Here is a 55281-nt window from a genome sequence, read left to right as displayed (position 1 = left end):
TCGCGCCGGGCCCGATCTGGACGCCGCTGATCCCGTCGACCATGCCATCGGACACGGTAAAGAACTTCGGCAAGCAAGTGCCGATGAAACGAGCCGGGCAGCCGGCTGAACTTGCAACTGCCTATGTCATGTTAGCGGATCCGCTCTCAAGCTATACGTCCGGCGCGACGCTTGCTGTAACAGGCGGGAAACCTTTCATCTGATCGAGAGAGCGGCGAGACGGAAGCTAAGTTTGGCGTAACGTTCAGCGCGCACACCATTGCTAGTGTCCGCGGTTCTCGTCCTGCTTGTTTGTTCTTCTCAGGTTTGCCGGTCGCGGGCAGCGAACCGCCGCATTGAAACTCGCAACCTTCATCGACTGGTATCTACCCGTCACGAAATCCTGTCCGGCAGTTTTTGAGCGCCAAGCCTTGGGGCTTCGTCTTCGATCGATTGCTGGCTAACGCCAGAACAGTGCAAGCAGCAGGATCACCGGAAGAGGAATGCCCAGCAGCCACAATAAAGCGCCTCGGCCAAGTGTCATGGCCTATCCTCCTGTTGTTTCCCGGAAAACCAAGTCCGGAAGCCGCTCGAAGTTCCTGCAACAGGAACGGACGATTCAACCGCGCGTTGGAACCGGAGCATAAGCTACTGGAGGAGTTCGCCATGGCTACACGCACCGTTCCCAATGTGTTTTTTGGCTGGACATGGTCAGCTGTACTAGCCGGCGTGTTCACTTCATTGGTTGTCCAGATCCTGCTGACCATGCTGGGGTTCGGCATCGGTCTGCTCGCGATCGACATTCCGACTGCTGCATCGGCGCCTGCTGGCGCAGGCTGGGCCGCATTCGTATGGTGGGCGGTCTCGGGGATCATCGCAGCATTCCTAGGTGGCGCCGTTGCGGCAGCCAATTCGCCGGATCAGACTGCCCTCGGTCGGGTCGGTCATGCAATGGCCGCCTGGGCGGTCGCAACCGTCGTGGTGGTCGGTGCAGCGGCGATGTTGCCGGCTTCGGCGACCAGCATCGCCAGCAACCTCGTCGGCCCATCATATTCCGCCAGCACGCGCGTCGCGTACTGGTCGAACAATGCGGGACGGGAGACCGTCGGCACGACAACGAGAGTCGCAACGCCCGCACAAATTGATGCAGCCCGGAAGCACTTCGCATATGCAATGTTTGCAAGCTTCTGCGCCCTTCTTCTTGGCGCGGGCGCGGCCTACGCCGCCGGAATGGCCACCACGGGCCAGGCAGTCAAGGAAGCGGCCCGACCGGTGACGTGACGACTCCTAAATGGCCGAGGTTTGGTGCAGGGCGCTACATGCACTGGCGATAACCCGACTATGTCCTAAAGGTCCTTGGGTACGGGAGCGGCGGTTTTGGTGTTAAATCCTCCCTACCCGTCCTATGGATGCTTCTCGATTCTTTCCGTCCTACTTCCCATACTGAGCGTTGCGCCGGCCATCACGCATCTTGGACCAGCAGGTACAAAAAGCAGCCTGGAACCAATGATGTGTATGTGGCATTGGCTTGCACCAACAGGGAGGCCAGAAGGCAATAACATATGGCTGAACCGAATGAGGACGAGATACGAACCTATGCCCATCAGCTCTGGGAAAAGGCCGGGCGGCCTGAAGGCCGCGACAAGGAATTTTGGGAATTGGCCCAACAAGAGTTGCGGAATCAGAACAAATCTTCTCCGGTGCGCACCCCCGATAACCTCTAGATGAGCAAATTGCCCAATCTGCGCATCTGAAAAACCATTCGCAGCTAGCTTGAACCCAAGGCCCAAATCGGCGTCAGTGCGGCGCCGGGATGTCAGCAGCACGGAGGACGTGATCCTGCGTCAGCTTAGAGGCTGACGATGTAAGCGCTGAGCCCAACTAGTCTTAGCGACCCGAACGCCTCTTCGTTGCACGCCGGTTGTAGGGTGAACGGTTGATGGGCTTCAGGGAAATCCCTTCGCGCTGCGCCTTGCTGCGGATAGCCGCGACGGGACGTTGAAGTTTGACGCTCATGACTCCGGCCGGAGTGTTACCCTTCGCCAGCTGCTTGAGCATTTTCACATCTGCGCTCGACCAGGGTTCCCGCGTACGACGCTTGTATGAGGGATTTGCCTTTGCGCGGGCCCTTCTTGCCGATCGGCGAGCCGGGCCGCTTCCATGATGCTCTTACCATTAAAGTCCTCCTGTAAGTCGTTCTTGAACGAAGGAATCAGCACTTCGGTTCCGATGAACAGGAACGGCAGGGATCGCCGGGAAGTTCTTCGTTGACCAAGGTCAATGGAGATATCAATGCGCGTCCGACTGGCATCGATATGTCTTGTGCTCTCCGGTGGATTGGCGATTGCACAGCCTGCCAGGCCGGCGGACGACCTTGGCGCGCCGACCGGGCGTTCGGCGCCCGAAGACAAAGGTCAATTGCAGCCGCAGGGCTGGACCGGGCCTACCAACACCGGTTCAGGTGGTGCGCCTCCGCAAAGTCCCCAGGGGCAAAGCCCACCACGGATGCAGCCAGCGCCGGACGGATCGACAAAAACCACGGTCGAGCCTCCCAAGTAGCCTCATGTGCTCTTGCGCGTCGACGCGGTAACGCCGGCGCGGCGCGGGAGGAACAAACGATTCATGTTGCCGTTTCAAAGGCCAGACCACGCAGCGCGTGCAGACCCATGACGAACCTGAGCAAGCTCCCGACGTGGGCCGACGAAAAATATCTACGCTGTGATCGAAACGCCCCGTGGAAGCACCTGCAAATTGGAGTTCGATCCGGAGCTGAAGGTTTTCACGCTTGCGAAGCCCCTAATGGTGGGGCTCACCTATCCGTATGATTGGGGCTTCATTCCCTCGACACAAGCCGAAGACGGGGACCCACTAGACGTCCTCATCATCCACCTTTCTCAGACGTATCCGGGCGTCGTGCTCCGATGCCGGCCGATCGGAATCCTCGAAATTCTCCAGAAGCGCAAAGGCAAGGAGGAGCGCAACGATCCTATCTTCGCTGCGCCAGAGCGCTCGCCGTTAGAGAGCAATCTTGAAGACATCAGGGATCTGCCATCTCGCGCCGTCGAGGAGCTCGAACAGTTCTTTCGCGCGACGAACGCGCTCGAAGACAAGGAGCTTGAATTCCTAGGGTGGCGCGGCCCGGGAGCCGCAGTAAAAGCCATCAGGCGGCTATCAATTGCGACGGGTGGCTAGGGCGCCCGCCAAATGATCCGTCCGACGCTCCAATCTGCTTGCCATGGCCGATTTTTAGTTCCCAGAACTCTAGCAACTCGTGAGTCCGAGGCGTCATCCTGCATGCACTCCCTCACGTGAGGATACGTCGTTGGTTCGGCGGCCGGCCAGTCCCGATCCTTGAACGAGTACTATTGGTTTACCCAATCGATCGCAGCCGAGGAACAAAAGGAAACATCCGGCCGTAATTAGGGTGAGCTGAGTAGAACCGAAACCGAGCCCTTGAGAGATATGCCGGGCCCAACCCCTCAGTGGACCTTGCCTGGAAGCCACATCGCGAGCTCACTATTGCCTGCGGTGGTCGCGAGCAATCTCTTCATCGGCCTGGCCCTCGTGGCGTTGCTCTATTTCGGACGTGAGCTCTTCGTGCCGGTTGTCGTTGCGTTGCTGTTGAGCTTCGTGCTCGCTCCGGTCGTTCGGTTCTTTCATGGCTTCTATGCCGGCCGCGTAGGCTCAGTTCTTGCCGCGGTGGCGCTTGCATTTCTGCTGATTTTCGGGCTCAGCGCGGTTATGACCCAGCAGCTCGCACAACTCGCCGAGAACCTGCCCCGCTATCAGCTGACGATCAGCGATAAGATTCATTCGGTCCAAGACGTCGCGCTCAGTCCGGGAATCTTCAATCGGCTAAAGGATATGCTCGGAGATCTCCGTCAGGAAATGTCCAAGCCGCAGGAGCAAGGACGGAAGAATTCAAGCCCTCCTCGGCCCGCCCAGACTGCTGCAGGAGAACCCCAGGTTAAGCCACTGCCGGTGGAAATCCAACAGCCCCCGTCTAGACCGTTCGAGGTAGTGCAAACCATCGTCGGGCCGCTGTTGGCGCCTCTGGCGACGACGGGCATTGTTATCGTTCTCGTGATTTTTATGCTGCTTTTCCGCGAAGATCTGCGGGGCCGTTTTGTTCGACTCGCAGGCGCAGAGGATTTGGGGCGCACGTCCGAAGCAATCGACGATGCCGGTCGGCGACTGAGCCGGTATTTCCTGACGCAAACCTGCATCAACGCAACGTTCGGAATTGTCATCGGGATCAGTCTTGCGGTGATCGGCATTCCCAACCCAGTGTTGTGGGGCATCTTCGCGGCTCTAATGCGCTTCGTTCCTTATATCGGCGCATTCATCGCTGCCGCAGTCCCTGCGGCGCTTGCCATCGCGGTTGATCCGGGGTGGTCCATGCTCTTTTGGACGGTGGCATTGTTCGTGATCGTAGAACCGATTCTCAGCCAAATTGTGGAGCCCATGCTGTATGGCCACAACACAGGACTCTCCCCGGTAGCTGTCGTGGTGGCTGCAGCCTTCTGGACCTGGTTATGGGGGCCAATTGGACTTCTGCTTTCGACACCCCTGACCGTGTGCCTGGTGGTGCTGGGGCGTCACGTCGAGAGATTGGAGTTCTTGGATGTGATCCTAGGTGATCAGCCCGCGCTCACGCCAGAACAGAATTTTTTTCAACGTATGCTGGCCGGTGATCCTGACGAGGCCGCGGACCAAGCCGAGAGGTTCATGAAGGAGAAGTCCCTCTGCGCTTACTACGACGAAATTGCAATCCCTGGGTTACTGCTGGCGCGGGCCGACGCGCGACGGGGCGCTCTGGACCTGGAGCGCCTGCGCCGGATTAAGGAAACCGTCGAGGGCGTTATCGACGATCTTTCCGATCACGATGACTGCGCTCCATCTGTGAAGAGCAACGAGGACCTCAATGACTCCAGCACATCTGAAATCGAAGTAGTCGACACTCCCGATCTATCGCCGCCGGTTGTATCGACTGGAACATTAAGGTCCGATTGGCGAGACGGAAAGCCGGTATTGTGCATCGGCGCGCGAGATCCTCTTGACGAAGCGACCGCGAACATGATCGCGCAGCTTCTCGAAAAACATGGCATCGGCGCCCGCATCGAGCCTTCGACAGCTGCCTCGACCTCCAACATCTTTGGGCTTGATACAGCTAACATAAGGATTGTGTGCGTATCTTGCCTTGGAAGCGGAAGTCCGGCGCATCTACGCTTCCTTCTTCGGCGTCTGCGTCGCAAAATGCCACACGCTTCTCTTCTTGTCGGCCTATGGGGATCGACCAAAGACTCAGAGGATGAAAAGAGTCTGGATGACGAGACAATCGGCGCGGATTTCTATGCGAAGTCGCTCCGCGAGGCGGTAGAGCTTTGCATCGAAGAGGCACATCGCTCGACCGCCGCACCCGAAGGAGAAACAAAACGAACCGAAGCGCACCGGTCTCGAGCACCGAGATCTGCTGGTAGGAGAAGAGACAGCAACTGAGGACGCCTCCGCCCGGCGGCAAGTTTCAAATGCAGCCTCGGTGCGATGACAACCGGGACTTTCTAGAGGTCGGCGTAGAACGATTGGCGGCGAATTTCAAACGAGGGGATTCTTCTCGGCGACGATGTGTGCGGCTTAGACTTTTCCGTCAAACTCGGCTCCTCCAGCGGCACGCCGCAAAAGCATGTGGATCGGCCGCCCTCGTTTTGCGTTGGCAACCGGCCGCCGCGCGCCAACGTTGCCATCAGTCCTAATTGCCGGCGGTAGGCCCGGAAATCGCCTCCGGCGCATTGGCTCGCGGCTTCAAATGCAGCGCGGACAGTCTTGAGATCGGCGCCATCGGCGCCATTAGCGCAAAGCCGACATTCGGGCTGACCGTATGTGCCAGAACAGCCAAATCGAGCATTGCGGAATGCGCATTGTCGAACACGATCTTGAAAAGCGGACGCTGCGCTAAAAAGAGGGTGGCGCGCTATCGTTGTGAAATCTTCTCACAAGCCAGGAACGCCCCCGCAGTGGCCGAGTTAAGCCGACAAAACCCACTTGTGAGGGAGACGAAGCCATGGCCCGCGCAACAGCCCATCCGGATCATCAATGCATCTCAAGCGAAGACGTTCAAGGAACCGAGGTTTATGGAGCAGACGGGAAGAATATCGGCGAGATAGATCATCTCATCATCGACAAGGTGTCAGGTCGCGTGGCTTATGCCGTCATGAGCTTTGGCGGATTTGTCGGGTTGGGTCACAGCCATTACCCCATTCCCTGGGCCGCGCTGACATATGATACGTCACGTGGTGGTTTTCGAACCAATATCACCGAACAACAGCTGAGGGACGCGCCTGAGTTCAGTGATGACTCGTGGCAGGATCGAGACTGGGAAACGCGCACCCACCAGTATTACGGAACGCCTACGTACTGGGAGGCGCGACCGGGTGGCCTATAACAGTAGGCAGCGCATCTTAAAATTCCCGATCGTGAGTGCCAGTCTGGGCGCGCTGCTCCCGATGGCTTAGAATATACGCTGACACGTCGCGAGCCACAAGCCAGCGTAGCACGGCAGCTGACGCCCTATGGTCTCGTCAGCGCGCAGCTGACAATTCCGCTCGGCGTTGCCCGTAGCGGGATTGTCCTGCAGACAGATAGCTGCTTCATCCGCGCTTGGCGGAATAGCCAGCGGTCACCTCGTCCTTGTGGGCGGCAGAGGCTTCCAGGACCTCGGCCTTCTCGCCCTCGTCTGATCTGCGCTCCCGTGGCAGCCTCGGTGGAGGGCTTTGGAGGGAAAACGTTCCCCGTCAAAATCAAATTGACATCTCGCTTGCCGGCTTGCCGCGCGATCGGACTTTCAGCGATGCGCCGCCAGCCAAGCGATGATGTTCGGCCAGATACGCGCGTAAGCCTCCCGTCCTACGAGGATTCCGAGGTGTTGCAATGCAACCCCGATCTCGCCGGAGTATTTGATGAGCGAGACATCCTTGGTAGGCATTGCATCAAGGAGCGCTTCAATCGAGTCCAGCGGCGCAACCTCGTCTGCCGTGTTGACGACCGCGAGCGTCGGAACGTCAAGACAGGACGGGCCAATCGTACGACCGAGCACGGTAAGGGTGCCTCGGCAGAATCGGTTTTCTCGATACAGCCATTCGGCAATCTGATGGATCAGCTTCCCTGGAACTGGGGCTTCGTCAAGTGCCCAGCGCTCAACCCGCGCATGGACATCCAGGGCCCGTAAGTCGCCAAGGCTCATTGCTGCATCCGTCAGCCGGGACCAAACGAAAGCATTAGGGGAGGCGAAAGCGCTTGCATGCGACAGCAGCGACCCCGGAATGATGCCCGCTTCGGTCAGACCAGGCGGAATCATCGAGACGAGCGCATCGCGAAATCTGTTCGTCCCTGGTTGAAAGCAGAGGGGCGCGCCGAGAAGCAATAGACCGCGCACAGCTTGCGGTTCGCTTGCACAGAAGACTGCCGCTAACGTCCCGCCCAGCGAATGGCCTATCAGGAAGGGTTTTGTCGCTTTTGGCTCGGTTGCGATCCTCGCCACACATTTGGATATGGCTCTTGCGCATTCATCGAGCCCGACATGTCCGCCTGGTACTGTCGGTGCAATCCATTCCAGGAGGTATACGCGCACGCCGTTGCTCAGGCAGTGGCGGATGGCGCTGAGGTTTGGCCCGAGATCCCAGACATAGGGCCGCTTGATTGGAGCGGCGATAATGAGCAGCGATGTTTCTGAGTCCCGGCCGCCGTAATCGCGAAGCTGCCAATGAGCTCCCCTGGCAAGTCTCCGATGCGTCAGTTCGGCAGGATCAAATCCCATCACGCCCAGCGCGTGTCCCTGTGCGCGGCGCATGAGATCAAGGGTCGCAAATTGGGCCTGTTGCAACAACTCCACCGGACCTGCGCCTGCTCTTGGGACGTCCCGAACACGAGCCCCCGTCACACCGTCTCCCTCACAAGTGGGTTTGTCGGCGTAACTCGGCCGCTACGGGCGGCGTTCCTGGCTCCGGAGAACATGTTGCAGCGCCAAATCACCGATCTATCGTCGCCGACATCGACCCTAACAACCTCTAGTCCCGAAGCCTATGGCGAAAAATCTTCATCAAGATCGCGGTGCCCGTGACCCTCCGCAACATGTTGCCTCTCCGCCCAACGCGAATCTATGATGAGGTCCGCTATTGCGCCGCTACCGGGGGCACCGCGAACCTCATAGGCCCGGCCCCACGCTCCTAGCAGTCCTCCCCCGCCGTCGCCTTTTGCTGGGACGGTGCGGGCTCGGCCGCTCCGGCCGTGGCCTTCTTTGATTGTTCAGTAGGCGCGGGACGGGTTTGCTCGACCGTACCTGCAGTCCGATCCGGTTGCTGCGCGGAGGGTGCCGGCTTGGTCGCCGTTGATTGCTCGGCAGCGGTAGGCTGGCTCTGCATCTGGCGCTGCGCGTCTTCCGACGACGTTGCGGTATGCTCCGATGCTTTGCCCATCGAAGATGTCGGCGGATGCTGCTTGGAATCAGCTGCCGTGGAACCAGTGGTTTGTCCGGTATAACCCGGAACATTCCCCGATCCTGCATCGCGGCTCGCCGTGTTGCAGGGACCGGCATAGACAGAGGTGCCGCTGAAGGCGAGCACCGCCCCCACGATCATAAGTCTGTTAGAGATCATAGCCCTTCTCCTCAGTTAGGACACTGGAGGATTGAACAAAAGTATTGGGCTTTCCGTTCCGAGCGTGTGAACTCAGCCCTACATTGACGAATGTCTGGGTTCACCCGGGTTTATTGTCGAGTTCGCCGGTCGCGCCAAGCGGCGCTACCCCTTATTCGGACAGGCCTCCAGCCGCCCGGGTCGCGCGAGCTTGCTTGGCACACCCCATTCGATCACCTCGTCGGCGTGGGCGAGCTTGTGCCACAGCCGATCGAACGGCTCTCCGCGCCTCAGCCAAGAAGCCGATTTCGCCGGAACATGAAACCGGTCGGAGTGAACCTTCTGGCCACCTCGAGCGCGCGGCTCTCGCAGCTTTCCAGCGCAATTTTCTGGGAAAGCATGACGTCTCCGATTGGCAGCTCGCCCTTCGGCAGGAAGCACAGCCCGATTGTCGGACGGTCCTTTTCATCGATCTCGCAGACGTTCGTCATGGCGCCCGGGTAGATCCTGTACTGCTTGCCCGTGTCGCCGCCGACGACCTCGAAATAGCCCTTTGCCGCGAACTGGGTCCGTTGTGCTGGCGATAGCCACTCTCGCAAGAGCCGCAGCGAGCGACCTTCCGGAGTTCTCTCGGCACCGCGTCGTATGAGGAGAGCCCGTATGGCTCTCATGCGCGAGCGTTCACCCGAGCGAGACGGCCTGAAACCAAACATGGTACGGACCGATCACCCGCCGACCAGCCTAGGGAAGAACACGGTTTCCTCCGCGTTCGCGTCGAACGACCGGATCTGCGAGACCTGACCCGGACCCGTCCGGGCCGCCGCGGTGAAACCGGCATTGGTGAGCTCGTAGAACCGCCGCTCCGCCCTCGCTATCTCTCGTTCGTTGGCCGGATCGAAGAGGTGACGGCTGTCGCCGGTACGGTCCATCACGATCTGGATTGCCATGATCATCCTCCTCGGATTGCTGATGGCCAAGGACCCGAGCCAGTATCCGGCCGAAGTCGCGGAGTTTCAAGAGAAGAAGATCGAGAAAACGCGTGATCGGCCGCAATGGCCAAAGCCAACCACATCGTTACTCGGAGCGGTCAACGATCTCGGCCGGCTGGACCGAGGACGGTCCGTGCCCGCTTTGAGCAATGTCTTACCTCGAGCCGGATGGCAAAGGACTATGACGCCCGATATCGCTAACTGATCGCTCGTGCGAGAACTTCGTCCTGAGGTCCGCTCGATGCCCCGGTCGTTGAGTTGCCGATCAATCAGGCGCGCATGAAATCTCTCTTCTCAACGACGGCGGCTTTGGTTTTCATAGCCACGACGGCGCTGGCGGAAGGCGTCTCCCCGCTGCCGAAAGTCCAGCAGGCGGGCGACACCGAAGCGGAGGACTGCTCAAAGCAGGTGTGGCGACATTTTTCGCAGGCTTGCCTCCGCTCCGAAGGCAAAGGCGTCGCTGCCGTTCGCCTGGTGACCCACCGAGCGTCGCTAGCGATTTCGACTCCTTTGGTCTCCGCGCAGATCAGGAACTAGTGGCAATCCGAAACGTTGGGGGGCGGGCATCCGAAGGGCTGCCCGCTCACGTTGGAGGAGATGATCGATGAAAAGTTTTCTTGCCGTTGCTCTGCTTGGAGCTACCGTGATCGGTGGCCCCGCATTCGCGCAGTCCGCTCAGCCTGCAGATCGCGCCGCGCCGGCGGCGACCAGCCAGCCGGTCGACGCCAAGATGGCGCTCAAGGGAAGCTGGCGGGCCTCGAAGCTGATGGGCCTGAACGTCTACAACGAGGCCAACGAGAAACTCGGCGACATCAACGAGCTGTTGGTCGACAAGAGCGGCAAGATCGAAGCCGTGGTGATCGGCATTGGCGGCTTCCTGGGAATGGGCGAGCACGACATCGCCGTCTCCATGGACAAGTTGAAGTTTGTCGAGGTGCCGATCCGGACGAGCGCGAGCGGCACCGCGACGACCGCCCGCGACACCACCACCGGCGCGGCCCCGACGAGCGCTGCCAATCGCAACACGAACGATTGGGTCCCCGACCACGCGGTCATGAGCGGCAACAAGGAGCAGTTGAAGGCGCTGCCGCAGTTCAAATATTCGGACTACAACTAATGATCGCGCGCGGAGAAGAGGGGCCCACAGGGGCCCCTTTTTGCGTGGCGGGGCACCGCAAGAACACAAAACAAAAGGGCTCGCCCGGGTTGCCGGACGAGCCGTTCGCGAGCGTCTATTCGCTCAGTGCATACGAAATCAAGAAATAGCCGATGCCACCAACAACGAGCACGGCGGGAACGGCCTACAAAATCAACACGGGCATCTTCTCCTCCAAACTCTGTTCGAGCGTTTCTGACAGGCCAACAGGGACCGGTCCTTTACTGCTCGGTGCAAACCTTGACCGTCTTCGCGGCGGACTCGGAGAAGAATTTTGTCTGGACCTGCAACAAGGACACGAAAGAACAGGCGAACGATGGGAGTGTGGTCGCGATTATGCGGATCACGGCCCCGCATCTACAGGCCTGGTTCTTCCAGCAGCGTCTTCCCTTCCCTCAAGTCGCGCACGTCGAAGCCCTCATTGAACCAGCCAAAGCCGAGCCAGGACGTGGTCGTCGAGATCAACGCACATCCGTGGCGCCTCGACCTGGATTGGCGCTGGCATCAGGCGGCGCTTGAGTTCGGCTGCATGCTGAGCATCAATCCGGACGCGCACTCGATTCCAGAGCTCGACCACATGCACTGGGGCGTCGAGATGGCCCGCAAAGGCGGCGTCCCCGCCGATCGGGTCCTGAACGCGATGACGCTGTCCGAGCTCACGCGCTACCTCCGCCAGAAGCGGCGCTCGCTCGCCCGCGCTGCCTGATGTCGCACGCCCAGGACCTCTCGCTGGAGGGAAGGATGGTTGCGGTCGCCGCCGATCGCGGGCACCACTGGCGCGTTCGTCCGGCACCGCTATCTCGCCCAGCGTCAGCTGCAGCTTCCCAATCTGCGGCAGGTTCACCTGATCCCATCCGAGCTCTTTGCGGCCTTCGCGGAGGTTGGCTTCGAGGTCCGAGCGGGAGAGCTCGGCGAAACATCACCACTCCCGGCCTAGATCTGGAACGGATGCCGCTCGGGGCGTTGATCGAACTCGGACCTGCAGCGGCCGTCGAGTTGAGCGGCCTCTGGACGCCCTGCGTGCTCATTGACCGCTTTCGGGGCCTTAAACTGCACATGCTCTCGTCGGCAGAAATGGGCCCTCCATTCAGCTGCGGGGTGCTAGGCGTGGTTCGGGTGGTCCTCGCCGGCAATACCGCGCCGGCGCGCCTCCCATCTCCCTCGTTCCGGCCCTTACCGGCTTTTAGGCGATGCACACTCGGCTGCTGGCAAGGCAGGTCGTCGGAGCGGGTCGGCTTGGCGCAAGCAGCCAGCGCGAGAGCGCGATTCCGCTCGGAACATCGAGCGCCGAGGACACGTTGCTCTCGAATGGAAGCCTTTCTGCACCGCCTTCTGACGGCCAGGTCGGACTTTCCGATCTGGGTGCGTTACACCTTGACGCTCGGCCTGGTCGGCATCGCGTTCATCGCCCGGGTGATGCTGGACGATCACCTGCGCTCCTACCCCGTTCTGCTGTTCATTCCGGCCATCTTCCTGTCCTCGGTCCTCTTCAACCGAGGCAGCGGTATCCTGGCCACCGTGGCGGGAGCCGCGCTCGCCACCGCCTACCTCATCCCGGGGCCACCATCCTCCGCTGCGATCCCACTCATCCTGTTCATTCTGACGGGCATCTGCATAGCCGCCGTCACCGAGCTCCTCAGGAGCACGCTGCACAAGCTCTCCGAGGCGAAACGCTATACCGAGGTACTGCTGCAGGAGCTCGCGCACAGAACACGGAACGATCTCGCCACGATCGTCTCGGTCCTCCGGCTCCAAGCCCGCTCGGCGACCGACCCGGCCGTTCAAATGGCGATTGCATCCGCAGTGAGCCGGGTGGACGTGGTGGCGAAGGTCCACGACCGTTTGCGCGATACCGCCGACAGCAGCCGCATCGCCCTTGCGCCCTATATCGAAGCGTTATGCGGGGGTCTGGCCGACTTCCATCGCGGCGTGCGCACGATCTCGATCGGCGTTCGCTGCGAGAACATCGAGGTACGGAGCTCGCAGGCGGCGTCGATCGGGCTGATCGTGAACGAATTGGTCACGAACTGCTTCAAGTATGCCTTTCCGGAGGGCCGCCAGGGCTCCGTCGAGGTCGATGTCCGCGCCAAGGACGAGCGCGTGCTAGTGATGGTGCGGGACGACGGCGTCGGCTGTCCGGCCGACGTCAGGAGCGGGCTCGGCACCCGGCTCGTCGGCCTTCTCGCGACGCAGATGAAAGGCGCCGTGGTGAGAAGGCCACTTCCTGAGGGATGCGAGGTACAGGTCTCGCTTGCGCTCGACGCCTGAGCGGCGAATGCGCTGAATTTCGCAGAAGGTGGCTGCAACCTGCGACCTGTTCTGGCGTAGTCGTGTTTGGAGATCGCGACAGACCATGGCTGCCCAATCGCCAAAGATGCTCGAAGAACGCAGCGATATCGAAGGCTGCACGCGGAGGCGACCGACCCGCTTGCGGTGCGGTTGCTCCAGGACATCATCGCCGAGCTCGAGGCGAGCCTGCCCACCGAGGAACAGGACACAGGCAAGAAGGCTGACGGCGGCTAGGCCCTGGGCAGGGATCGGTCCCGGCATAGGCTACGAACGTCTTTCCGTTTAGCAATGTAACGGGAGCCCTGTTGGCCGTCCTCGCCTCTCGAAGGCGCGTTCCTGTCGACGAGATCGCCGCGCTCACGTTCCTTCAGAGCAGCGATACCGGCCCGTCCCCTTCCGATGCGGGCGCCCCAAGTCAAGGCTCGCGGTGCGGCGCTTGCCGGAGATCATCCTTTCGGCAAGCCTAATTCCTCGACGGCCCGGCCGCAGATCTCGTCGGGATCCTTGAGGCCGGTCTGACCGACCTCGATGATCTTCCTGGCGATCAGTTCGGTCAGAGGGTCGTTGCGATCCTGCACTCCGATCCTGCGGAGCGCCTGTTCGTATGCCCTCGAAAGCCGTGTGATCTCTTCCGGCCCAAGAGGTGAGTTCTGAAGTATTCGATAGATGGCCAATCGTCATCCCCCGCTCGGGTAGCGTAGCACCGATGTGCTGTGGGAGCATTGCATCCTTACAGCTAATTTTAACTTCCGACGAAGCGGGCGTCGCCCAGGAGAGCCCCGCCGCTCCAAACCTCGTTGCGCAGGGAACGATGGCGCGTGTGCCAGGTTTTCCTGGTGCCCCTGCCCAAGGGGCGAACCCCGTACTGGCCCCAGCTCATAGCCCCCCTAGCCCCCGGAGCTGGGGCTTTTCTCGCGAGCTGAGTTTCCGCGAACGGTTGCCGAGTCCGTCCGCGCCACGAGGCGCTCAAGCTAATGTCCGTGCTGAACGTGACGAATCCGCCGATTAAATCTCGGGTAAGGCAACTTACGATTCACATATGTTGATGCTGGAACAACGTCAGCGGATTTCAGTCGCAATTGCATCATTTTCCCGATTCGTCCACCGGCGGGCCATGATCCAAGTTTGCTCGGAAGCTTGGTTTGGGGTTACACGACATGCGTGGACACTATGGTCTCGCGGTTGACGCCGCTGTGCTGCATGCGCGTCTGGAGCAGCTCACGTCACAATTATCCGAACTGGAAAAGCTCCGCGCCCGCGGTGCTCGAGGCTGAGCGGAGCGTTGAAAAGTGGAGCATGAGGGACCTCTTCCGGCGGAAGCAACAACCCTCCTAGAACTTGGTCGCCTTCCAGACTCCGCTGCATCTGGCAGCGCCAGAATAGCCACTCCAAGATCCCGTTCCACTTGTCGGTGCCAATCTGCCGGCGCCCGAGGCATGCTTGTCCTGAACGGTTACAGAAGCACGCACTGCGCCGGTTCTCGATACGCGCCCCCGAAATCTGACAAGGTTTGGATGAGAGATGTTGCCATTCGAGATGTTCACGTCGAAGTTGTAGCTTGGATCGCAAGATCCGGACCGCGTCTCGAAGATCAGGTGCCAGGCGCCATCGAAGGCGCGTATCGGGTAGGAGCGCGCCTCGGCGCAACCGGCATAGGCAAGGGTGAGACAACCCGCCGTCAACTTGGCAACTAATCGCATCATCGTCATAGCTTCAAACCCGGATGAATCTAGCTATTTGCCGCTCGTCAGAGGAGTTCCCTGTGGCTCCAGTAGCTTGAGAGCGGTTTCGATCTTCGCGAGCAGCGTCTGAATTTCAGCTCGCTCATTGGAGCCCGGATGGGCTTCGAGTCGCGCCAGCAATTGCTCCTTCTGTACTATCAGGTTTGCAAAAGCGGACATTGTTTCACCCACGATTGCCGGCGAAAGGGCCGCTCTTCGAGCGGCCCTTGTCTGGTTCACCAGCTTCGGGTGCCGAAGCTGAAGCCGATGCTCGGCCCGCCACCGTAGTAGCCGTAGCCCCGGTCGTAGTAGCCGGGGCCGCCGTAGTACCCGTAGCTGCGGCGGACCACATAGCCGTCATCGTCGCCGTAATAACGTTGCACGTAGCGCGGACCGCGGACGCGGTAGCAGCGGCCATACTCGTTGCAGACGAGACGGACCTGCTCGACGCCACCCACCTGGGCCGATGCGATGGCCGCAGGGGCGAGCGGGGCGGCATTCGCGGACGCCGCCATCAGGGTCGCCGTGAGCGCTCCCAACACGATGGTCTTCATGGTTGTTCTCCTTCCGTTGCGAGATCAATCGATCTCTTCGATGACGCGACGCTCATGGGGTTCGACGATGTAGGTGCGGCTGTCCCGGTTGATATACCGATACTCGCGAAGGGTCGGTGCATCCCGATAGACCTCTTCAGGAAACGCCTCGATTTCCACGCCCTCCGGCACGCGCTCGCCGGTGCGGATTTCGGTCCGGACCGAGCTGCCGGTGGTCACCCGCTTCTCGCGCTCGACCGGGCGCGCCTTGGCGTGCTTGCGGACGACTTCGCGATCACGGTCGGTGAACGTCGCCTTGCGCTGCTCCGTCCGCGCCGGCGCGGCGGCCGTCGAACGACCGGAGTAAGGCAGGACCGTCACGATCTTGTAGGTCGACGGCTCGACGATCACGATCTCGTCCTTCACCAGCACGAAGTTGTAGCCGCGGTACTGCGGCACGATCTCGACGACCTCGGCGGGCAGTGGCTGCAGGCGGATGTCGCGCGGGACGACCGTGCCCACCGACAGGGAGAAGTTCACGTTGGTGAGCGGCTGCACGTTCAGGTGCGAGATCGACGCGCTGATGCGGGTCCGCTGCTGATCGTTGATGTTCACCGACGCGTTCACGTTGGTGTTCGACGAACGATCCGCCGTGTTCTGCTGATTGTTCGGCTGCTGGGCCGTGTTGGTCGAACCGCTACCCGACGGCGACTGCGCCTGGTTGGTGGCCGAGGAAGGCGGATTGGCGCTCTGCGTCTGGTTGTTCGTGTTGGACGGAGTGTTGGTCTGCGCCTGGTTGGATGGCGTCGTCGTCTGGTTGGACGGCTGATCGGTCTGGGCCTGGTTGGTCGAATTGTTCGAGGTCGTGTTTGTGCCAGTACCGGAGTTTGACGACTGGCCTGCAGCAGTCTGTCCCGTCGAAGACGGAGACTGTGTCTGCGCGGTGTTCGAAGGACTGGTCTGCGAGGATCCGGACGACGTGTTGTTCGTCGGGGTCGACGCAGATGACGACGGCGTCGAGGTCGATGACGAATCCTGACGCTGGGCAGCGGCGGGATTGGAGTTCGACGAGCTCGGCGAAGATTGAGCGAAGGCCGAAGTCGCGATCGCAACGGCAGCGGTCGTAGCCAAAAATAAACGCTTGTTCATCTCTAAAACCTCCTGAAAGCGGACGTCGATTAACCCGAAGGGTCGAGTGGGGTTCCGTTTCGGGAAAACTTGGCAATCGGGGGCGATTTTTCCGGAGGCCGAATGATTGCTGTTGTAGCGAAATGGCACGAGGTTTCGGGGGCGGGAACAAGCGGAACTCCCTCGGCGAATCCCCGTTGGCAGTGACTACTTGCGAACACTGAGGAGGACATCATGAAGAAGTTGATCGTGTGCGGCGCGCTCGCCGCTTTCGCCCTCGGCACCCAGGCCGCCAGCGCCGCCGAATTCTACATCGTGCGCGATGCGACCACCAAAAAGTGCACCGTGGTCGACAGCAAGCCGACGACAACCACCACGACCGTGGTGGGCAACGGCGTCTACAAGACCAAGGTCGAGGCGGAGTCCGCGGTCAAGACCACCAAGGTCTGCACCGAGCAGTGAGGCACCATTCGCCGGCCGACAGGCCCGCGACCTACTGACAGCAATTGGAGGAAAAAGTTGGCGGCGTCGGCTATTTCCTGGTTCATATGCACTGAGCTACTGGCTTTCGCACCAACGGCCCGCCCGCACCCCGGACGGGCCGTTTTTCTTTGGCTCGCTTCGTGCCAGCCCAAAGAAAAAGGGCCTCCGATGGAGGCCCTCGACCCGAGAACGCTTGGTCCCGTCAGTTGTAGTCCGAATACTTGACTGAGGGAGCGCCTTCAGCTGCTCCTTGTTGCCGCTCATGACGGCGTGGTCCGGCACCCTATCGTTCGTGTTGCGGTTCGTCGTGGTCGTCGAAGCCGCACCGGTGGTGGTCTCGCGCGTAGTGGTGGTGGTGCTGGTCGAGCTTGTCCGGACCGGCTCTTCGAAGAACTTCAGCTTGTCCATCGAGACCGCGATGTCGTGCTCGCCCATCCCGAGGAAGCCGCCGATGCCGATCACCACGGCGTTGATCTTGCCGCTCTTGTCGACTAGCAGTTCGTTGATGTCGCCGAGCTTTTCGTTCGCCTCGTTGTACACGTTCAGGCCCATGAGCTTCGAAGCACGCCAATTGTCCTTCAGCATCATCTTGTCGACGGGCTGTGCGGTAGCCGCCGGCGCGGCGCGGTCGGCCGGCTGAGCGGATTGCGCGAACGCGGCGCCCCCTACCACGGCGGTGCTCAGCAAAGCGACAGCAAGAAAGCTTTTCATGTAATTTCTCCTCCAGCGTGAGTGCAGCACCCGTTCGGATGCCCGCCCCAACGCCCATCACTGCCGGCTGTTCCCGGATCGGAACGTGCGATTACGACCCCCGCTTTCGAATCCTTCGCGATGAGACGCACCTCAGGCGTGGTGCGCTTTCCGAGCGACCAGTCCCCGATAGCTCTCTTCGTACTGCCTGGCCATGCGGCTGGCGACGAAACGCTCCTCGAAGCGGGCGCGGATTGTGCTTCGGTCCAGCCGGCGCGCTTGCTCGACCGCTTCGATCGCCTGCTCCTCGTCGTCCACGATGAAGCCGGTGATACCGTCCTCGATCACTTCCGGCACGGATCCGGATCGGTAGGCGATGACCGGTGTCCCGCACGCCATCGCCTCGATCATCACCAGGCCGAAGGGCTCGGGCCAATCGATCGGAAACAGCAAGGCGGCGGCGCCGGCGAGGAACGGCTGCTTGCGGACGTCGTCCACTTCGCCGAGGAGTTTGATCGCTTGGCCATCGATTTCCGGCTCCAACTTCTTCTTGAAATAGGCTGTCTCCGCTCGAGGTATCTTTGCCGCGATCCGGAGCGGAATCTGGGCCGCCCGCGCGATGCGTATCGCGGCTTCCGGCCCCTTCTCTGCCGTCAGCCGCCCGAGGAAGGCCAGGTACGCACCGGCTTCGTAGGAGGGACCAAACAGGTCCTTGGGCAGGCCGTGCGGAATCGTCGCGATCCAATTCGCGTCCGGAAGCGGCCGCCGCTGGTTGTCCGAGATCGAGACAAAGGGAGCCTTCGGGAAAGTCCCGATCACATCGGGCAAGCCCGGAAGGTCGAGCCGACCGTGCATGGTCGTCAGAAACGGCACTCCGGTGCGGCTCAGGACCGGCAGAGGCAACCAATCCACATGGGAATGAATCACGTCGAACTCGCGCGCGCGCTCGCCGATGGCCTCGATCAAGAGCGCGCAGGCGGCGTTCGGGTCGACGCCTCGCCGCCCCAGGCGCAGCGCGCGCGGCCACACGGCGTGGAGCTTGGCTTTCGTGCTGGAGTCGCCGCTCGCAAACAGCGTCACGTCGTGCCCTAAGCCGACGAGCTCGTCCACCAGCCAGGCGATAACCCGCTCGGTGCCACCGTACAGCTTCGGAGGAACGCTCTCGGCCAACGGGGCAAGCTGGGCGATCCTCATCGAGCTAGGCCCCAAACGCGATGCGCAAGCCGACCACGAGAACCGCGGAGATGAGAAATGAAATTGCGAGCAGCGTCCAAGAGGGCCTTGTGCTTCCGCGGGCTACGCGCGCGACGAGCATTTTAATGGACCTCAACATTCGTCCCGGAAGAATCGCTGCAGGTAGGCAATCCCGAAGCCGGCGAGTTCTTCGGTATCGCTCTCACGCTCTTCTCCTCTCCTTTGCAGATGGCGCTCGAGCGGGCAGCGCCTGCTGTCCCACGGGTCGACTTCGGGGTGGTGCGCCCGGTAGACAGACCAGGCTGTTTCGGTGGCGTTCTTCAGAACGACTTCGTCGACCAACTTCACGCTCCCGCGGCCAATCCAGTCGCTGGCAACTCGAAGCGTTGGGCAAAGTTTCCGGTTTTTCCCGGTCATCCGTAATCAACCGGAGTAAGCGCGTTCAGCACGCTTTGGCACGGGCCCGCTCGCGTGCCGCGCGGCGGCGCTGCAGACGTTGGCTTCGGCCTGAGCGCCTGGCGGCCAGAGGCGGGGATGCCGACGCTGTATCGAAGAGCTCCACTGCGGCCGCAGCGCTCTCCGTTCGCATCTCGCCAGGCTTCGCTTCCATTTCGAGCACGGCACGGCCCTTCTCGGTGATGCGCCATCCGCCTTTCAGACGCTCGATCAAGCCTTGCGAGAAGATGTCGAGAACGGCCACGCGAGCGGCGAGGCGCTTCGTCCGCTCGGCCCAGTCGCGCCGGCTCGTCGCCAATATCGCCATGTCGCGCTTGAGGTCCGCCATGACGGCGAATCCGTCGGGATAGCTCACCAGGATCTTGAGCACCGTGACCTGGAAGTTCACCCCCGCCTTCCTCTGGCTATCGCCACATCGTCGACGCGTCGTGGAGAGCCTCGCGTCCCACCTGCTTCAGGCTCTCGGGCGAGGTATCGCCGTTGGTAGCGGCTTCCAGGATCCTTGAGGCCACATGGGTGCGTGCCCCGGTTTCGTAGCGCGAGACGTCTTCGCAGACCTCGTCGAATACGGCGCGCAGAAGCGCGGTCGTGGCCGGATCGAACATGGGAACCCCCAACGCGAGAAGAGATGTAGGTTACTGCGGAAACGCTTTGCGGCGAATTCAACATTGTTAAGGCGAAGCATGCGGGTATGCGCCCGTCGAGCGCTTCCGCGGCGCACCATGAACTGAACCCAACCCCTTCGTGTTGTGGTCCAAGCTCGATGCATTCGAGCGAAGCTGCCCCGGCGCCGAGCAACCATTGCCCGCTCGCCGCTGGGGCCAGTCGAAACTATTGCCATTTTTTTCCCGTTGTCTGAGGGGCACTCGAACACGTGAAAGGATGCTCGATGAAGAAGATTGCAATGTCGGCGCTGATGGTCGGCGCCCTCGGCTTGGCCTCTGTGGCAACGACGGCTCCGGCCGAAGCTCACTGGCGAGGCGGATGGGGGCCAGGCATCGCCGGTGGTTTGGTTGCGGGTGCCGTGATCGGCGGGCTCGCCTCTTCGGCGTACGGCTGGGGACCGGGTTACGGTTACTACGGTGGCCCGGGCTACTACAGTGCCGGCTATTATGGCGGCCCCTACGCCTACGACTACGATGAGCCGTATAGCTGGGGTGGGGGCTACACCACCACCTACTACACGGCGCCTGTCTCCTATGGGTATCGCTATCGCCGCGTCGTCCGCCCGGCCTATGCTTATTACCGCGGCTCCTATCCGGTCGTTCGGCACCACTGGCACCGGCATTATCGGCACTGGTGAGAGCGGCCCATCGCAGTCAACGAAGGCCGCAACCCAAAAGGGGCGGCCTTCAGCTTTTTGCGCTCCCCGCACCGATCACCACCATCCGCCTGCAAATGGATCGGCCCGCTCGAAGGCGAGGCGCCTGTCGGGTATCCTTCTCTGTAGCTTTGCCGAGCGCTTCGGGTGCGGCCGGGCCGCTGCGGAGACGCGAGCCGGCGCTTCTTTCCTGACCTCCACGGAAGGTGCTGCAGGCATTGCGGCCATGGCTTCGCGCACCTGGTGCTGCGGTCCTTCAGAGATTGGACCGGCCTGCGCGATCATCGGCACATCGGCGCGAGGCCGCGTGTCGAAGACGATCTTCTCCGGAAGAGCCCTCGCCGAGGCGATCCGGATGATGGTCCTGTCCGGATCGGACGGCCCCGCGCGCTCTACAGGAGCCGGCAGGTAGCGGTCCGCCGCAAACAGCAGCGCCAGTAGCAGTGCGCCGACGAAGACGAAGTATCTGATGATCGGCATAAACGGCCGCTCGCGAGGGAGGAATGAGGATTTCGGCGGGGCCGGATTGGGTGGCGGGCCACTGCGATCAACGGCCCGCCGGGACGACTCAGTCGATCTCCTGGACGACCGTGCGCGTCGAGGGATCGACTAGCATCACGCGTTCGCCCGAGTAGACATAGCGGTACTTGGTGAGCGAAGGACCCCAATCGGCGGGCACCGCCTCGAGCTCGACTTCGCGAGGCACTGGTTGGCCGACCACGATCTTCTCGCGGGTCTGCACCGGGCGCACCTTGTGCTCGGTGACGTAGGTGCGGATTTTCGTGCGGTATTCCGGCTCGATCTGCACGGCGGCAGCATGACCCGTGCCGGTGGTGGTGACGACCGTAGACTGCGCCATTGCGCCGGTCGAAAGCATAGCCGCCATTGCGGCCGTCAGCAGAAGCTTGTTCATCTTGTTCTCCTCGCCGCCATATGCGGCATGCGAGAACCCGCGAATGATGGCAAGGTTCCGGAACGCGGCAGGATGATTGCCTGATTTTCCCGAACTTCGGACGCGAGAGCGCCGACGTGGGCATCGCTGGAGAAGTTGTCTCGGGTCAACTCAGTGGTTCGAGTCTAAGCGCAGTCCGCCAAGCACTCGGTGTGCGTTCATGGCTTCTGCAACACGGTCGAGAGGGCCGAGCCGTCGTTCAAGATCGAAAAGACCTCCCGCGAAGACAGATGCGCGGCGGCCTCCTCGAACGTCTCGCTCACATCCGCCCTGGCACGGCCGACTGCCAGATTGACATCGACCGTATTGGGCCGGGCGGCGCGAGGAGGCGGCAGCTGAGCGACGTGAAAGGCCAGCAGCTCGGGGTCTTCGCGAAGCTCCACCAGAGCGGGTTTGATGCCGACCTCAGCCGCCGCGCTCAATTCGTTGGCCCGGAGCAGGACGGGAGGCGGCTCTCGATCTTCAGGGGTGGCAAACAATTTGCCGGGCGCGGGCCTGGCCGTCAGCGCCCCGATAGGGACAGCGAACAGCAGGCCAACGATGACCGGCGACATCCAAAGCAGAAGGGGCAGCGAAACGGCGTAGGCGCTTGCGGCCATCGCGACGCCGCACAAGGTCGGGATGCCATACTTCCGATAGAGCTCGCGACGCTCGACCGTGCCGTCGTCGCGCCTTTGCGTCTGCCAGCCGGCATCGCGGCCGGCCAGAATTTCGACCACGGCGATTGATTGAAAGATCATCATCACCGGCGCCATCAGCGCGGATACGATAATCTCCGCGAGAAGTCCGGCCGAGGCTCGCAATGCACCGCCGAATTGGCGTCGCTCCGAGCCCTGCATCCAAAGCAGGATCACGCTCAGCAGCTTCGGCAACAGCAGCAGACCCATGGTGGCGACGAACACCCAGATGGCGAGCACGGGATCCTGGGCCGGCCAGGTCGGAAACAACGAGAAACCCTTCGGAAAATATTCTGGACGCACGAAGCGGGCTTGCAGCGAGATCAGCATCCCCAGCACCAGGAACAGCAGCCACAGCGGTGCCGTGAGATAGGCTCCGATCCCTACCAAGAAATGCAGGCGTGAAACCCAATGGAGACCTCGTGCGGGCACGACCGCGAGATGCTGAAGATTGCCTTGACACCAGCGTCGGTCGCGCGCCGCGAAGTCGAGCAGCGACGGCGGCACCTCCTCGTAGCTTCCCCCGAGCGTCGGCAGCATGTGGATGCCCCATCCGGCCCGCCGCATCAGTGCTGCCTCGACGAAATCGTGGCTGAGGATGTGCCCACCGAAGGGCTTCCGTCCGCGAAGCTGCGGCAGCGCGGCCGCTTCGGCGAACGCTTTGACCCGGATTATCGCATTGTGGCCCCAGTAGTTGCCCTCGGAGCCATGCCACCAGGCGACGCCGGCGGCGATCAGGGGACCGTACAGACGGCCAGCGAATTGCTGGACGCGGCTGAACAGACTTCTCGCGTTGACGATCATGGGAAGCGTCTGGACGAGGCCGGCTGTGGGATTGGTTTCGATGGCATGGACCAATCGGACGATGGTCTGTCCGCTCATGAGACTGTCGGCATCGAGCACGATCATGAAATCGTAGACGGCGCCGAACCGCGTGATCCATTCCGAGATGTTCCCGGCTTTGCGGGCCGTGTTATTGGCGCGGTGACGATAGTACAGCCTCGGCGTCCCGACTGCCTGACGCAATGCGAGCATCGCCTTTTCTTCGGCTACCCAGATGTCCGGATCGGTGCTGTCGCTCAGAACGTACCAGTCGAACAGCTCCCCGTCCGAGGTAGTCTCCAAGGACTCGATGATGGCACGAAGCCGCGCCGTCAATCGGTGCGGGTCTTCGTTGTAGGTGGGAAGCAGCATGGCGGTGCGGCTTGCGATTGCAGGCAGCTCCGCGTCTGGCGCGAAGGCGTCCGGACGGTGGGCAAGCAGCACGAAGAAGCCGGCCAGCGCGGAGGCGAACGAGAAGGCGACCCAGGCGAGCAGAACCAGGAAGAGCGCCAGCACCATGGCTTCGAGGACGGTGACGCCCCCTACCTCCAGCACGCGATACATCTCATAGCCGCCGCCCGCCGTGAGCGCCGCTGTTGAGAGCAGGATGAGGCCGCGCCGCCAGGCCATTGCGGGGGCAACCGGCGCAGGAATGCGGTCGGGTACCCGGTCCTTTCCGAGGTCTCCCGGAGCCATCGCGAGAGGGGACTCGCTCGGCAGTAGGCGCTGGGCCGCGATATCGCCGGCCATCGACCGCGGTGCCGCGCTCAGGGTGCCCATCGGTAGACCCAGATTTCCGACAAAGGCTTGTCGCCTTCGGCCAGCAACGCCCGCAGCTCAATCGGCTCGCCTTTCACCTGGCACTGGAAGCTGAGCCGCCAGCCGCTGGTGTACGGATTGGGCTGCGTGACGATGTTCTTCAGTTCGGACTTTTCCGCGGTCACGACGCCTTTGACGCCGGCGGGATCGATGCCCTTCAGGTTCTCACCGACCAGATCGAGCACGAAGAGGCGCGCATCCTCGCCCCGCGCCCCTATCCCGCTTCGCGTGAAGCGGGCTAGCGAATGCGGTTTCGGGCTATCCGGGCCCCAATGCAGTCGATAGGTGTAGTTGTGTTCGCCCTTGGCCTGCAGCGGGTTCTTTGGCCGCCAGAATGCGGCGATGTTGTCGTGGACCTCCTCCTTGGTCGGGATCTCGAACAGCACAACCCCGCCCTCGCCCCAATCTCCGATCGGCTCCATCCAGAGACTTGGGCGTTTTTCGAAGCTGGATTCGATGTCCTGGTAGGCGAAGAAGTTTCTCTCCCGCTGCATCAACCCGAAGCCACGCGGATTGAGATCCTGAAATGTGCTGATCTGGAGATCGCGCGGATTGCTAAGCGGTCGCCAGAGGCTTTCTCCCTTCCCGTTGAAGATCGCAAGGCCGTCGGAATCGTGGACCGTGGGACGGAAATCGTCGATGTCGTTGCGGTCGTTCGGGCCGTAGAAGAACATGCTGGTCATGGGCGCGAGACCGGCGCGCGGCATCTCGACGCGCGGGTAGACCGACATCTCGACGTCGAAGACTGTCGTCTCCCCGGGCCGCACGGTGAAGCGGTAGCTCGCGGCGCAGCTTTTGCTGTCGAGTAAGGCATGGATCACCATCGAGGTCGCACCCGGCGCCGGCCGCTCGAGCCAGAAGGCCTTGAATAGCGGAAATTCCTCGCCCTTGGCTTCGCCCGTATTGATCGAAAGTCCCCGGGCGGAGAGCCCATACGTCTGCCCCTTAGCCACGGCTCGAAAATAGCTCGCCCCGAGGAAGACGCAGACCTCGTCGTAATAGTCGGGACGGTTCATGGGCGCGTGGATGCGGAAGCCCGCGAACCCGAGATCGGCGTCCTCGAATGCCGGCACCTTCTCGCCGAAGGAAAAGTCCGCCTTGCGGTACTTGAGCTCGGCGGCCTTTCCGTCCGCGACCTCGAAGATGTTCACTCGGTTCTTGTAGAAGAAGCCGCGATGGAAGAACTGCGCCTCGAACGGAAGATTCTTGCCGCGCCAGAGCGCGCGCTCAGGCAAAAAGCGGATCGAACGGTACTGATCGTAGTCCAGGTCCTTTAACCCGCCCGGCAGCTTCTCGTCCGGCGCCTCGTACGGTTTGCCCGCCAGCATACGGGCCAAGTCCCTCACCGTTGACGGTCCAAATGCATCATCCAGCGCAGCGGCGAAACCGCGGCGCGAAGCGAGCAGGAACGCCGGCAGCAACGCCGACCCTTGAACAAGCTGGCGTCGGTTCACGTGCACTCCTCGCTACTGCTGCCGCGGCCAAGCAACTACCGCCACGCCCGCGAGTTCCACCGCCCCGCCCATCACTGGCCAGAGTGTGCCCCACGGCCCCGTCAGCCAACTAAAGAGCTGAAACCAGAGGTCGCGGGCTCCCCTCGCCCTGGCCCAAACAGCGTGCCGACCTGCGGCACGTCCGGCGTCGTCTGGCGGAGGACAAAATGGCGCACCGCCTAGCAAAAATAGAGCAAGCCACGATGACGGCCCCGATCGGAGGAAGAGTACCAAGGCAAGCGTGGGGCGGACGCGGCAGGCACGTTTTCGTCTGCCAGGACTTGGGAATTTTGGGATCGGTCATCCCGAATGTTGGCTGAGCTTCACTCGTCGCACGGAACCCGCGATGCATCCTACTCGTTCCTTCCCCTCTCTCGTCCATCCTCCGGCCATGGCCCGAAAATCGACCCTGCCTCGTCGCCTGCAGCCCATGCTGGCCACGCTGACCGATTCACCGTTCGATGATCCCAATTGGGTCTTCGAGGACAAATTCGATGGTTTCCGCATGGTCGCGGAAATCCGGCGAGGCAAGGTTGCGCTCTACAGCCGAAATGGCAAGATCATCAGCCGCAGCTATATCGAGATCGCCAAAGCGCTGGAGGACATGAAGGACGATGCCGTGATCGACGGGGAGCTCGTCGCGATCGGAAAGGACGGCGTCTCGCATTTCCAGTTGCTTCAAAACGCGCTGCGCCATGAGGCCAAGCTCTTGTACTGCGCGTTCGACCTCATGTTCGCGGACGGCGAGGACCTGCGTGCGCTGCCGCTCCTCGAGCGCAAGAAGCGGCTCAAGGCCATCCTTCCGCGCCACAAGCTCGTCGCGTTCAGCAACCACCGCAAAGGCAAGGGAACGAAGTTCTTCGCAGAAGCAGAGCTGAGACATCTCGAAGGCATCATGGCCAAGCGCGCCGATAGCCCGTACGCGTCCGGACGCCGGACCGCCGACTGGCTGAAGGTGAAGACCGCGCAGCGGCAAGAGGTCGTGATCGCCGGCTTCACGGCGCCGAGGCGAACCCGGCCTTTCTTCGGCGCTCTCGTCCTCGCGGTACGCGAAGGGGATGCATGGCGGTACATAGGCCACGTCGGCACCGGCTTCAGCCACCAAGTTCTCGAAGAGCTTCACGGCAAGCTCATGAAGCTCAAAACCGCCAGGTCACCGTTCCCTGCCAAGGTGAAGGATGAGCAGGTCACGACCTGGGTGCGTCCTGCGTTGGTCGCAGAAGTGAAGTTCGCGGAGTGGACCAGCAACGGCGAGCTGCGCCAGCCGGTCTATCTCGGCCTGCGGTCCGACAAAAACGCGAAGGACGTCGTACGCGAAAAGAAGTGGTCGCGAAAATAGCGCCGCCGAGACGAAGTGTAGACCTGTTCAGCCGGCGTCGCGCTCAGATGCCGAAGGCCATGGCGGCAAGGGCGGCAACCCGAGAGCCTTACGTACCGGTCCGAACGAACGCCGGTGCGCTGCGCATGCGCCGAGTCTGGCGAGCGCTTCATAATGAGCCGGCACCGGGTAGCCCTTGTGATCCGCGAAGCCATAGCCGGGGTGTCGCACGTCGAGCGTCCGCATGACGGCGTCGCGCTCGACTTTCGCGAGGATGGAGGCGGCCGCGATGCTGGCGGACTTGGCGTCGCCTTTGATGATGGCCTGCTGAGAAATATCGATTTCCTTCAACCGCTTCGCATCGATCAGCAAGTGCTGCGGCGTCAAGCCTAGCCCTCGGACCGCACGCTGCATAGCCTGAATGCCCGCCCAATAGATGTTGATCGCGTCGATCTCCTCGACCTCGACGAACGCCACAGACCAACACTCCGCCTTTTCCTTGATCTCCTTCGCGAGTTCTTCGCGAGCCGCGGCGTCGAGTTTTTTCGAGTCGTCGATTCCGACGATCCGCGTGCCCGGTTTCAGGATCACGGCGCCAGCGGAGACCGGCCCGGCGAGAGGGCTCATTCCGGCCTCATCCACGCCTGCCACGGCATGATGGCCTGTTTCCCACAGAGAGGTCTCGAAGCGGAGCATCTTGCGGAGGCGCTGCCCTTCCGACCTATTTTCGAAGCGGCGTTTATCGATTGAAGCCAGGATGGCACGCGCTCCGGCGCGGGTGTCGGCCCGCAAGATCTGCTCGACGCTGGCCTCGAGCGGTCTTTTCCCGACGACATAGCGCTGACGCAATACATCGAGTGAGTACTGGGACATTACGGCCTTCGTGAAGATTGACTGTGGGGAGCATGTCAGTGAACTTTATGGCGATTGTCTGAAGTAGCTATACAGCCTCACCGACCGCGCAACGCCCTCTCAAAAGGAACCCGGCCAGTTCTCCCGCGCGGGTTCGGCCTCCATTTCCTCGCTATATTATCGCTCGCCGGCTCGGTAGAAGGATCCGTGCTCAGTCGCCGTCCTGAGTAGATCGGGGCCGGCATGGCCGCAAACAAGGTAACGGCGGTACGATTGGGGCTGGGGAGGCAAATCGACAGTCCGGGACTATCAAACCGCTGCTCCCATTTGGCGGATTTTTCTTCCCTCAGGCGCTACCTCAAGAGGCGTTTGCTCTCGCCCGTTCGCGCGCCTCGCGCCGACGTTCACGTCTTTCGCGCCGTCGCTTGGCACGATCGGCGGGCTGCCGCAGCGGAGGAACAGGCGCCGGCGAGGTCGCACTCGTCTCCAGAACTGGAGGCGCCTCAGCCCTATCCAAGGCCGTTGGCCGCGCTTCTATCAATTCGAGCAACGCCCGTCCTTTGGACGTGATCTTCCATCCTCCGCTTATCCGTTCGACCAATCCTTGTGAGAAGATGTCGAGGTCGGGCACTCTGGCCGCGAGGCGCCTGGTCCGGTCCGCCCAGTCGCGACCACTCGTCGCCAGGATAGCCATATCCCTCTTGAGATCCTCCATCACGGCAAAGCCGTCCGGATAAGCTACCAAAATCTTCAGGACGGTGACTTGGAAGTTCACGCCCGCCCCCGCGATCAGCGCCACATCGTCGGCGCATGCGAGAGGGCGTCGCGTCCAACTTGTTTGAGACCTTCGGGAGAGATCTCGCCTCTCGTGGCAGCCTCTAGGATTTTCGACGCGACGTGGGTGCGTGCGCCGATCTCGCGGTGCGAGACGCTTTCACAGACTTCATCGAGAACCGCGCGCAAAAGCGCGGTGGTTGCCGTGTCGAACATAAGCTGCCCCCCCTAAGGGAAAATCTAATCCTAGCGCGGTTTCGCCCGCTTGGGGATTCAAGCATGTTAAACTTTGCGGACGGTGCACTGCACCCATAGCTGCGTCTCGCCCCCAATGGATCGCCTCTCTGGCCGAAGCCCCCAAAACCGAACTGATTAGACTGAAAGACTACGCTGCCCAAACACTCTCCCCAGCGCAAATCACGCAACTTGATAAACTTCCGCAGTGGCGCGGCCTGCAACGCGCAAAGTGTCCCCTCTCATTGCAAATCGCGAGGTTGACGGCTCTATGCGCCGTTGGTTCGGCCTCGCGGCTGTCGCCTTTCTGCCGGTCAGCGCGATAGTCTCACGCGACCTCGTCGAGATGGGATTTACCATCCGCCAGAGCCTGCGCGGATGACGAAGGAGTGACCGTCTGGCGTGACCGGTGCTTCACGATAGGCTAGGCCGACTTTCGCTGCGGCTTTGCAGCCGGCTTCTTGGCCGCGCCCTCCTTCGCCGTTTTTTTGCCGGTGATCGGCATCAGCATTTCCTTCTGCCCGGCGGTCGCCTTGCGCGGCTTCTTGGCCGGCTTCTTCGGCGCCTCCGTTGGGCCAGTCGCGTCTCGTCCGATGCTCTTGCGCAGCGCGTCCATCAGATCGACGACATTCTCGCCCCGAGGACGCTCTTTCGCTCTGATCGGCTTGCCTGCGCGCTTCGCGTTAATGAGATCAATGAGGGCGGTTTCGTACTGGTCTTCGAACTTGTCCGGCTCGAAATGGCCCGCCTTCTGATTGACGATGTGCTTGGCGAGATCAAGCATGTCCTTGGTAACTTTGACATCCTGAATGTCATCGAAATACTCATCCGCGGAACGGACTTCGTAGGGATAGCGCAGCAGCGTGCCCATCAGCCCCTTGTCGAGCGGCTCGAGCGCGATGACGTGCTCGCGATTTGTCAGCACCACACGGCCGATTGCGACCTTGTTCATCTCGCGGATGGTTTCCCGGATAACGGCGAAGGCATCATGCCCGACTTTACCGTCCGGACGCAGGTAGTAGGGGCGAATGAGATATCGCGGATCGATCTCGCTGCGGTCGACGAACTCGTCGATCTCGATGGTTCGCGTCGATTCCAGCGCGACGTTCTCAAGCTCTTCCTTGGTCACCTCGATGAAGGTATCCGTATCAACCTTGTAGCCCTTGACGATGTCCTCGTTGTCGACCTCCTCGCCGGTGTCGGCGTCGACCTTGGCGTACTTGATCCGATGGCCAGTCTTTCGGTTCAGCTGGTTGAAAGATACCTTTTCGGATTCCGACGTGGCCGGATAGAGCGCAACCGGACAGGTGACGAGGGAAAGACGCAGGAAGCCTTTCCAGTTGGCGCGGGGGGCCATCGCAGGGAACTCCATTACTGATGCCGGATTCAAGACGAACCAACCGGCTTGGTTCCGACATCGCGAGCCGTCCCATAAGAGGACTTTTTTCTCAGCGGCTGCCTTAGTCGGACTCGACTTTTGTTCTTGTTATGTTCTAATTCAGGCATGACCGATCGACCCGCGAGCTGGCGCATGCCGACCCCGAAGCAGATGGAAAAGCTGGCCGCTGAAGCCGCCCGTAGGCCAAGCCCCTCCACTGGGGCTCCGGATGCGCCGCTTCCGGCCGGATACTGGGAATCGGTCCTCAGAGACCCTCGCGCCGGCACGACCGGCACTCAGGTCCGGCAGCGACGTCTCTCCGAAATTCAGCGCCACGTGCTGCGCGTCTCCTGCCGCCGCTGCGAACGGACCGTGGAAATCCAGACGGCCGATGCCGTCCGCTTGTATGGCGCCCACGCAGTCTGGAAGGACGTGGCGCAGCGGTTGCTCGACAACACCTGCCAGCAGCGCACCGGCAGGCATGAAGAAGACGGGTGCTGGCCAGCGTTCGAGACGCCGTAGCCGCTCTGGATTTGCCGATCCGATCTCTTTGCGCCTGGATGTCTGGATGGCCCCGAAGTATCACCCCAGCTGTCGGGCGGCGATCGCAAGGCTCTGGCGAAAGAGCTCGGCAAGGCACGCGCGATGGCCAGCATGCTGGCGACCCAATCGGCGGAGATGCGGGCCAAAGGCGGGGCGATGATCCAGCAAGCCGACAGGCTGCTTTGCGAAAGCTGGAACGAGCGGATGTGGAGTGACGGCGAACCGATCGATCCGTCGCCGACCATCGATCAGGCCGTAAATGGAGGCTTCCCCTGGCTGGAGATCAGGTGCGCGCGCTGCAAGACGCCGAGCGATGTCGACCTGGCCGCGATGAAGCACCCGCCGACCTCCTTCGTGCACGATCTCGCCAGCCGGCTGCGCTGTCGCAAATGTGCCAAGGCCGGCCGGCGTCCATCCGCGACTCTGCTACAGTTGACCTGGCAGCCGCGCCACCCTCGAGCCGAATCCTGACTGATGTGCAATCTTTATTCGATCACGACCAATCAAGCCGCGATCAACGCGCTGTTCCGCGTTGTCAACCGATACGTTGGAAATCTGGCGCCGATGCCGGGGGCTTTTCCCGACTACAAGGCACCGATCGTGCGCAACGGAGTGGAGGGCCGCGAGCTCGCTACGGCGCGATGGGGAATGCCGTCGTCGTCAAAGGCGCTGATGGACGCCACGAAGAAGCGAGCCGAGAAGCTGCAGGCCAAGGGCAAGGCAGTGGATTTCAAGGGATTGCTACGCATGGAGCCGGACGGCGGCACGACCAACATCCGCAATGTGAAGAGCAAGCACTGGACGCGATGGCTGGGGACCGAAAATCGCTGCGTGGTGCCGTTCAACTCGTTCAGCGAGTTCAACAAGGCCGAGGGCGGTGATATCTGGTTCGCGCTCGATGAGACACGTCCCCTCGCCTGCTTCGCCGGTATCTGGACCAACTGGACGTCCGTCCGGAAGGTCAAGGAAGGCGAGACGACCAACGACCTCTACGCGTTCCTCACGACGGAGCCCAACGCCGAGGTCGGCGCCATCCACCCCAAGGCGATGCCGGTGATCCTGACAACGCCAGATGAAGTCGAGACCTGGATGACGGCCCCTGCGGAGGAAGCCTTGAAGCTGCAGCGACCGCTTCCGGACGGCGCGCTGCGGATCGTCGCCCGCGGCGTGAAAGAAGACCCCGCGCCAGGAACTTAACGTTCTGCACAGGCGCTGCGGAACAGGTGGACAAGCCCTAGCCCTGCCGATTGCGAATCCCTGATCCGTGCTAACCGCCCGGAACGAGCAGGCGGGCGGGAGGATTCGTCCAGGCAGGAGCGATCTCGATGCTGATGACGAAGGAAAGACGGCCGGCGATCCGGACGCTGCGGGGCTGGGCAATAGGCGTACTGCAGGAGGCCGGCGCCATCCAGGAGTGCGACAAGCACGGCTGGATGCAGGACCGCGCCGACCCGCACGCCCGCGATCGCGCTTTCGACGTCGCGCGTCGCGATCCGCCAGCGGATATCTCTATGGCGGTAGCTGTCGCCGAGGTCCGCGACGTGCTGGACTCGATCGGCGACGTCTGTCCCGAGTGCCCGCCCGAATAGCACGCGACTTCAGCGACCGAGACACTTCTCCACCTTCTTCCGCGAACTGCCGACCTTCTTGATGGCCTTGTTGACCGCCGAGGCGGAGCGGCCGGTCTTCTTCGACTCGTAGCGCACCTCGTAGTCCTGCCCGCCGGCCACGCGGGCGCGGTCCTGTTTGCGTCCGCGTGCCGTCTTCTTTGCTGTCGCCATATGATCCTCCAGTCATGAATCTCGCCCCGGCGCAGGGGCGGCGACCTCGTCTATGCCGACAAGGTGGACCACGGCTTCGACAAATCCTCCGCCGCCGACTGTAGAAACGGCTGAAGCCGCTGATCCGGAAAACGCAGCCCTTGCCAAGCGCATCGCGCACAAGGGCATCTGGGTCGAGCCGAAGCTGCTCGCGGAGATCGAGTACCGGGCCAAATCGGCCGAGGAAAGGTCCGGCACCCGTTCTTCGAAGGACTGAGAGGACCTTTAAGAAGCCCGTTACGCAGCCTGTACGTGCCCCAAGCCATATGCAGCGGACTGATCCGGGAATCCGCCGTGCAACTCGTCCAGTAGCCGCTGCTCGCGCTCGATCCGGCTTCGGTAGAGCTGGCGCTCGGCCTCGGTTTTGGCGCTCGCCAGCAGGAGACGATAGTGTCCGATGACCTTTTCGCTGCCGCGGATGAGGAGGTCGCGAAGGTCGCTCATAGCTCGGCCCTCGCTTCTACGGAGCCAACCGGGCCGTGCGGCACCGTGAACGCGACGGGGAAGGTTTTCGTTGCAAGGGATTCGAGCGAAGCCTTCTCCTCGGCGAGGCGGCGTTCGATAAATTGACGTTCAAGCTCCGATAGCTTCGTGCGAAGCAATCGCCGGTAGCGGTGGATGTTGTTGCGGTGCGCGCGGATGCGGGCCAGATCTTCATCGAGCATCGTCGTCACTCCTGACGGTCGTTAAGGTCCTTTTCGGTGTTAAGAAAGCCGGGAAAGAGAATTCCCGGCGAAAAAATATTGGGCCGCGATTTGCTGTCAAGGCCTGTCGCCGCGCATCTGCAAGTCCTTTTGGAAATCGCAGGCGGGAGGCGACGCGCGATGGCCGGATGTCGCAAAATTTTTTGACTTCGACCTCTTGAAACGGCTTGTCGTTTTTCTAAGTGATTTTTCGCCGCGAGAGCGGTGTGCCGGGCGCCTTCATGGGTCCGGCGCGGGCGCCGGCCGGGTACCAGACCCGCTCTGACTCCTGCCGTGCGCTCCTTGTATCCAACTTGCTCTTTGGAGGACTTGGACATGAGGACCACCTTCGACTTCGCGCCCCTGTGGCGCTCCACCATCGGCTTCGACCACCTGGCCGACCTCGTCGACAGCACGCTGCGCCAGCCGAGCGAAGACCACTATCCCCCTTACAACATCGAGCGCACCAGCGAGGACCACTACCGGATCTCGCTCGCCGTCGCCGGGTTCGGCGCCGACGACATCGCTGTGACCGCCGAGCAGAACGCGCTGATCATCGAGGGCAGGAAGCCCGAGAGGATGGCCGGCGAGTACCTGTACCAGGGCATCGCTGCGCGACCGTTCCGGCGCGTGTTCAACCTGGCCGACTACGTCCAGGTGAAGGAGGCTGCCTTCCGTGACGGACTGCTGATCATCGATCTGGTCCGCGAGGTGCCGGAAGCGATGAAACCGCGCCGGATCCAGATCGGAAGCGGCGCCTCTCTCGCCTCGCAGATCGAACAGAAGAAGGCGGCCTGACGCCGGTCAGGGTTCGACGGCGGAGCGCGGCGCGCGCAAGCCCGGCCGCGCTCCCTGGCTCATGCAACGAAGGAGAAGAACCATGGCAGTTCGTGATCTCATTCCCTGGTCCAGAAACCAAGAGCTTGCGCCGGCGCGCGGCACCCACGACCCGTTCATGACGCTTCACCGCGAAATGAACCGGCTCTTCGACGATGTCTTCCGCGGCTTCGGGGGCGCAAGCCCGTCGCCACTCATGGAGCGGCAATCCAGTTGGCCGAAGATCGAGCTCAGCGAGACCGACAAGGGGCTGACGATCTCGGCCGAGCTCCCGGGCATGACGGAGAAGGATGTCCAGATCGAAATCGCGAACGGGGTGCTGACCATCCGCGGCGAGAAGAAGAGCGAGCGCAAGGACGAAGGCAGATACTTCACCGAGCGTTACTACGGCTCCTTCCAGCGGCAGATAGTCCTCGAGGACGTCGAGGAGGACAAGGCCGAGGCCTCGTTCAAGGACGGCGTCCTGACGATCTCGGTACCAAGGTCCGAAAATCCGCGCGCGGGCGTCAAGCGCATCGCGATCAAGTCGCAGTAAAGACCCGGGCGGCGGTCGCCGCCACCCGAACTCACCGAAACACCTCCGAGGAAGGAGCGTAAAGGGAGACATCGATGACCAAAGCCGGCACGAACGCAGGCAATCTCAAGCCCCTCTTCCATCCGGCGGCGCACTATGCGTCTCCGGAAGACGTCCTGAACGATCCGGAGCTTTCCGCGCCGGAGAAGCGGATCATCCTGTCGTCCTGGGCGTCTGATATGTTCGCCGTTGAGTCCTTTCCCGCCTTGCGCGAGGTACCTGGCATGAGCCACGCCATCCGGCTCGCCGACATCCTCGCCGCGCTGCGGCGGCTCGACGGCGAAGACGACGACCCGCCGCCCGGCGGGGTGTCGACGCGGCGGCGGCCTTGGGCCGCCGCGCTCCGGAGGTCGGCATGATATTCACGCAGGCCGTTATGACGATGGTTCTGATCGGGCACGCTTCGGCGACATGGGCCGTTCCGTTCGCAATGCTCGTCGGCTGCGCGCGCGGCACAAGCACGACATAGCTTCCTCCCGATGGGTGACGCGCGCCGGCCGCTGGGCGTCCTCGAGTTCGACGAGATGGCTTTCCGGGTACGACCGGATCTTGGCGCTGCCCATTGGGATATTGTCGAGCATGCCGCCATACACACCGACGATCGAGACGGTGCCGAAGTTGCGGCAGCATTGGATCGCCTGCCGCAAAACATGCGGCCGGTCGGTGCCCATGAAGGTCGCCACCTGGATGCGATCCATCACGGAATCCTTGCTTGCCATGGTCTCGGGCTCGGTGCCGACCGCGTCGATGCAGGCACCGGCACCGCGGCCCTGCGTGAGCTGCCGGATGCGTTCGTAGACATCTTCCTTCATGAAATCCAGCGTCGTGGCGCCGGACTGCATGGCGAGCGTCAGGCGCTCGGGTACCGTATCGATCGCGATCACGCGTTCGGCGCCCAGCAGAAACGCGCTCTTGATCGCAAACTGGCCGACGAAGAGACGAACAAGCAGGTCGAGCGTCTCGAAAAGGCCTTTGAGAAATTGGGCCAGTCGCCGAGCGGCACGCAATGTCCGGCCATCGATGGCATCATCAAGGAAGCGGATGAGACGGCTGGCGAGATCGAAGACAAGGCGGTACTTGATGCAGCGATCGTCGCCAACGCGCAGGCCGTCGAACATTACGAGATCTGCCGCTATGGCACACTGATCGCCTGGGCTGAGGAGCTCGGACACGACGATATCGTGCGTTTTCTGAACACGAACCTGAACGAAGAGAAGGCGGCGAACACCAAGCTCAACACGGTGGCGTTGCGCAAAGGCGTCAACAAGAAGGCCTCCACCGCTGCCTGATTGCCATCTGCGGGTCTGGCGGATGATTGCGCCAGACCCGTTTCCTCTCGGTGCCCCAATACGTAGGCGACTGTCGCCATGACCAATCTGACAAAACTGCCGAGCTGGGTTGACAAAGACAATATCTTTGCTGTCGTCGAGACGCCGCGCGGCAGCTCGTGCAAGCTCGATTTCGATCCCAAGCTCGGTGTCTTTGCCCTGGCGAAGCCGCTTATGGCGGGCCTGACCTATCCGTACGATTGGGGCTTCATTCCTTCGACCAAGGCTGAGGACGGCGACCCGCTGGACGTGCTGATCCTACATGACGCGCAAACTTATCCGGGCGTCGTGCTGCGCTGCCGTCCGGTTGGCATTCTCGAAGTCGAGCAGAAGAAGAAGGGCAAGTCGGAGCGAAACGATCGCATTTTTGCTGTGCCCGACCGATCACCGCTCGAAACCAATCTCAAGGATATCCGCGATCTCCCTTCCCGTGCGCGCGATGATCTTGAACAGTTCTTTCGTGCGACGAACGCGTTGGAAAACAAGGAGCTGAAGTTTCTTGGATGGCATGGCCCCAACCGAGCGACCAAGACCATCAAGCGGCTGGCCCGCTGAGCCGACAGACCGGGCATCATTGGCAGACATTCGGGCCGTCACTGGGAGGGCCCACGTGGGTCAGGACCTCAGGGTCTTGGACCATCGCCCTTCATGGCGACGTCGCTGCGCTTAACCGATTGAAACTGCTTCCTTTCGTGAACATCACAAGCAAGCGCTTGAGCTTTTCTGGTCGGGTGAGATGAGCGGCACGATGGCCGACCCGCAACAGGATCCACGCGGCGCGCCCGACATGGATCCGCTTTGGACCATTCTCGATACCACGCCAGAAGGCCGCGGCACCGACTGGTATCCAATGCTCGCTTACTGAGCGCTCCTGCTATGACTGACAATGCGTGCCCGCAGCTTCGCGGGCGCGCTGCAATTGTATCGCGAGCCCGCCGCTGCACATTCCGCAACAGGATGAGTTCGGCAGTCGAAGAACTGGCCGCCCGGAATGAGATAGCCGCTTCGGACTTGGTGAGTGGCGGCCGAATTTATGTCATGCTTTTCGTTGCAAGCCTTCACGCCTACGGCGTCGAGATCAACCCACTTGCCGTAGCAACTATCCAACGATTGCCCCAGCGCACGATAGAGTCGATTCGCCCGATGCCCGGGACTTCATCGCCCCGTGCTGCCATTCGAATCCCATCGGGCCCTTCGAGCACGGCCGTTCCGGCGCGAACATCGAGGACTGCCCATCCCACAATAGTCGTCGGCCTTGTCTCGGGGACCGGCAGGAGGAGCCCCGTAGGCTGGACCGAGCCTGTTATCGACATGTCCGGCTCGAGAACATCCGCCAGTTGCGCAACACTCGGTGCCTTGGCCAGAGGCTTCGGGCCAAGGCTTGAGGTGAACGTGGAGGATCCACCAAAACCAGGCGGCGTTCGCGAGCTTGATGCTGATGCCGTCTTTCGGGTGCTTTCGACCTTGCTGACTGGCTTAATGCTCGGCATGCGGCGCGAAGCCGCTTCCATCGAAGCAATTGGATTGAGAGCCGAGATCGCTGCAGGAGCGAACAAAGCACCAGCCCAACCCAGTCCAATGCCGCCAGCCAACGCGACCAAGACGACCGAAAGAGTGCCTTTTGAACAATTGCCTTGCCGAAGGAGCGCCAGGACCTCATCTCGATCGGACGTCGAGAAATCCAATCGGTCAAGAGTGACAGGCCACATCGCGAGCTCGACGGTGTCGTGATCCGCGGCCGTTTCGATCCTCTCCAAGGTATTCGCATGGTACAATTGCATGCTCGGGTCCCTTGTGGTCACCAATGATCATGCCGGGAACTAAACCAACCGTTAACGGCCGGTGCACTCAGCACAAATAAGGGCGGTCAGCGCAAGGAAATCAAAGGCCATGATGTCTCGCGACGGGGGCTCCAACCAGAGCGGTGGGACTGTGCGGGGCGCGCATCTGCAGGCGCGGCGACAAGGCGACCATCTCCGTCGACGACACGAAGATTCTGCAGCGGCGACAGTTCCGAGCGTGAGACACGCCGCGCCTGGCTCTAATCTGCCACTCGTCAGCAACAATCTCGTCTTCAAGTCTGCTCCGACAACAATGTGGCCATTCGGGACCGCTTGACGGCAGCCTCCGAAAGTTGCGGACGTCCTTGCGTACTCACCCGTGATGGAGCGGCAATCCGCGGTGTCACCACGCCCGCAGTTGCGGGATAGGTGGGAATCCAGACGGTTCGCGCACGGCAAGACGCACCAAGCCACTACCTGCCTTCCCGACCGAAGCAGCCAACCTTAAGACTAATAGGCATTGCTGGGCCGCAGCAGCACCCTCACTGTCTTCAACATGATGACGATATCGAACCGCAGCGACCAGTGTCGGACGTACTGGAGATCTCGCTTGACGCGTCTTTCCATGGCAGCGATGTCTCGCGTCTCCCCCCTACATCCGTTGACTTGCGCCCAACCGGTGATCCCTGGCTTCACTGACTGTCGTTCCGCATATTCGGTTATCAATCTCGAATAGATCGCGTCATGAGCCAGTGCGTGAGGCCGCGGCCCAACGAGGGACATGTCACCACGGAGCACATTGAGGAGTTGCGGCAGCTCGTCGACACTGGTCTTCCGAAGGACTCGTCCAACTCGCGTAACACGGACATCGCTTGGGCTCGCCTGTCGAACATCGTTCCCGTCCTCCAGACATGTCATCGTTCGAAACTTCCAGATTTGGAAGCGTTGACCATCGCGCCCACCGCGCCACTGACGAAAGAACACCGGACCAGGCTTATCCAGGGTTACCGCAATCGCGACGACAACGAAGACCGCGATCAACGCAACGATTGCGATCAAAGTGACCACAACGTCGAATATCCTCTTCGTTCTACAATTTGGGTTTGCCCGCGATGCAGAGGAACCGGCGCGACTCGTTCCATCTTGTCTGACTCTGCTTTCTGAGCGCAGAGTAACGTCCGACCTCGCGGACCGCAGCTCGACAATTGAAACCAACCCAAGATCTTCGGCGACGGCCTCGATCGCACTCGCGCGATTCACAATATCAGCCGTGCTAACGTCCACGAACGGCGCGCTGAGGGGCGCGCGAGAGCGATGAACACCGAGTTTTGGCATCGTACTCCTCATTCGAGAGGCGATACCGAGTCCTGCTCCGGGAAGCTGTCCCCACTCTGTCGCCGAGTGAACCTTTCATGCGAAATTTGCGGCGTGCCCACCACCCGGCTGCAATTGACCGTCCTCGTATAGCCACGCGAATGCACGGTACATGCCGTCCGCAGGACTCGCGAGAATTCATCGGCGCTAAATCCGATGCGCTGTTGCCGATACTTTCGAGCGTTTGCGGGCCGGAATGCAGCGCCTAATGATCGATGCTGATCCGCCCAACAGGAAATGTAGGGGTCTTCGGACACCGTTCCGTGGACCCCCCGATACCAGCCGGAGGAAATACTTTGACCGGTATCATCCTGGCCCTAACCAGCTTTCTGCTCTTCTTGACGCGTATTCTGGGTGTCCGCCAAATGATGCTGGCCGTCATGCTCGTTCGCCCCGCTTGTGACCGAGCCTTCGACTGGCTGAAAGCGGCATCCGAACAACAGACCGGGCCTGGTGCGGCGATCAACGCCCTGGTGATCGCAATTGCGATTGTCACCATTATTCATGTTCCCGGGATTGTCCTGTCGGCCCCCCTCCTGGCTTGGGCAAGTGTTCTTCTCACAGCCGCCGCCTCGCTCGTCCACGCTCCAGATCCAAGCGGCGGATTGCGAGACCTCCTGGCGTTGTTCACCTACGCAGCCGTATTTACGCTTCCATATGCGCTTGTCAGAACCAAAAAGATGGCCACCCAATGCCTCGTCGTGGCGCTATGTTCGTCCGCCGTACCGTCGATCTTCGCATTGCTGGAACTCGCGATGCAATCGGACATCTTGACCGGCGAGCAACGCCTGCAAAGCACGTTCACCCATCCGAATATTTACGCCTTCTACATTGTCAGCGTCGTGACCGTGATCCTCTATATGCTTTGTTCCGCAAACTTTAAACTTTCTCCGATCAGGCGCCGCGCAGTTCTTGCCTACGCCGGCTTCCTGCTGTTTCTGTTGCTTCTCACGAAGGCCCGTAGCGCATGGCTCTCGATGGTGATCATCACGGCGGGATACGCAGTCTTGGTGGACAGACGCTGGCTTCTCGCGGTTCTTTGTCTCCCTATCCTGCTTCTTTTTCCTGCCGTTGGTGAACGCTTATCCGATCTGAAGTCGGGCACAGTTGCAGTCGGCTTCGAGCAGCTCAACTCCCTGGCTTGGCGAGAAGTACTATGGAATGACACGCTTGAATGGTTGACGTCCAATCCACCGGGTCTCAATGGCTACGGGCTGAACTCGTACAAAGCCTACGTCCCCCTGTTTTTCTCCCGCGGAGACGGGCAGGTCAGAATCGGCCCCCACAATGCAATCCTGCAGATATATTTCGAGATGGGTATGGCTGGCCTGGCGAGCTTCAGTCTTCTTTGGGCGACGGTCGCGCTCAAGGTATTGTCCACATGGAGCACAGATCTTCGAGGCGCTCTGACGATGTCGTTCTTATGCGCCGGATACATAGTCATGTGCTACTCTGACAATCTTCTCGATTACCTGCAATTCCAATGGTTCTTCTGGTTCATAATGGGCACTATTACTGCTTCCGCACGACTAGCGCCTCGCCCATCGCAGGCACGGTTCGCAGTCGCCTGATGAATCGTTCGCGGCCAGAGGCGCAGTGCAGGCGGCGATCTCACGAGCGCATCGTTCACTCTCGTTCGCTACCGCACCGCAGCTGAGAGAGGTCGATCCTCCGCAATCGCGATATCGTTCTGTTGCGATACGCTCGTTGCAAACAGATCGGCCAGGCCTGCAGCCTCTCGGTCAACATCGTGCAATGCGAGAACCCGTTCGCGTCCCCTCCGTCCCATCGCTTCCAGTTGTTCGCGCGGCGCCAGGAGACACTCCGTCATGGCCGCAGCGAGCGCCTCTGGTGCCCCCGCGGCAGCCAACCAACCGGTCTCGCGCGGGATGACCAGCTCCGGAATGCCGGCGATTTGCGTCGCCACCACCGGGCGTCGCAGCGCCATGGCCTCCATTATGACGATCGGAAGGTTTTCGGCGAGGCTTGAAACGACGAGCGCGCGAGCGCTGATGATTTCGCGCCGTACATCAGCATTGTTCAGCCAGCCGCGCAGGCGTACGGTCCCGCTGAGCCCGAGAGCAGCGACCAGTATTTCGAATTCCTTGCGGCCTTCGCCATCACCGACGATGACCACCTCGAATTTGTGCCCATTGGCTGCCATAACCGCGGCGGCCTTGATCAAAATATCGAGGCCCTTTTCGCGAGAGAATCGCGCGACGCAAACAAAGCGCGGCGCTTCGCAGCGCTCCATTTCGGACATAGCGTTAAACTGTTCGTCTATGCCGCATCGGATTAGCTTGATTTTCCGGCAATCCGACAGTTTACACCACCGATAAAGCTGAGCGCGCCCGTAGTAGCTCACCGCAACGACGAATGCAGCCGCCTCGATCTTGGCCTCCAGCGCAAGGAACTCCGGCTTGTCAAATTCGCCGCAGCCATGGACTGTGAAGCTATATGGAAGACCCGAGAGGCGGGACGCAATCAGCGCGAGCTCGGCGGGATTGGTTCCAAAATGCGCGTGAAGATGGGTCGCTCCCACGCCGCGAGCAATGGAAGCGACGCCGCACGCTTCCACAAAATAGAAGGCATGCACCAGGGGCCCGCGATCACTCCTGCGCATCATGCGCAACGTCATCAGCAACGCCCTGCCGAAGCCGCGGGGCCGCAAGAGGAGCGATGAAATCGTGGCCCGAAGCAAGGCGGACGGGCGTTGCAGCAGGTAGATCGTGCGCTTCTCCTCAGCCAGGTCGCCGGGATCGACCAACTCCTTGCCAGCCCTGGCGGCCACACGGACCACCGCGACTCCCAGGCGCTCGAGCGCAAGAACCTCTCGCTTGATGAAAGTGTGGCTGATCGCCGGATATTGATTGATCAAGTAGAGGACAGTCGGCATGCGGTTCGAGCCGCTGGGTGACGGCTTCTTCGACGGGACCGATGTTAACTGCATCTTGAGCTCCGCATTGATCGAGTTGCTCATGTCGCCACAAGGTGCGGCCGACAAAGGCGGATTTCCCAGGACAGCCCCGACCGGTGCCGAACCTGCACTTCATCGAGAATATGCACGCTATTGCGCGAGCGTTGCCATGCCCGTCGGGACTCCGGTGACTCCCAGAGGGAGATGACAAGCCTTCCATTCTCTTTCAGGAACGCCGCAACCCACCTCAGGATCCAGTCCGGCCGTTCGAAGTAATAGAGAACCTCGTTGAGGACTATCACGTCGAATTTGCGATCCGGCACAAACGTCGCGATATCCGTCGCGATGAATTTCGTGGACTCGTCCGTCCACCGAATTCTCGCCATCTCGATTGCGACAGTGGAAAAGTCAACGCCGACGTAATCGATATCTTCTACTGGTCGAAGCCAAGCACGCAGCAGGCCGATACCGCATCCGAGATCGAGCACGCTCGAGATGTCTCCAATGTGCCTGCAATATCCCGCGATCACCGCATAGCGTGCCATTTCCTCGAGATCGTTGAGATACTCCCATCGTCCGCAGGTATATTCTTCGTCCATGAGCAGCGGCGACACACGGCAGAAGCCTGGCGCAAGTTGCTTCGGAAGCGCCGCTTTGACCATGTCGCGAACGCCTTTGCGCAATCGCGAGGGAAATACGCGCTCGATGACTTGAGGCGGTTGCATGTGGCGTTTCCGTCGTCCGATCGCTACCGATGGCGTTGAACCGTAACACTCGTCTCACCGAGGCACACGCCTCGCTCAGTGGAAATACGGACTAGTTCCGATAGGTCATTGACCCCTCACCTCCAGCGCCGACTATCGTGCACAATGTGGCAGTGACCCGGGACCGGCTGTGGAGACGACGCAAGCACACTTTCCGAGCGCGGATTGCGGCACGCTCGAAGAGACGCGATCGGCGAGGCTAAGGCGTTCGCTCGATGTGGTCCGGCAATTACTCTATTCTTCTATCGGAGCTGTTCTCCATTTCAGACTTCGCAATCACTTCGCCGCGCGTCACCCGTCAAGCGGCTCAGTGAGTTTGCGAGAGGCAGGATGAGGGCACCTCGATCATGCGTCTGCGCGAGGCGATGCTCAGTTCAACGTTGCAGCAGAATTCGACGGTGCTGGTCTACTTTGCGACCGGCGTCGTGATTGCGCACCTGCTCACGCCCCGGGAGGCGGGGTCTTACACCGTCGCAATAGCCGCCATTGGCGTGGTTACCGGACTCAAAGAATCTGCGATCGGATCATATGTTGTCAGTGCGCCCGAACTTGACGACGACCTCTTGAAGACAGCCTATGGTTTAACGCTGACGATCGCCACTTGTCTAATGCTCCTATTCATTGGGCTAAGCGGTCCACTCGCGGACCTCTATCGCGATCCTGCTCTCGGCCACACTTTGAGGATCGTGGCTATTGCGCAGCTTGGCCCGGCCTTCGCCTTTCCAGCGACCATGCGCCTGATGCGCGCGATGCACTTCGGCTCCCTCCTCGTGGTCGGAATCACCGCGGCCATCTCGCAAAGCCTGGTCTCCATCACCCTTGCCGCACTCGGATACGGCGCAGCCGCGTTGGCATGGGGCTATTTCGCTGCTGCTGTCATCACAGCATTGGCCTCGTTCGCATTTTGGCCCGATGCCGTACGCCTTCGGCCGATGCTGAGAGGCACTCGACGTTTGCTTGCTTTCGCTAGCTGGACTTCGGCGGCACTCTTCGTCGGTTGCACCGCAACGTCAGCCCCGGAACTGCTGATCGGGCGCGCGCTTGGCCTCGCCGACGCCGCCCTGTTTGCTCGTGCCCAAAATCTGGTTTCTTTCGTTCGAAATGGGCTGGTCCTCGGCCTCGCCCGACCGTTGCTTCCGAGCCTCGGCGACCGCGCAGGTAAGGGCATTAGTCTAGCGCCGATCTACCGTCGTCTTGTTGAAACGATTACAGGCCTGGCGTGGCCCGTCTATGCGGTGCTCGCGATATGGTCCGAACCGCTTGTGCGAGCGATTTATGGCGCTGCTTGGACCACAGCCGGGACTTTGATGCTGCCCGTCGCTGTCGCTCACGCGCTCACACTGGCTGTTGCCCCCCAGTATGACATACTTGTCGTCAAACGCCGTCAACAGCTGCTTTTCACTTCCGAAGCCGCGATATGTGTATTCACGATAGTGGCGGTTGCGATCGGCCTGACACTGGGACTCGGCGCCGCCGTCTGGAGCCTGGTTTTGAGCAGCATCTTTTTTGTAATCTGCTACTTCAGCGCTATCAAATCCGCGATCGGCGTTTTGCCAAGCTTACTGTTCGGGGCCTGGGGCCGAAGCTTGGCGGTCACTTTGGTCACCATGCCGGTCCCCCTCGCTTTTAGGCATTTAATTCCCGATCGGCCCGTCGAAATCATACTCGGCTTTATTGCATCGAGCATGGTGTCGGGAGTGATCTGGGTAGCCGCAGTTTTCCTTGTGCGGCACGAATTGTCACTTCACCTCGGCGGCCTTCCCCGGAGCCTCCTGTTTCCATCACGGCTGGGCACTCTTCCCCGACCATGGCCGCAGCCAAACCAAACCGAACGTGGTTGATCATGCGACCGCAAAGAGATCAACCACTCAGCCGCCTCGACGAATCCGGCAGATCACGATTAGGCCTGTTGCAGCCCAGACCGCCGGCAGGCCGCCGGCAGGCCTCAAAGATGAAGGCCCATGTTCCGGCCGAGCGCAAAGCCGAACCGAGAGTTGAGGGCATTCCGGCCCTCGATGGCCTTCGTGCAATCAGCATCCTGCTCGTCTTGGCAACGCATCTGCTTCCGCTCGGCCCAAAGTCTCTCAATCTGAATTCGACCGCCGGTCCGATGGGGATGAGCCTGTTCTTCGCCCTTTCTGGCTATCTGATCGTCAGCACACTTCGAACCGCCACGATCCTTGAATTCGTCGTAAAGCGGATCGCCCGTATCCTGCCACTTGCCTATCTCTATATTCTGCTGGTTGTCATCCTGTTCGGTCTAAGCAAAGGGGCGCTTCTCTCCCACGTGAGCTTCATGATCAACTACAGACTGGACCAGATGCTGCCGGTCACGGAGCATCTATGGTCGCTTTGCGTCGAGGTTCATTTCTACGCGCTTGTGACAATCCTTACGGCTGCGGGCGGTCGGCGGGCACTGTTGCTCGTTTGGCCCTGCTGTGCCGCAATAACCGCGATGCGCATCGCGGAAGGCGCTCACATTGCCGTGGCAACGCATCTGCGTATTGACGAAATTCTTGTTGGTGCGTGCGTTGCAACGTTGCCGATAGTCCGTTTTGGCACCTCCGCCTACTCCCTCCTCGTCTGGATGCTGGCAGCGGGGGCCTGGGCCTCCACTTCACATCCGCAGAGCGAATGGCTGCAATACGTTCGACCCTACGCGACGGGCCTCCTGCTCTGGGCAACAATATCCCAGCCGCCCAATCGTCTGATGGCGATCCTGGGTAGCCGGGGGCTTCGCTACGTTGCAGCTACCTCCTATGCGCTCTACGTCATCCATCCGCTGACGGCTCACGGATGGTGGAATGACGGAAGCATCTGGGAGCGATATCTGCTGAAAAGGCCTATCAGCATCATCTTCACGGTGGTCGCGGCCCACATGTCGACCTTCTATTGGGAACGCGCATGGCTACAAACCACGCGACGTTGGCTTCGTTCTAGGCGCGCACAGACGGCACAGTCCATAGGGCAGCCGCAGAACCTCCCGGGACCGTGATCTTGCGTGTCACTTGTACGGCTGTTCTCCGCTTTCGGCCCGGGTCAGATTGATGGACCCGGTCAAATCATACAGCTTGGACCCGACCATTGGGATCTTGACGATGTCGTTCGGCATTAACGGAGTAGTTTCTTCCGCTATCAGCGCTCGCGTCGTTTCGCCATCCTTTCGAATCAAAATGAAGCCGGACCGCTGCGTTTTCTCCGCGAGACGCTCGCGCGCCTCGGCCGGCGCGCTGATTTGCGCTTCAGTCAGCAGGTCCCCTGCCGTCCTGATCCGTGCCCGAACATCTGCGATCTCATCCCTGGTTTGTTGCAGGTCACGTGTGTTGGAGCGGCTCCTCTCAAAAGTGCGTTCACGAAGCCGCTGCTCCGCCAGAGCAATATTTTCCTCAGCCCTCACGATCGCAGTCTGCATGTTCATTTTCTCGTTCGATATCTGCGCGGCCGCTCGTTCCAGATTGAATAGGGTCGGCATGAGCGCGAGCCCCCTCGCCGAGAGCGAGCGCATATCCCTCAGTTGCGTTTGGATGGTGCTATCCTCTTGGCTCAATGCCTCGATTTGGCCGCGGAGTGAACGAATCTCCTGCTGATAGAGCGTCTTGACTTCCTCGAGCGCTGCCGTTTCCGAACGTATGGTGCCGTATTCGACGGCAAGGGCCGCTTGCTCGCTTTCCGCGATGGCTGCGATGGCGGGATTATCCTGCTGATCCCGCAATTCTGCAGGGAGAGAGATATCTTCCCGCCCCGCAATTACGGCCGTCAGGCGAGCCTCCCGGGCCAAGAGACGATTCTGCTTCTGTACAAGCGTTCGGATATCGCCTTTGGCGAGGGCAATGTCGCGATCCAGCCGCAAAAGACCGACTTCGGGTCTATAGTATCCGCCAGCGACGGTGATTGCTTGAATAACGGTAAGCCCCGGACGAAATGGGTACTCGCCGGGTCGCTGAACATCTCCGAGAATGGAGAATGGACGATACTGGGTGATTTCAACTGCAGCGAAGGGCCGTTCCGCCTTCTCCGAGCGACGTTGCAGCCGGTCAGATATCTGCTGTGCGAGATCGTCGAGACGCAGACCTACAACGTTGACGTTTCCAATCAGCGGCAAGGAGACGACGCCGTCCGGCGTTATTATGTATTCCCCGCTCAGATCGGGCCATTCCTGCACCTTGATTTTCAGTCGATCGGAGACTCCAAGTCGATACTCTTGTGCGACAGCAGATGTCACGGCACCCGTCATCGCGGCGCAAAGAAGCAACGTGATCGAACCGAATGTTCTCATGGTCATGGCACACTCTGATCGTTCCATTTCGGCCTCGACGCTCGACGAGCCGCCTGCTCCAGCGTCTCGGAATCAAACGAACTCCACGGCGTCTTGTTGATAACAGTTCCACGAATTCTCTCGCGCATGGGTCCAAGGTCACGAAACGCCTGTTCGAGCTGCCGCTCCGATGTGCGGTCCCATTCCACCACGATCAGGAAGTCCTCGACGATTTGGCCGGCGGAGCGTGCGTCAGCGGCGGTTGCGAGTGGGGGCAGATCGATAACGATCCAATCGTAAAGGGGATAGTGACCGCTATTGATGAGTTGGGCGAACCCGAGCCACAGCATGTCGAGACTGCAGACGACTCCTCCACTTGGCAAGAAGTGCAGATTGTGACTGCTCTCTCCCTGGACCACGTCAACCAGACTGGCCTCGCCCCGGAGCAATTCATGGAGGCCTTTGCCCTCAGCTGGACACACGCTCTTGGCAGAAGCCGCCGCGCCGCGAGATGCGTCAACAAGAAGAACGCGCGAGCCATCGCGTGCGATTAACCTGGCCCAGCTCCGGGCAAGGAACGTCTTGCCCTCACCCGCCCCAACCGAAGTGACGCCGACGAAATGAGGATTCCTCTCGGACCGTTCAAGGATCGCCAAGCGCGCGCGACGCAAAATCGACCCGCTCAAGACAGAGGCCAAATCAGCACGTCCGCCATAGCGCGGGATAGCTCCGCCTCTCCTTCTCCGAGGTAGGTACCCGAAGCATTCAACGCCTGTCGCGGCAACGAGCTGCTCGGCGCTGCACACGCGTCTACTAAATGATATCAACGCAAGCTGGATGGTCATGCCCAGAGCACCGCCCAAGACGGCCGCCAATCCCAGCACGATGCCTAAGGCCGGTCCATCCCTTGAGTCCGGTGCCACCGCCTCGCTGATGATCCGAGCTGTCGGGCCCAACACCCTAATTCGCTCTCGTAAGGCCGCGCTTGTCGTTACAACCGCGTTTGTGTCGTTCTGCTCCTGGACAAACGCTGCCGCCAACTCATTGGCGAGCTTGGCAGCATCCTCTGCGTTTAAGGCCCTTCCTTGAACAGAAATGACTTGGCTTGCACCGACACGATTGACGCTCGTGTTGTATCTCAGGAGCGCGGCCGCGGCTTGCCTACGTGAGGAGTCCCGATCGGAGGCAGATGTCAACCATGCTGCAAAACGACGAATGGAGCCCGATTTCGGCAACACCCGCTCGATATTGTCCACCCCCATCCTGTCGATCACCCTGTCAAGGACTTTGCTGGCCTTCAACATCTCGATCGCGCTTTGAATGAGCGAGTTCTCGACAAGAACCTGCGTTACGACTGCGTCCGGCCCCGACAATTGCAGCGTCGTATTGGAAATCAGCAGTTCGGAAGACGCCGAGTACGCGGGAATTCGAACCAGGTCGTAAGACATACCCCCGACCAATCCTATAATGGAGCCGACCAGCAAAGAGCGACGCATTCTCCGCTTTTGCTGGCGAACCTTCGTCAGAAGGATCCTGAGATCAACTCCATCGCGCCATGGCGCACCCATGGCTGATCGATCCTCGCCCGCATCGAAGATGGAACGTCTGCTGTTGGTCGAATCGAGCATCGATCGAAACTCCACTTGACGTCTTCTAAAGTCAGCGTCGAGCGTGCGCCCGATATCTCGCAGAGGGGTCTCGCCTGGCACGGCACTATTGCTCATGCAGCGTCGCCTGGACGGCCTCCAACTTGTGCCAGGGGAACCCGCGAAGCCGGTTATTGCTGTCGGGAAAGCACGACGCTTGAGCCTGCCCCGATGGACACCGCAGAATGCCGCCAGCGCCGAAGTATGGATGATTGGCCCCCTCCGCCAGCGGGTTCTCGGCGTACAGCACCACTGTGCCAGCCGTGTCGCGCACCACCATTCCGTATCGCTGCACCGCGCGAGCCACCATGCGCGCGTACGGATCCATGTCGATCTGATCGAGATTGAGAGTGTCAGGAAGACGGAACGTCGTTCCCTGAGGTATCGCGTTGGGATCGACCTCTCCGCCGTCCGTTCGCTGAGCTGGATGCGCCCACACCAATCGGCGCGTCTGCGGCAGGGCGACGTGAACCGCATGATCGATTGCGCCTTGGCGCTGCTCGGCGATCGTGATCAGACCCGAGAGCAAGGCTAGTCCCGTTGCGGCCGTGCCGAACTTGTAGCCTTGAACCGTGGTTGGAAAATAGCCGGGATTTCTTGCAAGGTCGTCGATCTTGCCTCCCCATGCGGCCCGCCACTCGTCGACGGTTCGTCCCGTGGAATCAACGGTCTTGCGGCCGCTTTTTTCCATAACCCAGAACTCCCAGTACCGGCCTGTCGAAGGCTGATACACAATTGCTTCCTGGTCGGTGCCCACCGATGGCTGGAAATGGTCGGGAAGCGGAACATGATCCCATTGCTGTTGAAGCGGCTCGAATCGCCATGCCGGATCATCAACCCGCTCCGCCCTGACGCGAACCGTGGGCTGACCGGCGCCGACAACGTAGAGCGGGGGCGCGTATCGATCAATGTTCACCGACGCAACACCGTAGTGCCTCGTGATCTGTCGCTGCAGATCAGTTACCCAGGCATCCGAACGGGAATCACGAGGAGCATCCGTCGCCAGTCGCCGGTGGACGTAGCTCTCGGCGGCGAATTCGCGATCCGGCACCATGATCAAGGATGGACGATCTTTTGACGAGGGCTGCGTCGCCCGGCTCCGACCTGCCATGCCCGCCAACGAGCAAGCGCAGACAGCAACAATGAGTAAAGCGCCTGCGATGAAATAGAGGCGCGATGTTAGGCCATGCATGACCAGGCTCTCTCGACGCGGCTGCCGCTGCCTCCGCCGGCGCGCAGTTGGGCAATCATGCCGACTGGCCGAATAAGGGCAACCGGTCCAAATTGACTAGTTCGTTCGAAGATCGCTTAAGGTCGCAACCGGCTCACCTCAACAGCTCACCTCATTGCGCGGCTGATGCCTCCACGGAATAAGGCTAGTCGACATCGCTGTGAACTACTCACCATGTGTCGCTGTCATATCCGTGCGGACGCTTCTGCTTCAGCTGGCCTCGCCTACTCTAAAGAACCCAATTCGGATCCAACGCTCGTTTCGTAACCGAGAGCAGGTTTGGAGCGGCTGATCCGCACTTGGCTGACGGAATGGTTCGTGTTGTTCGGGGCGGGCTGCGATGTGCGAGGTAGCATGCCGATTGCCGTTCAGACGGGCGGGAGTGCACGCCTTCATTCGCCAAGATCGCTTGAGCCGGACTTTTCGCGGCGGGCTTTCTGTATCCAGGGATTGTTATGCGATGTGGTGACAATCGAGGAGGTCACGCAAAAGGTTGCGGCGTCCATCAAGGCGACACGCAGTTGTAACATCGTCACGCCCAACGCGAACTTTCTGCGGCTGGCACAGTCCGATCCGGACTTTAGAGATGCTGTGCTCTCCAGCGATCTTTCGATGATCGATGGAATGCCTCTTGTCTGGTTTGCCCGCGCTCTCGGCATCTCCGTTCCCGATCGCACATGCGGATCGGACCTGTTCGATTCATTGATGCTCCAAACCGGCGAGCGATTTAATGCGTTCTTCCTTGGAGCAACCCGTGACATCGGCCAGCGAGTGCGCCGGCGTCTCAATGAAGGCACCTCTGGTGTACGGTGCGCCGGCGTTTACGCGCCCGGGTTCGGCTCCGTTGAATCAATGAGCGATCAGGGAATTCTCGACGTCATCAATGGAGCCGGTGCTGACTTGCTGATCATCAGTATTGGAGCTCGGAAGGGCCTCCTATGGACCAGTCGCAACGAGGGTCTGCTTGCGCCGCCGATCATCTGCAACCTGGGCGCCACGGTCAATTTTGTCGCGGGAAGTGTCACGCGTGCACCCATCTTCTTTAGGAAGCATGGCCTCGAATGGCTATGGCGGGTGAAGGAAGAACCGGCTCTTTGGACACGGTATGCTCGCGACCTCATGGTCCTGACCTCGCTGCTATTTGGTCACATTTTGCCTTGCCTCGCCGAATACCGCCTGCACAAACCCTCACGCGCACAACTTTCGGCCGCCTGCTTGCGACGTCGTCAACGGGACGCCACCCATACCATCGAGTTCATCGGCGCCTGGACAAACGACAACATCGCCCCGGTTCGCGAGGCTTTGACGGCGGCTACACGAACGCGAGGCAATCTCGTGATTGATCTGGATGGCGTGACGTTCGCCGACGCCGGTTTCCTCGGACAGATTCTCCTCGCCTATGGATATCAACGACGAATGCGTACAGGCTTCGTCCTTCGTGCATCCAGGAAACCAATCCAAAGAATTCTGCGTCTACATGGTTGCGGCTACCTGCTTCATGCCGGCGACAGCCAGGTTGAGCCTCGACAAACCGCGCGCCGGCTGCACCCGGCAGGCAAGCCAGCCGCCCGAAGGCTTTGGCAGGCGACTTTAGACGCCTGTGGCGCAACCTGGATCAATCCTCACCATCACTGAGATGTGGTCGTGCTTGCTGCAATTGTGACCTATACTCTTGGCTTTGCTACCGCCGCTTTGGCTCTTGCCACTATCGCGTTCGCGATTCAGGCAGCCGCTGGGATCTTCCCGCACGACCCTTCATACGTTCTGTCGTCGCGTCGCCCGACGATCGCGGTACTGATCCCGGCGCACAACGAAGAGCAGGATATCGAAGCAACTCTCCTTCGGATCAAGATACATTTGACGCAGAACGATCGCCTCCTGGTCGTGGCCGACAATTGTACCGACGCCACGGCGGCAATCGCTGCAGCTGCCGGTGCCGAGGTTCTGGTTCGAGACGAGCCATCGTGCTGTGGCAAGGGCTTTGCCCTCGCCGCCGGTCTTCGCTACTTGAACGCAAGCCCCCCCGAAGTCATCGTATTCATCGATGCAGACTGCGAGATCAGCCCTCATGGCGTTGAGGTGCTGGCCCGAGCATGTGCCGCCGCAAACGCCCCGCTGCAATGCCTGGACTTCATGATTCCGAACCCTGACAGACCCGCTCCACCGCGCTTGGCGGAGTTCGCATGGCGCGTCAGGAACGATCTACGGCCGCGCGGTTACGCACGGCTTGGCCTGCCTTACCATCTGCTCGGAACGGGCATGGCCCTGCCCTGGAGCATGGCAGAGCCCGAGCTTCTCGCAACCGGGCATCTGACTGAGGACAAGTATTTCGGACTGGAACTCGCGATAAAGGGATACGCTCCTCGGTTCTTTCCAGGAGTCCGCGTGACAAGCTACTTTCCCGACGCGCAACGCGCTCACGTCCAGCAAAAGCAGCGCTGGATGCACGGGCATTTTGGGCTGATGAACAGCCACTTGCCGCGATTGCTGTATCACGGCCTCCGGCGGCGGGATATCGGCTTGTTGGCACTGGCTGCCGATCTCGCCGTTCCACCTCTAGGGCTGCTTGCTGTCGCCAACGTGGCTCTCGTAGTGCTGTGCTTCAGCTGCATGATTGGTATCGGATCGACTGTTCCGCTTGGTCTTGCAGCCATCGACATGGTCCTCTTCTCGTTTCCTCTCGCAACGGCGTGGTACCTCTGCGGACGCGATCTCATCGGCATGGAGGAAATCAAGCAAGTGCCACGGCACGTCGTGATGGTGCTTCGCTCTGCCGTGGATCTGGCCCGCGGTCACAAGACCAAGTGGCTCAGGGCTGATCGGTCGCAGGCGAGTGTTCGAGATACACACTATACTCATCGATAGTTGGATCGGTGGTCTCTCAGGCCTGTCCAGCGTGGGTTTGACCTAACCCAAAAAGGGTCTGTCCAAACGACGTAGTTCTGATCAAGCGCTTCAGAAATCGTTTTGGATCGTAGCGAGGCACGCATTCCCCGAGCAGCACTGCTCGAGCATCGCCATACTGGCCGCTGTCAAGCAACTGGCGCGCATACTCAAGCATGAGAAAATTCGCATAACGTCTGCCGCTCTCGGCCAATCGAGGATCCAACTCGTCGCTTGCTATCAAGTCGTGCAGTCGCTGAGCCGGGAACGGCCGCACGGCCGCGCCCGCCGCACTGCAGCGTGTATGCGAGCGAGCGTCGTTGTAGGTCGCCGTAAGCTTGGCGGTGTAGAAAAATGCGCCTTGGCAGGCAAGCCTGCACCACATATCGATATCTTCCCCCGTTGAGATTCCCTCAACGAACAGCCCGGCCGCGACCAGCTCGTCCTTGAGAGCGATGATCGAGCTAGAGCTGATCGGATAGCCACCGCTGCGGAGCGCGAAGGAGAAGTAATCTTCTACTCTCTGGGCCACCAGCCTCGGATCAATCAATGGGCAGCTGGCACGACTTTGGAGCCGAACATTGCTGAAAGCGGCAATCGCATCGCTGCCATCAATTGCCTTCAACAGGGTGGCAAGATGGTCGCATGACCACACATCGTCGGCATCAAGAAATGCTATCCACTTCCCGCGCGCGGCGGTCATTCCACGGTTTCGGGCTGCGGAAACCCCCGCATTCTCCTGCGCGATGAGAAATAGGCCCTCGAGGCCCGCGTTTTGAACCAGCTTGGCGCCATCATCCGTCGAGCCGTCGTCGACAACTATGATCTCAAAAGCGACATCTAGCTGACTCGCGGCCGAAGCGACCGTCCTCAAGATGAAGTCGGCCTTGTTGTACAAAGGAATTACGATGGATACCAACGGCGTCTGCCGTGTCATCACCGACCCCACAAGCCTCCACTTCAAGCCTGTAACGAAAGCACCGCCTAGGCCACGTCGAATAACCCTTGGTACATTAGGGCATGCCGCTGCCAGAACAAGCAGCGATGTCCTCCTCACGTCGCACTAGTTCTCAGGGACAAATTGCGCCCGCCACGACCGGCCGCTCAAATCCTCCTACGTTTTTATGTACGCGAACACCGGTTCCGCCGCTGTCACTGTTGGGCCAAGCAGTCGCTCGATTGGTATGCTCGCCGCGGTGGCTCGCCCCGAACCTGCTCATACGGTCAGACTCTGTGTCGTCGGCTGTTCGAATACCTCGGGCGCGCACACCTCAGGCGTGACGGCGGAAATGCTTGGAGCGCTCCCGGACTTTGGCGAGTTCGCTCCCATGGTAACCGTCCGGATTCTGCAGTTGCCAACGCCAATGGTCCGCACACATTTGCTCCAACGATCGGGTGGACTTCCAGCCCAACGCCTCAATCGCAAAGGTCGGGTCGGCATAGCAAACGGCGACATCGCCGGCCCGACGCTCCCTGAACTCATAGGGCACTGATCGCCCGCTTGCTGCTTCAAATGTACGAACGACGTTCAGAACGCTGCTGCCGTTCCCCGTGCCAAGATTGACCGTGAGCACGCCGGGCCGACTCAGGTGGCGCAAGGCGCTCAAATGTCCGGACGCGAGATCGACCACATGAATGAAGTCGCGGACTCCGGTGCCATCAGGCGTATCATAGTCGTTTCCCCAGATCTGCAGCGTCTCCCGCCGTCCAATCGCCACCTGCGCCACAAACGGGAGCAGGTTGTTGGGAGGGCCCAGCGGGTCTTCCCCAACGAGCCCGCTTTCGTGTGCGCCCACCGGATTGAAGTAGCGCAGATTGGCGATCCGCCAACCGTCGTCGGACCTGCAGAGATCCTTCAGCATCTCTTCGATTGCGAGCTTTGTGCGGCCGTACGGATTGGTCGGACAGAGGGGATGCTTCTCGTCGAGCGGCAAGTATTTAGGTATCCCGTAAACGGTCGCGGACGAGCTGAAGACAAGTGTCTTCACATTCGCCCTCTTCATTGCCGATACGAGCCGCATCGTTCCCAAAAGGTTGTTTTCGTAATAAGTCAGGGGCCGTACGTTGGAATCGCCGACGGCCTTCAACCCTGCAAGGTGAATGACCGCGGTCACTCCGCAGGAACGAAGTACGTCGTGAATCGCCTCTTCATGGCGGATATCTGCGTGCCGAAAGGCGAGCGCACGCCGACAGATGGATTGCACCCGCTCAAGCGAGACCTTGTTGCTGTTGGAGAGATTGTCGAGCACGACGACATCGAGCCCGGCGTCCAGCAATGCGATACAGACGTGGGACCCGATGTAGCCGGCACCTCCAGTCACCAAGACCATCTCGGACAGCTTCCGCATTCGTTCAACTCGCCTCCTTGCAATGCGACACCACATTACTGGCAAGTTGCGCCCACGGGGGCGTACAGATTTTGGGCTTTATGAGCTACTTCTGATGGAGTGCACCGGGTGAGTCCGCCCGAGCCAAGCATCCGCTCGACATCAAGCTTCGAGCAGCCGTAAGGATAGATTGGATGTTGTGGATGGATACATCTAGATCGGAAGTCGATCGGTCACGCAATGGTAGCAACTCGACGCGAGCACCAACGGCGGAGCGACACGACTTAAGATCGTTTCGCGCAGGCCGCGTAACCTTAGTGCGCGTTTAGGGCAAGCTTAGCAGTCCGAAAGGACTAGGGCTCGGACTCAATTGATCCAATAGGCAACGATGGCGGCGAGATGGACGGCAGCCAAGAAGTTCCTGGCTAGT

Annotated in this window: 59 protein-coding genes and 6 pseudogenes (1 of these 65 only partly in view); 30 read left to right on the top strand and 35 right to left on the bottom strand. The window is 60.8% G+C overall.

Going from position 1 to position 55281, the window contains the following annotated elements:
- The 5 genes from XH79_RS10085 to XH79_RS10065 all read left to right on the top strand — a co-directional run.
- Positions 1-203 carry the end of an SDR family oxidoreductase gene (locus XH79_RS10085; protein ID WP_271581588.1) on the top strand. 655 nt of this gene lie to the left of the window's left edge, so 203 of the gene's 858 nt are visible here — the last part of the coding sequence; its start codon lies beyond the left edge, outside the window; the stop codon is at positions 201-203.
- A gap of 442 nt (positions 204-645) precedes the next feature.
- Positions 646-1260, top strand: a complete 615-nt coding sequence (locus tag XH79_RS10080; protein WP_271581587.1) for a hypothetical protein — start codon at positions 646-648, stop codon at positions 1258-1260.
- A gap of 281 nt (positions 1261-1541) precedes the next feature.
- Positions 1542-1703, top strand: a complete 162-nt coding sequence (locus XH79_RS10075; RefSeq protein WP_271581586.1) for a DUF2934 domain-containing protein — start codon at positions 1542-1544, stop codon at positions 1701-1703.
- Positions 1704-2730: 1027 nt separating this feature from the next.
- Complete coding sequence (locus tag XH79_RS10070; protein ID WP_271581585.1) at positions 2731-3171, top strand: inorganic diphosphatase; 441 nt, start codon at positions 2731-2733, stop codon at positions 3169-3171.
- A gap of 336 nt (positions 3172-3507) precedes the next feature.
- A complete protein-coding gene (locus XH79_RS10065; protein ID WP_271581614.1) occupies positions 3508-5478 on the top strand; it encodes an AI-2E family transporter in 1971 nt (656 codons plus the stop codon).
- A gap of 250 nt (positions 5479-5728) precedes the next feature.
- Here XH79_RS10065 and XH79_RS10060 read toward each other — a convergent pair whose 3' ends face one another.
- Positions 5729-5908 (bottom strand): hypothetical protein, encoded by a 180-nt coding sequence (locus XH79_RS10060; protein ID WP_271581584.1) that lies wholly within the window; start codon positions 5906-5908, stop codon positions 5729-5731.
- Positions 5909-6040: 132 nt separating this feature from the next.
- On the opposite strand from XH79_RS10060, the gene XH79_RS10055 reads away from it, so the two are divergent.
- Positions 6041-6421, top strand: coding sequence for a PRC-barrel domain-containing protein (locus XH79_RS10055; RefSeq protein WP_271581583.1), 381 nt, complete (start codon positions 6041-6043; stop codon positions 6419-6421).
- A gap of 399 nt (positions 6422-6820) precedes the next feature.
- Here XH79_RS10055 and XH79_RS10050 read toward each other — a convergent pair whose 3' ends face one another.
- The 4 genes from XH79_RS10050 to XH79_RS10035 form a co-directional block, all read right to left on the bottom strand.
- Positions 6821-7867: an alpha/beta fold hydrolase gene (locus tag XH79_RS10050; protein ID WP_271581582.1), complete on the bottom strand. Its 1047-nt coding sequence runs from the start codon at positions 7865-7867 to the stop codon at positions 6821-6823.
- A 334-nt stretch (positions 7868-8201) separates the two neighbouring features.
- Positions 8202-8630: a hypothetical protein gene (locus tag XH79_RS10045; RefSeq protein ID WP_271581581.1), complete on the bottom strand. Its 429-nt coding sequence runs from the start codon at positions 8628-8630 to the stop codon at positions 8202-8204.
- A gap of 269 nt (positions 8631-8899) precedes the next feature.
- Positions 8900-9322, bottom strand: a complete 423-nt coding sequence (locus tag XH79_RS10040; RefSeq protein WP_271581580.1) for a hypothetical protein — start codon at positions 9320-9322, stop codon at positions 8900-8902.
- A 12-nt stretch (positions 9323-9334) separates the two neighbouring features.
- Entirely contained in the window at positions 9335-9556 is a 222-nt protein-coding gene (locus tag XH79_RS10035; protein WP_271581579.1) for a hypothetical protein, read from the bottom strand.
- Between XH79_RS10035 and XH79_RS10030 the strand changes: the two genes are divergently transcribed.
- The 5 genes and pseudogenes from XH79_RS10030 (at position 9555) to XH79_RS10010 (ending at position 13022) form a co-directional block, all read left to right on the top strand.
- Entirely contained in the window at positions 9555-9803 is a 249-nt protein-coding gene (locus XH79_RS10030; protein WP_271581578.1) for a hypothetical protein, read from the top strand. The two genes, XH79_RS10035 and XH79_RS10030, sit on opposite strands and share 2 nt — an antisense overlap.
- A 53-nt stretch (positions 9804-9856) precedes the next feature.
- Complete coding sequence (locus XH79_RS10025) at positions 9857-10135, top strand: hypothetical protein (RefSeq protein ID WP_271581577.1); 279 nt, start codon at positions 9857-9859, stop codon at positions 10133-10135.
- A gap of 67 nt (positions 10136-10202) precedes the next feature.
- Entirely contained in the window at positions 10203-10715 is a 513-nt protein-coding gene (locus XH79_RS10020) for a PRC-barrel domain-containing protein (protein ID WP_271581576.1), read from the top strand.
- Positions 10716-11199: 484 nt separating this feature from the next.
- Positions 11200-11460: pseudogene (locus XH79_RS10015) on the top strand (DNA polymerase/3'-5' exonuclease PolX); the annotation flags it as partial.
- A gap of 602 nt (positions 11461-12062) precedes the next feature.
- Positions 12063-13022 carry a sensor histidine kinase gene (locus tag XH79_RS10010; RefSeq protein WP_271581575.1) on the top strand — a complete coding sequence of 320 codons (960 nt, stop codon included), beginning with the start codon at positions 12063-12065 and terminating at the stop codon, positions 13020-13022.
- 467 nt (positions 13023-13489) lie between these two features.
- Here the strand turns inward: XH79_RS10010 and XH79_RS10005 are convergent, their stop codons facing one another.
- The 4 genes from XH79_RS10005 to XH79_RS09990 all read right to left on the bottom strand — a co-directional run bounded on the left by XH79_RS10005 (position 13490) and on the right by XH79_RS09990 (position 16446).
- Entirely contained in the window at positions 13490-13717 is a 228-nt protein-coding gene (locus tag XH79_RS10005; protein ID WP_271581574.1) for a hypothetical protein, read from the bottom strand.
- 1059 nt (positions 13718-14776) lie between these two features.
- Positions 14777-14944, bottom strand: a complete 168-nt coding sequence (locus XH79_RS10000) for a hypothetical protein (RefSeq protein ID WP_271581573.1) — start codon at positions 14942-14944, stop codon at positions 14777-14779.
- A 56-nt stretch (positions 14945-15000) separates the two neighbouring features.
- On the bottom strand, positions 15001-15318 hold the full coding sequence (locus XH79_RS09995; RefSeq protein ID WP_271581572.1) for a hypothetical protein: 318 nt from the start codon (positions 15316-15318) through the stop codon (positions 15001-15003).
- A gap of 24 nt (positions 15319-15342) precedes the next feature.
- Positions 15343-16446: a DUF1236 domain-containing protein gene (locus tag XH79_RS09990; protein ID WP_271581613.1), complete on the bottom strand. Its 1104-nt coding sequence runs from the start codon at positions 16444-16446 to the stop codon at positions 15343-15345.
- Positions 16447-16659: 213 nt separating this feature from the next.
- Here XH79_RS09990 and XH79_RS09985 point away from each other — a divergent pair, with 213 nt between their 5' ends.
- The gene (locus tag XH79_RS09985; protein WP_038949323.1) at positions 16660-16887 is read left to right on the top strand and encodes a hypothetical protein; all 228 of its coding nucleotides are present in this window, start codon (positions 16660-16662) and stop codon (positions 16885-16887) included.
- A gap of 223 nt (positions 16888-17110) precedes the next feature.
- Here the strand turns inward: XH79_RS09985 and XH79_RS09980 are convergent.
- The 5 genes and pseudogenes from XH79_RS09980 to XH79_RS09960 all read right to left on the bottom strand — a co-directional run bounded on the left by XH79_RS09980 (position 17111) and on the right by XH79_RS09960 (position 19853).
- Positions 17111-17619 (bottom strand): annotated as a pseudogene (locus XH79_RS09980) (PRC-barrel domain-containing protein).
- A 132-nt stretch (positions 17620-17751) separates the two neighbouring features.
- On the bottom strand, positions 17752-18792 hold the full coding sequence (locus tag XH79_RS09975; RefSeq protein ID WP_271581571.1) for a glycosyltransferase family 4 protein: 1041 nt from the start codon (positions 18790-18792) through the stop codon (positions 17752-17754).
- 132 nt (positions 18793-18924) lie between these two features.
- Complete coding sequence (locus XH79_RS09970; protein ID WP_271581570.1) at positions 18925-19140, bottom strand: hypothetical protein; 216 nt, start codon at positions 19138-19140, stop codon at positions 18925-18927.
- 94 nt (positions 19141-19234) lie between these two features.
- Complete coding sequence (locus XH79_RS09965; protein WP_271581569.1) at positions 19235-19636, bottom strand: hypothetical protein; 402 nt, start codon at positions 19634-19636, stop codon at positions 19235-19237.
- 16 nt (positions 19637-19652) lie between these two features.
- Positions 19653-19853: a hypothetical protein gene (locus tag XH79_RS09960; RefSeq protein WP_271581568.1), complete on the bottom strand. Its 201-nt coding sequence runs from the start codon at positions 19851-19853 to the stop codon at positions 19653-19655.
- Positions 19854-20257: 404 nt separating this feature from the next.
- Between XH79_RS09960 and XH79_RS09955 the strand changes: the two genes are divergently transcribed.
- Positions 20258-20551, top strand: a complete 294-nt coding sequence (locus XH79_RS09955; protein ID WP_271581567.1) for a hypothetical protein — start codon at positions 20258-20260, stop codon at positions 20549-20551.
- A 75-nt stretch (positions 20552-20626) separates the two neighbouring features.
- Here XH79_RS09955 and XH79_RS09950 read toward each other — a convergent pair whose 3' ends face one another.
- The 4 genes from XH79_RS09950 to XH79_RS09935 all read right to left on the bottom strand — a co-directional run bounded on the left by XH79_RS09950 (position 20627) and on the right by XH79_RS09935 (position 25167).
- On the bottom strand, positions 20627-21049 hold the full coding sequence (locus XH79_RS09950) for a hypothetical protein (protein WP_035730658.1): 423 nt from the start codon (positions 21047-21049) through the stop codon (positions 20627-20629).
- A gap of 88 nt (positions 21050-21137) precedes the next feature.
- Entirely contained in the window at positions 21138-21482 is a 345-nt protein-coding gene (locus XH79_RS09945) for a DUF1236 domain-containing protein (RefSeq protein ID WP_271581566.1), read from the bottom strand.
- Between the two features lie 197 nt (positions 21483-21679).
- The gene (gene mdoH / locus XH79_RS09940; RefSeq protein ID WP_271581565.1) at positions 21680-23800 is read right to left on the bottom strand and encodes a glucans biosynthesis glucosyltransferase MdoH; all 2121 of its coding nucleotides are present in this window, start codon (positions 23798-23800) and stop codon (positions 21680-21682) included.
- Positions 23788-25167 (bottom strand): glucan biosynthesis protein G, encoded by a 1380-nt coding sequence (locus tag XH79_RS09935; protein WP_442869945.1) that lies wholly within the window; start codon positions 25165-25167, stop codon positions 23788-23790. The genes mdoH and XH79_RS09935 overlap by 13 nt, the downstream gene beginning before the upstream one ends.
- A gap of 556 nt (positions 25168-25723) precedes the next feature.
- On the opposite strand from XH79_RS09935, the gene ligD reads away from it, so the two are divergent.
- Complete coding sequence (gene ligD, locus XH79_RS09930) at positions 25724-26671, top strand: non-homologous end-joining DNA ligase (protein ID WP_271581612.1); 948 nt, start codon at positions 25724-25726, stop codon at positions 26669-26671.
- A gap of 27 nt (positions 26672-26698) precedes the next feature.
- Here ligD and XH79_RS09925 read toward each other — a convergent pair whose 3' ends face one another.
- From XH79_RS09925 to ku, 4 genes are all read right to left on the bottom strand, one after another.
- Positions 26699-27523 (bottom strand): ribonuclease HII, encoded by an 825-nt coding sequence (locus XH79_RS09925; protein ID WP_271581563.1) that lies wholly within the window; start codon positions 27521-27523, stop codon positions 26699-26701.
- Positions 27524-27860: 337 nt separating this feature from the next.
- A complete protein-coding gene (locus XH79_RS09920) occupies positions 27861-28277 on the bottom strand; it encodes a hypothetical protein (RefSeq protein WP_271581611.1) in 417 nt (138 codons plus the stop codon).
- A 14-nt stretch (positions 28278-28291) separates the two neighbouring features.
- Positions 28292-28492, bottom strand: coding sequence for a hypothetical protein (locus XH79_RS09915; RefSeq protein ID WP_128931706.1), 201 nt, complete (start codon positions 28490-28492; stop codon positions 28292-28294).
- A 442-nt stretch (positions 28493-28934) separates the two neighbouring features.
- The gene (gene ku / locus XH79_RS09910; RefSeq protein WP_271581562.1) at positions 28935-29867 is read right to left on the bottom strand and encodes a non-homologous end joining protein Ku; all 933 of its coding nucleotides are present in this window, start codon (positions 29865-29867) and stop codon (positions 28935-28937) included.
- A 147-nt stretch (positions 29868-30014) separates the two neighbouring features.
- On the opposite strand from ku, the gene XH79_RS09905 reads away from it, so the two are divergent.
- From XH79_RS09905 to XH79_RS09890, 4 genes and pseudogenes are all read left to right on the top strand, one after another.
- Positions 30015-30410, top strand: coding sequence for a hypothetical protein (locus XH79_RS09905; RefSeq protein ID WP_271581561.1), 396 nt, complete (start codon positions 30015-30017; stop codon positions 30408-30410).
- Between the two features lie 46 nt (positions 30411-30456).
- A pseudogene (locus XH79_RS09900) lies at positions 30457-30902 on the top strand (hypothetical protein).
- Positions 30903-30905: 3 nt separating this feature from the next.
- Positions 30906-31628 carry an SOS response-associated peptidase gene (locus XH79_RS09895; protein WP_271581560.1) on the top strand — a complete coding sequence of 241 codons (723 nt, stop codon included), beginning with the start codon at positions 30906-30908 and terminating at the stop codon, positions 31626-31628.
- Positions 31629-31756: 128 nt separating this feature from the next.
- The gene (locus XH79_RS09890; RefSeq protein WP_271581559.1) at positions 31757-32020 is read left to right on the top strand and encodes a hypothetical protein; all 264 of its coding nucleotides are present in this window, start codon (positions 31757-31759) and stop codon (positions 32018-32020) included.
- Positions 32021-32029: 9 nt separating this feature from the next.
- Here the strand turns inward: XH79_RS09890 and XH79_RS09885 are convergent, their stop codons facing one another.
- Entirely contained in the window at positions 32030-32212 is a 183-nt protein-coding gene (locus XH79_RS09885; RefSeq protein ID WP_271581558.1) for a DUF3606 domain-containing protein, read from the bottom strand.
- A gap of 27 nt (positions 32213-32239) precedes the next feature.
- Between XH79_RS09885 and XH79_RS09880 the strand changes: the two are divergent.
- Positions 32240-32479 (top strand): annotated as a pseudogene (locus XH79_RS09880) (ATP dependent DNA ligase); the annotation flags it as partial.
- Positions 32480-32488: 9 nt separating this feature from the next.
- On the opposite strand, the gene XH79_RS09875 reads toward XH79_RS09880, so the two are convergent.
- Positions 32489-32695 (bottom strand): hypothetical protein, encoded by a 207-nt coding sequence (locus tag XH79_RS09875; protein WP_271581557.1) that lies wholly within the window; start codon positions 32693-32695, stop codon positions 32489-32491.
- Positions 32692-32916, bottom strand: coding sequence for a hypothetical protein (locus XH79_RS09870; protein ID WP_271581556.1), 225 nt, complete (start codon positions 32914-32916; stop codon positions 32692-32694). Before XH79_RS09870 ends, XH79_RS09875 begins: the two co-directional genes overlap by 4 nt.
- A 354-nt stretch (positions 32917-33270) precedes the next feature.
- Between XH79_RS09870 and XH79_RS09865 the strand changes: the two genes are divergently transcribed.
- The 3 genes from XH79_RS09865 to XH79_RS09855 all read left to right on the top strand — a co-directional run bounded on the left by XH79_RS09865 (position 33271) and on the right by XH79_RS09855 (position 34704).
- A complete protein-coding gene (locus XH79_RS09865) occupies positions 33271-33732 on the top strand; it encodes an Hsp20 family protein (protein ID WP_271581555.1) in 462 nt (153 codons plus the stop codon).
- Positions 33733-33814: 82 nt separating this feature from the next.
- Complete coding sequence (locus XH79_RS09860) at positions 33815-34306, top strand: Hsp20/alpha crystallin family protein (RefSeq protein ID WP_271581554.1); 492 nt, start codon at positions 33815-33817, stop codon at positions 34304-34306.
- A 74-nt stretch (positions 34307-34380) separates the two neighbouring features.
- Positions 34381-34704 carry a hypothetical protein gene (locus XH79_RS09855; protein WP_271581553.1) on the top strand — a complete coding sequence of 108 codons (324 nt, stop codon included), beginning with the start codon at positions 34381-34383 and terminating at the stop codon, positions 34702-34704.
- Positions 34705-34896: 192 nt separating this feature from the next.
- Here the strand turns inward: XH79_RS09855 and XH79_RS09850 are convergent.
- A pseudogene (locus XH79_RS09850) lies at positions 34897-35277 on the bottom strand (zinc-binding dehydrogenase); the annotation flags it as partial.
- Here XH79_RS09850 and XH79_RS09845 point away from each other — a divergent pair.
- The 3 genes and pseudogenes from XH79_RS09845 to XH79_RS09835 form a co-directional block, all read left to right on the top strand.
- Positions 35161-35634, top strand: coding sequence for a DUF892 family protein (locus XH79_RS09845; RefSeq protein ID WP_442869944.1), 474 nt, complete (start codon positions 35161-35163; stop codon positions 35632-35634). The pseudogene XH79_RS09850 and the gene XH79_RS09845 overlap by 117 nt on opposite strands.
- Positions 35635-35712: 78 nt before the next feature.
- A complete protein-coding gene (locus tag XH79_RS09840) occupies positions 35713-36228 on the top strand; it encodes an inorganic diphosphatase (protein ID WP_271581552.1) in 516 nt (171 codons plus the stop codon).
- 166 nt (positions 36229-36394) lie between these two features.
- Positions 36395-36538 (top strand): annotated as a pseudogene (locus tag XH79_RS09835) (DUF899 domain-containing protein); the annotation flags it as partial.
- Positions 36539-36737: 199 nt separating this feature from the next.
- Here XH79_RS09835 and XH79_RS09830 read toward each other — a convergent pair.
- Together XH79_RS09830 and XH79_RS09825 are read right to left on the bottom strand one after the other, a co-directional pair.
- Entirely contained in the window at positions 36738-37454 is a 717-nt protein-coding gene (locus tag XH79_RS09830) for a hypothetical protein (protein WP_271581551.1), read from the bottom strand.
- A gap of 510 nt (positions 37455-37964) precedes the next feature.
- Positions 37965-38789, bottom strand: a complete 825-nt coding sequence (locus XH79_RS09825) for an exopolysaccharide biosynthesis polyprenyl glycosylphosphotransferase (RefSeq protein WP_271581550.1) — start codon at positions 38787-38789, stop codon at positions 37965-37967.
- A gap of 335 nt (positions 38790-39124) precedes the next feature.
- On the opposite strand from XH79_RS09825, the gene XH79_RS09820 reads away from it, so the two are divergent.
- Entirely contained in the window at positions 39125-40399 is a 1275-nt protein-coding gene (locus XH79_RS09820) for an O-antigen ligase family protein (RefSeq protein ID WP_271581549.1), read from the top strand.
- Positions 40400-40467: 68 nt separating this feature from the next.
- On the opposite strand, the gene XH79_RS09815 is transcribed toward XH79_RS09820, so the two are convergent.
- Together XH79_RS09815 and XH79_RS09810 are read right to left on the bottom strand one after the other, a co-directional pair.
- Complete coding sequence (locus XH79_RS09815; RefSeq protein ID WP_271581548.1) at positions 40468-41808, bottom strand: glycosyltransferase family 4 protein; 1341 nt, start codon at positions 41806-41808, stop codon at positions 40468-40470.
- A complete protein-coding gene (locus XH79_RS09810; protein ID WP_271581547.1) occupies positions 41805-42470 on the bottom strand; it encodes a class I SAM-dependent methyltransferase in 666 nt (221 codons plus the stop codon). The genes XH79_RS09815 and XH79_RS09810 overlap by 4 nt, the downstream gene beginning before the upstream one ends.
- 386 nt (positions 42471-42856) lie before the next feature.
- Here XH79_RS09810 and XH79_RS09805 point away from each other — a divergent pair, with 386 nt between their 5' ends.
- Together XH79_RS09805 and XH79_RS09800 are read left to right on the top strand one after the other, a co-directional pair.
- Positions 42857-44350 (top strand): oligosaccharide flippase family protein, encoded by a 1494-nt coding sequence (locus tag XH79_RS09805; RefSeq protein WP_271581546.1) that lies wholly within the window; start codon positions 42857-42859, stop codon positions 44348-44350.
- 110 nt (positions 44351-44460) lie between these two features.
- Positions 44461-45504 (top strand): acyltransferase family protein, encoded by a 1044-nt coding sequence (locus tag XH79_RS09800; protein WP_271581545.1) that lies wholly within the window; start codon positions 44461-44463, stop codon positions 45502-45504.
- Between the two features lie 9 nt (positions 45505-45513).
- On the opposite strand, the gene XH79_RS09795 is transcribed toward XH79_RS09800, so the two are convergent.
- The 3 genes from XH79_RS09795 to XH79_RS09785 form a co-directional block, all read right to left on the bottom strand.
- Positions 45514-46791 (bottom strand): polysaccharide biosynthesis/export family protein, encoded by a 1278-nt coding sequence (locus XH79_RS09795; protein ID WP_271581544.1) that lies wholly within the window; start codon positions 46789-46791, stop codon positions 45514-45516.
- Entirely contained in the window at positions 46788-48392 is a 1605-nt protein-coding gene (locus XH79_RS09790) for a tyrosine-protein kinase domain-containing protein (RefSeq protein ID WP_271581543.1), read from the bottom strand. The genes XH79_RS09795 and XH79_RS09790 overlap by 4 nt, the downstream gene beginning before the upstream one ends.
- 85 nt (positions 48393-48477) lie before the next feature.
- Positions 48478-49470, bottom strand: a complete 993-nt coding sequence (locus tag XH79_RS09785) for a hypothetical protein (RefSeq protein ID WP_271581542.1) — start codon at positions 49468-49470, stop codon at positions 48478-48480.
- Between the two features lie 525 nt (positions 49471-49995).
- Here XH79_RS09785 and XH79_RS09780 point away from each other — a divergent pair.
- Together XH79_RS09780 and XH79_RS09775 are read left to right on the top strand one after the other, a co-directional pair.
- On the top strand, positions 49996-51276 hold the full coding sequence (locus XH79_RS09780) for a WecB/TagA/CpsF family glycosyltransferase (RefSeq protein WP_271581541.1): 1281 nt from the start codon (positions 49996-49998) through the stop codon (positions 51274-51276).
- Positions 51277-51285: 9 nt separating this feature from the next.
- A complete protein-coding gene (locus XH79_RS09775) occupies positions 51286-52506 on the top strand; it encodes a glycosyltransferase family 2 protein (protein ID WP_271581540.1) in 1221 nt (406 codons plus the stop codon).
- A gap of 16 nt (positions 52507-52522) precedes the next feature.
- Here XH79_RS09775 and XH79_RS09770 read toward each other — a convergent pair whose 3' ends face one another.
- Together XH79_RS09770 and galE are read right to left on the bottom strand one after the other, a co-directional pair.
- The gene (locus tag XH79_RS09770) at positions 52523-53461 is read right to left on the bottom strand and encodes a glycosyltransferase family 2 protein (protein ID WP_271581539.1); all 939 of its coding nucleotides are present in this window, start codon (positions 53459-53461) and stop codon (positions 52523-52525) included.
- 334 nt (positions 53462-53795) lie between these two features.
- A complete protein-coding gene (gene galE / locus XH79_RS09765) occupies positions 53796-54872 on the bottom strand; it encodes a UDP-glucose 4-epimerase GalE (RefSeq protein WP_271581538.1) in 1077 nt (358 codons plus the stop codon).
- Positions 54873-55281: the final 409 nt, after the last annotated feature.

Origin of the sequence: Bradyrhizobium sp. CCBAU 45389 (genome assembly GCF_028128625.1) — a bacterium.
Taxonomy (GTDB): Bacteria; Pseudomonadota; Alphaproteobacteria; order Rhizobiales; family Xanthobacteraceae; genus Bradyrhizobium; species Bradyrhizobium liaoningense_B.
This window is presented reverse-complemented; position numbering and strand designations above follow the sequence as displayed.

What these genes read in the sequence shown, in the direction of transcription:
- XH79_RS10035 (WP_271581579.1), bottom strand. Translation starts at nt 9,556, where the DNA reads ATGGCAATCCAGATCGTGATGGACCGTACCGGCGACAGCCGTCACCTC.
- XH79_RS09885 (WP_271581558.1), bottom strand. Translation starts at nt 32,212, where the DNA reads ATGGCGACAGCAAAGAAGACGGCACGCGGACGCAAACAGGACCGCGCC.
- XH79_RS09990 (WP_271581613.1), bottom strand. Translation starts at nt 16,446, where the DNA reads ATGAACAAGCGTTTATTTTTGGCTACGACCGCTGCCGTTGCGATCGCG.
- XH79_RS09800 (WP_271581545.1), top strand. Translation starts at nt 44,461, where the DNA reads ATGAAGGCCCATGTTCCGGCCGAGCGCAAAGCCGAACCGAGAGTTGAG.
- XH79_RS09870 (WP_271581556.1), bottom strand. Translation starts at nt 32,916, where the DNA reads ATGCTCGATGAAGATCTGGCCCGCATCCGCGCGCACCGCAACAACATC.
- XH79_RS09795 (WP_271581544.1), bottom strand. Translation starts at nt 46,791, where the DNA reads ATGACCATGAGAACATTCGGTTCGATCACGTTGCTTCTTTGCGCCGCG.
- XH79_RS10000 (WP_271581573.1), bottom strand. Translation starts at nt 14,944, where the DNA reads ATGTCCGCTTTTGCAAACCTGATAGTACAGAAGGAGCAATTGCTGGCG.
- XH79_RS09770 (WP_271581539.1), bottom strand. Translation starts at nt 53,461, where the DNA reads ATGACACGGCAGACGCCGTTGGTATCCATCGTAATTCCTTTGTACAAC.
- XH79_RS09790 (WP_271581543.1), bottom strand. Translation starts at nt 48,392, where the DNA reads ATGCTCGATTCGACCAACAGCAGACGTTCCATCTTCGATGCGGGCGAG.
- XH79_RS09975 (WP_271581571.1), bottom strand. Translation starts at nt 18,792, where the DNA reads ATGAGGATCGCCCAGCTTGCCCCGTTGGCCGAGAGCGTTCCTCCGAAG.
- galE (WP_271581538.1), bottom strand. Translation starts at nt 54,872, where the DNA reads ATGCGGAAGCTGTCCGAGATGGTCTTGGTGACTGGAGGTGCCGGCTAC.
- XH79_RS10010 (WP_271581575.1), top strand. Translation starts at nt 12,063, where the DNA reads ATGGAAGCCTTTCTGCACCGCCTTCTGACGGCCAGGTCGGACTTTCCG.
- XH79_RS09865 (WP_271581555.1), top strand. Translation starts at nt 33,271, where the DNA reads ATGAGGACCACCTTCGACTTCGCGCCCCTGTGGCGCTCCACCATCGGC.
- XH79_RS10045 (WP_271581581.1), bottom strand. Translation starts at nt 8,630, where the DNA reads ATGATCTCTAACAGACTTATGATCGTGGGGGCGGTGCTCGCCTTCAGC.
- XH79_RS10055 (WP_271581583.1), top strand. Translation starts at nt 6,041, where the DNA reads ATGGCCCGCGCAACAGCCCATCCGGATCATCAATGCATCTCAAGCGAA.
- XH79_RS09805 (WP_271581546.1), top strand. Translation starts at nt 42,857, where the DNA reads ATGCGTCTGCGCGAGGCGATGCTCAGTTCAACGTTGCAGCAGAATTCG.
- XH79_RS09780 (WP_271581541.1), top strand. Translation starts at nt 49,996, where the DNA reads ATGCCGATTGCCGTTCAGACGGGCGGGAGTGCACGCCTTCATTCGCCA.
- XH79_RS09905 (WP_271581561.1), top strand. Translation starts at nt 30,015, where the DNA reads ATGACCGATCGACCCGCGAGCTGGCGCATGCCGACCCCGAAGCAGATG.
- XH79_RS09895 (WP_271581560.1), top strand. Translation starts at nt 30,906, where the DNA reads ATGTGCAATCTTTATTCGATCACGACCAATCAAGCCGCGATCAACGCG.
- XH79_RS10080 (WP_271581587.1), top strand. Translation starts at nt 646, where the DNA reads ATGGCTACACGCACCGTTCCCAATGTGTTTTTTGGCTGGACATGGTCA.
- XH79_RS09950 (WP_035730658.1), bottom strand. Translation starts at nt 21,049, where the DNA reads ATGCCGATCATCAGATACTTCGTCTTCGTCGGCGCACTGCTACTGGCG.
- XH79_RS10020 (WP_271581576.1), top strand. Translation starts at nt 10,203, where the DNA reads ATGAAAAGTTTTCTTGCCGTTGCTCTGCTTGGAGCTACCGTGATCGGT.
- XH79_RS09830 (WP_271581551.1), bottom strand. Translation starts at nt 37,454, where the DNA reads ATGCAATTGTACCATGCGAATACCTTGGAGAGGATCGAAACGGCCGCG.
- ku (WP_271581562.1), bottom strand. Translation starts at nt 29,867, where the DNA reads ATGGCCCCCCGCGCCAACTGGAAAGGCTTCCTGCGTCTTTCCCTCGTC.
- XH79_RS09875 (WP_271581557.1), bottom strand. Translation starts at nt 32,695, where the DNA reads ATGAGCGACCTTCGCGACCTCCTCATCCGCGGCAGCGAAAAGGTCATC.
- XH79_RS09985 (WP_038949323.1), top strand. Translation starts at nt 16,660, where the DNA reads ATGAAGAAGTTGATCGTGTGCGGCGCGCTCGCCGCTTTCGCCCTCGGC.
- XH79_RS09815 (WP_271581548.1), bottom strand. Translation starts at nt 41,808, where the DNA reads ATGAGCAACTCGATCAATGCGGAGCTCAAGATGCAGTTAACATCGGTC.
- mdoH (WP_271581565.1), bottom strand. Translation starts at nt 23,800, where the DNA reads ATGGGCACCCTGAGCGCGGCACCGCGGTCGATGGCCGGCGATATCGCG.
- XH79_RS10040 (WP_271581580.1), bottom strand. Translation starts at nt 9,322, where the DNA reads ATGTTTGGTTTCAGGCCGTCTCGCTCGGGTGAACGCTCGCGCATGAGA.
- XH79_RS09840 (WP_271581552.1), top strand. Translation starts at nt 35,713, where the DNA reads ATGACCAATCTGACAAAACTGCCGAGCTGGGTTGACAAAGACAATATC.
- XH79_RS09855 (WP_271581553.1), top strand. Translation starts at nt 34,381, where the DNA reads ATGACCAAAGCCGGCACGAACGCAGGCAATCTCAAGCCCCTCTTCCAT.
- XH79_RS09915 (WP_128931706.1), bottom strand. Translation starts at nt 28,492, where the DNA reads ATGTTCGACACGGCAACCACCGCGCTTTTGCGCGCGGTTCTCGATGAA.
- XH79_RS09935 (WP_442869945.1), bottom strand. Translation starts at nt 25,167, where the DNA reads ATGCTGGCGGGCAAACCGTACGAGGCGCCGGACGAGAAGCTGCCGGGC.
- XH79_RS09960 (WP_271581568.1), bottom strand. Translation starts at nt 19,853, where the DNA reads ATGTTCGATCCGGCCACGACCGCGCTTCTGCGCGCCGTATTCGACGAG.
- XH79_RS09945 (WP_271581566.1), bottom strand. Translation starts at nt 21,482, where the DNA reads ATGAACAAGCTTCTGCTGACGGCCGCAATGGCGGCTATGCTTTCGACC.
- XH79_RS09860 (WP_271581554.1), top strand. Translation starts at nt 33,815, where the DNA reads ATGGCAGTTCGTGATCTCATTCCCTGGTCCAGAAACCAAGAGCTTGCG.
- XH79_RS09925 (WP_271581563.1), bottom strand. Translation starts at nt 27,523, where the DNA reads ATGTCCCAGTACTCACTCGATGTATTGCGTCAGCGCTATGTCGTCGGG.
- XH79_RS09995 (WP_271581572.1), bottom strand. Translation starts at nt 15,318, where the DNA reads ATGAAGACCATCGTGTTGGGAGCGCTCACGGCGACCCTGATGGCGGCG.
- XH79_RS09890 (WP_271581559.1), top strand. Translation starts at nt 31,757, where the DNA reads ATGCTGATGACGAAGGAAAGACGGCCGGCGATCCGGACGCTGCGGGGC.
- XH79_RS09825 (WP_271581550.1), bottom strand. Translation starts at nt 38,789, where the DNA reads ATGCCAAAACTCGGTGTTCATCGCTCTCGCGCGCCCCTCAGCGCGCCG.
- XH79_RS09810 (WP_271581547.1), bottom strand. Translation starts at nt 42,470, where the DNA reads ATGCAACCGCCTCAAGTCATCGAGCGCGTATTTCCCTCGCGATTGCGC.
- XH79_RS10030 (WP_271581578.1), top strand. Translation starts at nt 9,555, where the DNA reads ATGATCATCCTCCTCGGATTGCTGATGGCCAAGGACCCGAGCCAGTAT.
- XH79_RS10075 (WP_271581586.1), top strand. Translation starts at nt 1,542, where the DNA reads ATGGCTGAACCGAATGAGGACGAGATACGAACCTATGCCCATCAGCTC.
- ligD (WP_271581612.1), top strand. Translation starts at nt 25,724, where the DNA reads ATGGCCCGAAAATCGACCCTGCCTCGTCGCCTGCAGCCCATGCTGGCC.